The organism is Veillonella magna DSM 19857 (assembly GCF_000428745.1).
Classification (GTDB): Bacteria; Bacillota; Negativicutes; order Veillonellales; family Veillonellaceae; genus Veillonella_A; species Veillonella_A magna.
The window spans coordinates 1-43,463 of record NZ_AUAN01000014.1; the positions used below are offsets into that span (position 1 = coordinate 1).

37 protein-coding genes, 2 tRNA genes, 2 pseudogenes and 2 riboswitches are annotated in these 43,463 nt (G+C 45.3%); of the genes and pseudogenes, 6 read left to right on the forward strand and 35 right to left on the reverse strand.

All coding sequences use genetic code 11. The features are described 5' to 3' along the window. Window positions 1-443, forward strand: a pseudogene (locus G344_RS11995) (hypothetical protein); the annotation flags it as partial. A 207-nt stretch (window positions 444-650) separates the two neighbouring features. Here the strand turns inward: G344_RS11995 and G344_RS0105705 are convergent. The 5 genes from G344_RS0105705 to G344_RS10800 form a co-directional block, all read right to left on the reverse strand. Then, a complete protein-coding gene (locus G344_RS0105705) occupies window positions 651-1,922 on the reverse strand; it encodes a TRAP transporter large permease (protein WP_028255370.1) in 1,272 nt (423 codons plus the stop codon). Beyond that, the gene (locus tag G344_RS10795; protein ID WP_071838098.1) at window positions 1,909-2,532 is read right to left on the reverse strand and encodes a TRAP transporter small permease; all 624 of its coding nucleotides are present in this window, start codon (window positions 2,530-2,532) and stop codon (window positions 1,909-1,911) included. Before G344_RS10795 ends, G344_RS0105705 begins: the two co-directional genes overlap by 14 nt. Window positions 2,533-2,647: 115 nt before the next feature. After that, window positions 2,648-3,661 (reverse strand): TRAP transporter substrate-binding protein, encoded by a 1,014-nt coding sequence (locus G344_RS0105715; RefSeq protein WP_028255371.1) that lies wholly within the window; start codon window positions 3,659-3,661, stop codon window positions 2,648-2,650. A gap of 282 nt (window positions 3,662-3,943) precedes the next feature. Beyond that, a complete protein-coding gene (locus G344_RS0105720) occupies window positions 3,944-5,383 on the reverse strand; it encodes a [FeFe] hydrogenase, group A (RefSeq protein WP_028255372.1) in 1,440 nt (479 codons plus the stop codon). A 246-nt stretch (window positions 5,384-5,629) separates the two neighbouring features. Then, a complete protein-coding gene (locus G344_RS10800; protein ID WP_051245792.1) occupies window positions 5,630-6,349 on the reverse strand; it encodes a BUD32 family EKC/KEOPS complex subunit in 720 nt (239 codons plus the stop codon). Between the two features lie 128 nt (window positions 6,350-6,477). Here G344_RS10800 and G344_RS0105730 point away from each other — a divergent pair, with 128 nt between their 5' ends. Continuing rightward, window positions 6,478-7,431, forward strand: coding sequence for a 2-hydroxyacid dehydrogenase (locus G344_RS0105730; RefSeq protein WP_028255373.1), 954 nt, complete (start codon window positions 6,478-6,480; stop codon window positions 7,429-7,431). 273 nt (window positions 7,432-7,704) lie between these two features. On the opposite strand, the gene G344_RS0105735 is transcribed toward G344_RS0105730, so the two are convergent. The 6 genes from G344_RS0105735 to G344_RS0105760 form a co-directional block, all read right to left on the reverse strand. Next, window positions 7,705-8,175, reverse strand: a complete 471-nt coding sequence (locus G344_RS0105735; protein ID WP_028255374.1) for a peroxiredoxin — start codon at window positions 8,173-8,175, stop codon at window positions 7,705-7,707. A gap of 75 nt (window positions 8,176-8,250) precedes the next feature. Continuing rightward, window positions 8,251-9,042 carry a trans-2-decenoyl-ACP isomerase gene (gene fabM, locus G344_RS0105740; RefSeq protein ID WP_028255375.1) on the reverse strand — a complete coding sequence of 264 codons (792 nt, stop codon included), beginning with the start codon at window positions 9,040-9,042 and terminating at the stop codon, window positions 8,251-8,253. A gap of 144 nt (window positions 9,043-9,186) precedes the next feature. Then, window positions 9,187-9,555, reverse strand: coding sequence for a MerR family transcriptional regulator (locus G344_RS0105745; RefSeq protein ID WP_028255376.1), 369 nt, complete (start codon window positions 9,553-9,555; stop codon window positions 9,187-9,189). Window positions 9,556-9,803: 248 nt separating this feature from the next. After that, a complete protein-coding gene (gene nifJ, locus G344_RS0105750) occupies window positions 9,804-13,343 on the reverse strand; it encodes a pyruvate:ferredoxin (flavodoxin) oxidoreductase (protein ID WP_028255377.1) in 3,540 nt (1,179 codons plus the stop codon). 310 nt (window positions 13,344-13,653) lie between these two features. After that, on the reverse strand, window positions 13,654-14,853 hold the full coding sequence (megL, locus tag G344_RS0105755; RefSeq protein WP_028255378.1) for a methionine gamma-lyase: 1,200 nt from the start codon (window positions 14,851-14,853) through the stop codon (window positions 13,654-13,656). A gap of 121 nt (window positions 14,854-14,974) precedes the next feature. Beyond that, window positions 14,975-15,901: a LysR family transcriptional regulator gene (locus G344_RS0105760; RefSeq protein ID WP_028255379.1), complete on the reverse strand. Its 927-nt coding sequence runs from the start codon at window positions 15,899-15,901 to the stop codon at window positions 14,975-14,977. A gap of 230 nt (window positions 15,902-16,131) precedes the next feature. On the opposite strand from G344_RS0105760, the gene G344_RS0105765 reads away from it, so the two are divergent. Next, window positions 16,132-17,439, forward strand: coding sequence for an SLC5/6 family protein (locus G344_RS0105765; protein WP_038155076.1), 1,308 nt, complete (start codon window positions 16,132-16,134; stop codon window positions 17,437-17,439). 84 nt (window positions 17,440-17,523) lie between these two features. Here the strand turns inward: G344_RS0105765 and G344_RS0105770 are convergent, their stop codons facing one another. The 13 genes from G344_RS0105770 to G344_RS0105825 all read right to left on the reverse strand — a co-directional run bounded on the left by G344_RS0105770 (window position 17,524) and on the right by G344_RS0105825 (window position 30,194). Continuing rightward, the gene (locus G344_RS0105770) at window positions 17,524-18,819 is read right to left on the reverse strand and encodes an amidohydrolase (RefSeq protein ID WP_028255381.1); all 1,296 of its coding nucleotides are present in this window, start codon (window positions 18,817-18,819) and stop codon (window positions 17,524-17,526) included. A gap of 305 nt (window positions 18,820-19,124) precedes the next feature. Continuing rightward, window positions 19,125-20,387 carry a C4-dicarboxylate transporter DcuC gene (dcuC, locus tag G344_RS0105775; protein ID WP_028255382.1) on the reverse strand — a complete coding sequence of 421 codons (1,263 nt, stop codon included), beginning with the start codon at window positions 20,385-20,387 and terminating at the stop codon, window positions 19,125-19,127. Window positions 20,388-20,678: 291 nt separating this feature from the next. Then, window positions 20,679-21,479: a MetQ/NlpA family ABC transporter substrate-binding protein gene (locus tag G344_RS0105780; RefSeq protein WP_028255383.1), complete on the reverse strand. Its 801-nt coding sequence runs from the start codon at window positions 21,477-21,479 to the stop codon at window positions 20,679-20,681. A gap of 148 nt (window positions 21,480-21,627) precedes the next feature. Beyond that, the gene (locus G344_RS0105785) at window positions 21,628-22,281 is read right to left on the reverse strand and encodes a methionine ABC transporter permease (protein WP_028255384.1); all 654 of its coding nucleotides are present in this window, start codon (window positions 22,279-22,281) and stop codon (window positions 21,628-21,630) included. After that, complete coding sequence (locus G344_RS0105790; RefSeq protein ID WP_028255385.1) at window positions 22,262-23,308, reverse strand: methionine ABC transporter ATP-binding protein; 1,047 nt, start codon at window positions 23,306-23,308, stop codon at window positions 22,262-22,264. The genes G344_RS0105785 and G344_RS0105790 overlap by 20 nt, the downstream gene beginning before the upstream one ends. A gap of 63 nt (window positions 23,309-23,371) precedes the next feature. After that, window positions 23,372-23,476, reverse strand: a riboswitch (SAM riboswitch). A 324-nt stretch (window positions 23,477-23,800) separates the two neighbouring features. Further along, on the reverse strand, window positions 23,801-24,298 hold the full coding sequence (locus tag G344_RS0105795; protein WP_028255386.1) for a hypothetical protein: 498 nt from the start codon (window positions 24,296-24,298) through the stop codon (window positions 23,801-23,803). Window positions 24,299-24,300: 2 nt separating this feature from the next. Further along, window positions 24,301-25,155, reverse strand: a complete 855-nt coding sequence (gene dat / locus G344_RS0105800; protein ID WP_028255387.1) for a D-amino-acid transaminase — start codon at window positions 25,153-25,155, stop codon at window positions 24,301-24,303. A gap of 187 nt (window positions 25,156-25,342) precedes the next feature. Beyond that, window positions 25,343-26,446, reverse strand: coding sequence for an acyltransferase (locus G344_RS0105805; RefSeq protein WP_028255388.1), 1,104 nt, complete (start codon window positions 26,444-26,446; stop codon window positions 25,343-25,345). A gap of 11 nt (window positions 26,447-26,457) precedes the next feature. Beyond that, window positions 26,458-28,176, reverse strand: coding sequence for a DUF4127 family protein (locus G344_RS10805; RefSeq protein WP_038155089.1), 1,719 nt, complete (start codon window positions 28,174-28,176; stop codon window positions 26,458-26,460). Between the two features lie 217 nt (window positions 28,177-28,393). Beyond that, complete coding sequence (locus G344_RS0105815; protein ID WP_028255389.1) at window positions 28,394-29,020, reverse strand: trimeric intracellular cation channel family protein; 627 nt, start codon at window positions 29,018-29,020, stop codon at window positions 28,394-28,396. A gap of 224 nt (window positions 29,021-29,244) precedes the next feature. Next, window positions 29,245-29,336, reverse strand: a tRNA-Ser gene (locus G344_RS0105820). Continuing rightward, entirely contained in the window at window positions 29,290-29,787 is a 498-nt protein-coding gene (gene tadA, locus G344_RS11710; RefSeq protein ID WP_071838099.1) for a tRNA adenosine(34) deaminase TadA, read from the reverse strand. Before tadA ends, G344_RS0105820 begins: the two co-directional genes overlap by 47 nt. Before the next feature lie 35 nt (window positions 29,788-29,822). After that, window positions 29,823-30,194: a RidA family protein gene (locus G344_RS0105825; protein WP_028255390.1), complete on the reverse strand. Its 372-nt coding sequence runs from the start codon at window positions 30,192-30,194 to the stop codon at window positions 29,823-29,825. 228 nt (window positions 30,195-30,422) lie between these two features. On the opposite strand from G344_RS0105825, the gene G344_RS10810 reads away from it, so the two are divergent. Continuing rightward, window positions 30,423-31,001 carry a methylated-DNA--[protein]-cysteine S-methyltransferase gene (locus tag G344_RS10810; protein WP_051245794.1) on the forward strand — a complete coding sequence of 193 codons (579 nt, stop codon included), beginning with the start codon at window positions 30,423-30,425 and terminating at the stop codon, window positions 30,999-31,001. Here G344_RS10810 and G344_RS0105835 read toward each other — a convergent pair. Both G344_RS0105835 and G344_RS0105840 read right to left on the reverse strand, forming a co-directional pair. Continuing rightward, entirely contained in the window at window positions 30,967-31,851 is an 885-nt protein-coding gene (locus G344_RS0105835) for a hypothetical protein (protein ID WP_028255391.1), read from the reverse strand. The genes G344_RS10810 and G344_RS0105835 overlap by 35 nt on opposite strands. Window positions 31,852-31,881: 30 nt before the next feature. Next, entirely contained in the window at window positions 31,882-33,114 is a 1,233-nt protein-coding gene (locus tag G344_RS0105840; RefSeq protein ID WP_028255392.1) for a hypothetical protein, read from the reverse strand. A 269-nt stretch (window positions 33,115-33,383) separates the two neighbouring features. Between G344_RS0105840 and G344_RS0105845 the strand changes: the two genes are divergently transcribed. Further along, entirely contained in the window at window positions 33,384-34,283 is a 900-nt protein-coding gene (locus tag G344_RS0105845; RefSeq protein ID WP_028255393.1) for a 1,4-dihydroxy-2-naphthoate polyprenyltransferase, read from the forward strand. A 131-nt stretch (window positions 34,284-34,414) separates the two neighbouring features. On the opposite strand, the gene gndA is transcribed toward G344_RS0105845, so the two are convergent. From gndA to G344_RS0105880, 8 genes are all read right to left on the reverse strand, one after another. Beyond that, window positions 34,415-35,833: an NADP-dependent phosphogluconate dehydrogenase gene (gndA, locus tag G344_RS0105850; RefSeq protein WP_211219557.1), complete on the reverse strand. Its 1,419-nt coding sequence runs from the start codon at window positions 35,831-35,833 to the stop codon at window positions 34,415-34,417. After that, window positions 35,814-37,568: an ATP-dependent nuclease gene (locus G344_RS0105855; RefSeq protein ID WP_028255395.1), complete on the reverse strand. Its 1,755-nt coding sequence runs from the start codon at window positions 37,566-37,568 to the stop codon at window positions 35,814-35,816. The genes gndA and G344_RS0105855 overlap by 20 nt, the downstream gene beginning before the upstream one ends. 81 nt (window positions 37,569-37,649) lie before the next feature. After that, window positions 37,650-38,513, reverse strand: a complete 864-nt coding sequence (locus G344_RS0105860; RefSeq protein ID WP_038155080.1) for a DMT family transporter — start codon at window positions 38,511-38,513, stop codon at window positions 37,650-37,652. Further along, window positions 38,513-40,012 carry a threonine synthase gene (thrC, locus tag G344_RS0105865; RefSeq protein WP_028255397.1) on the reverse strand — a complete coding sequence of 500 codons (1,500 nt, stop codon included), beginning with the start codon at window positions 40,010-40,012 and terminating at the stop codon, window positions 38,513-38,515. The genes G344_RS0105860 and thrC overlap by 1 nt, the downstream gene beginning before the upstream one ends. A 511-nt stretch (window positions 40,013-40,523) precedes the next feature. After that, window positions 40,524-40,601: a putative holin-like toxin gene (locus G344_RS12280; RefSeq protein WP_353934434.1), complete on the reverse strand. Its 78-nt coding sequence runs from the start codon at window positions 40,599-40,601 to the stop codon at window positions 40,524-40,526. Window positions 40,602-40,865: 264 nt separating this feature from the next. Then, window positions 40,866-41,108 carry a hypothetical protein gene (locus G344_RS0105870; protein ID WP_028255398.1) on the reverse strand — a complete coding sequence of 81 codons (243 nt, stop codon included), beginning with the start codon at window positions 41,106-41,108 and terminating at the stop codon, window positions 40,866-40,868. A gap of 192 nt (window positions 41,109-41,300) precedes the next feature. Further along, window positions 41,301-41,376, reverse strand: a tRNA-Lys gene (locus G344_RS0105875). A gap of 62 nt (window positions 41,377-41,438) precedes the next feature. Beyond that, on the reverse strand, window positions 41,439-41,969 hold the full coding sequence (locus G344_RS0105880) for an SHOCT domain-containing protein (protein WP_028255399.1): 531 nt from the start codon (window positions 41,967-41,969) through the stop codon (window positions 41,439-41,441). Between the two features lie 233 nt (window positions 41,970-42,202). Further along, window positions 42,203-42,294: riboswitch (SAM riboswitch) on the forward strand. A gap of 67 nt (window positions 42,295-42,361) precedes the next feature. Between G344_RS0105880 and G344_RS0105885 the strand changes: the two genes are divergently transcribed. Then, a complete protein-coding gene (locus tag G344_RS0105885) occupies window positions 42,362-43,186 on the forward strand; it encodes a MetQ/NlpA family ABC transporter substrate-binding protein (RefSeq protein ID WP_028255400.1) in 825 nt (274 codons plus the stop codon). A 55-nt stretch (window positions 43,187-43,241) separates the two neighbouring features. On the opposite strand, the pseudogene G344_RS11715 reads toward G344_RS0105885, so the two are convergent. Next, window positions 43,242-43,463: pseudogene (locus G344_RS11715) on the reverse strand (IS256 family transposase); the annotation flags it as partial.

The following is a 43,463-nucleotide window of genomic DNA, read 5'->3' on the forward strand; positions in this document are numbered from 1 at the left end:
ATAGTACGGTAGGAACTGCCGATGCTACACCGGATCAATATCCGGAGGTTGATAAAGACCTGTTTTATCTTTTACAATATATACATACCCATACTGTACATGGTGACTTTGTAAAAGAAATTGATGAAGAATTAACTAATATAAAATTCAGTGAAACACAGGAGGTGGCCTATATGACCTACGAAATGGAGTTACTGGTGCGACATAATGATGGCATTCGTGAAGGAATCGCCATCGGACGCGAAGAGGGATTAGCCGTTGGACGCAAAGAGGGACTGAGTCAAGGGCTAAAGCAAGGACAAGCTGCTGGCAGAAAAGAGGGCTTGTGTCAAACTGCTTTATCTATGTTAGAAAATAATGTGCCTGTCGAATTGATAAGTAAATATACTTCCTTATCCGAACAAGAAATTCTCGACCTCGCCAAAGAACATCATTTACTGTAACCCATATAACTAAGAGGGCACTCATGTTGATACCTGAGTGCCCCTCTTTTCCTTTTTCTTCCAGCGAGAAGAAGAAAGGAGACTATCAGCATAAGAAACGCTCTTCGATAGACTGAGCTTTCGTTGCTGATAGTCTCCTTCTTTTATATATTCATTCGCAAGACCTGACCTCTGAGAGATATGGACATCGCTTTATTTCATTTCATTTTATTTTATAAACATCATAGTTACCGGATCCACGTAGGTCACCAAGGCAAGCACTGCCAGTAGTCCTATAATGGGCCAAAGAATCTTTCGAGACAACAATCCCATGTCTACCTTGGAAATCGCCGAAGCCACAAAAAGATTAATTCCATACGGCGGTGTACAGAACCCAATAGCCAGGTTCATGGTAAGCATAACACCAAAGGTAATGGGATCCATGCCCAACTTTACCGCCACCGGCAAAAGAATCGGTGACAGAATAATCGTCGCCGGAATATTATCGATAAACATCCCTACCAGTAACAGGAACGCATTGATAAGCAGCAAGATAATAATCCCGTTATCACTGAGACCGGTAATGAACATAGCAATCTTAAGCGGAATTTTTTCCAAGGTTAAGAGCACCGCAAAAGCAGCAGACAGCCCGATCATAAAGGTAGTAGCACCGTTTACGTCAATGGCATCGCGAAAGGCTGCATAGGTTTCCTTATAGTCCAGCTCCTTGTAAATAAAAACACCGACTATCAGCGAATATACAACAGATACAACAGCCGCTTCCGTAGGCGTAAAAATACCACTGTAAATGCCGCCTAAAATAATCACCGGAGACAATATAGCCCAGAAGGCTTCTTTAAAGGCCGTCCAAATTTCCTTTGCACTTTTGCGTTCGTCACTGCCCACATAGCCGTTCTTCTTCGACACAATGTAACAGACGATCATAAGGGCTACCCCCATGAGCACGCCGGGCAAAATACCGGCCGTAAACATTTTCGTAATGGATGCATTGGCCACGACGCCGTAAATAACAAAGGGAATACTGGGCGGAATGATAACCCCTATGGTGCCAGCTGCTGCGGTGATGGCGGCAGCAAAGGATTTACTGTAACCATGCTTTACCATTTCCGGAATCATAAAGGCACCTACTGCCGATACAGTCGCCACTGCCGATCCACTGATAGCAGCAAAGAACATACATACCACAATGGTTACCATCCCTAAGCCACCGGTTACATGACCGATAATACTCTGAAAAAAATCTACCAACCGTCGGGCAATCCCACCGCTGCGCATCAAGTTGCCGGCCAGCATAAAAAAGGGAATGGCCAGTAGCGGAAACGAATCGACACCGGCAATAGCGTTTTGGGCAATAATCATCGGCGACAAGGGTGTAAACACGGCAATAGTAATGACCGTAGCAATACCGATAGCATACCCGATGGGCACGCCGATAAAGAGGAGCACGAAAAAAATACCGAATAAACTAATGGCATCCATACGTCTTCACCTCTCCTTCGCGTCCCGCCGTCTCATTGGCTCTTACAGCATCTTCCGTATGTACCGTATCCACGATGACTTTCTCAGCACTGTGTGACCACTCTTGCAAGCGAGCACCGCCAAACGGCGCATCCGGTTCATCACTTCGCCAGTGACCGATAATACCACCGATAAGGCGCAAGCTCAGGATAGCCGCACTTACCGGTAAGGCAGCGTACACATACACTAAGGGTAAACGCAACCCCGCCGACAGTACATGACGGGTAATCATGGAATCTACCAACTTGGCACCGGCGTAGAAAAGATATAGATTAAAGGCCAACCAAACCACGTCAATGACAGTGCGAATAATCTTATGACTCAATCGGCTTTTAAAAATATTGTAAATAATGTCTACACTGATATGCGATTTACGCCGATACGATACACTGGTTCCTAACCATATTTGCCAAATAAAAATATAACGCGCCACTTCTTCGGACCACACTAAGGACGCATTGAATGCAGCTCGCATGATGATTTGCGATAAAATCAAAATCACAATGACCGCCAAACTTATGATCAATAGCTTTTCTTCAAAGCTGTCATAGTAGGCTATCCATCGCTTCATGCGCATCCCCCTCTCTTTTATTACTAATAAAGGACATGCCTTCGGCGTGTGACGCGGCCTGTACTCCTCGTCACAGGCAATCTGCCACACCACCGAATCACATGTCCCTCGTCACCTATTTATTGTATTTTTCAGCTTTTGCGAAGATATCATTACCGAATTTATTACGATATGTATCATACATGGAGCTTAATGCCGTTCGGAAGGCTGTCTTTTCTTCCGCCGTCAACGAGTTCACCTGCATGCCGGCTTCCTGCAATTTTTTAATCGCTTCACCGTTATCCTTTAATTCCATATCACGCTGTTCTTTTACATACGCTTTGGCCGCTTTTACCAATGCATCCTGTTGTTCTTTAGACAAGGAGTCAAACTTGCCCTTATTCATGATAAACGCCAAGAAGTTATGCGTATGCTCATCAAGGGATAAGTATTTCTGTACTTCAAAGAACTTATTGGCCAAAATCAGGCTTGGCGGATTTTCTTCTGCATCCACGGTTCCCTGTTGCAAACCGGTGTACACTTCGGTAAAGCTCATCGGCGTCGGGTTAGCACCTAACGTTTTATAATAATCTATGAAAATAGGGCTTTCCATTACGCGCATCTTAATGCCCTGTAAATCAGCCGGCTTAGCAATAGGCCGTACATTCGTAGTCGTACTGCGCGGTCCATTATAGGTATAACCCAGATTTACCAAGCCTTTTTCCGCCAGCTTCTTAGTAAAGTAATCGCCTACTTCACCATCCATAGCATTGAACGCCGCCTCTGAGCTGGTGAAGAGGTATGGCATGTCCAGTACACCAAAATCGTCAGCATAGGCGGTAAGTACCGAAGTAGACGGCAAAGCAGCATCCAAGGAGCCGGTAGCTACGGCTTCCGTCAGTTGTACGTCACCGCCAAGTGCACCGTTCGGATAGATTTCTACCTTCACGCTACCTTTAGTATCTTTTTCCACTGTTTCTTTAAAATGAACGAGTGCTTGGTGTGTGGATCGGTTTTCCGGCTCTACATGCCCGATTTTAATGGTCGTATCCTTACCGGCTCCGGCCTTTTGGTCGCCGGGCCCGCCACAGCCAACCAGCAATGTTCCCGTCAGTGTCATAAGTATAGCTACTTTAAGAAACTTTTTCATACCCTACCGCCTCTCTTATTGACCTAAAAATACAATCGCTTTTTCTCAATGTACATCTTGTGCTCTATTATACCATCTCAGTAGTACATTCATCAATCCTTTTAGTCATGTATGTTATGTCAATACAGCATAAAATCCCCCTAGACCATAGCAAAGAAATTCCATAGACCTTAGCATAAAAAAATCCCCATAGACCGATGAACATCATCATGCATTACAGCTGATGTGTACACCCATCTATGGGGACGTAATCATTAGAATCGACCTAGTGGAATCGATGTATTAATCTTTTTTAAATTTTGGCGATGTCGGGCATGTTTCCGGCGTTACGTCTTTGCGTACACCGAGATCTCCGCTACGATCAACATATGTCGTATGCAACAGCTGTTCGGACAATTCGCCCAACGGATGACCGAGGAAATCTTCGTAAATCGCTTTGATTTCCGGATTTTCATAGCTGGAGCGAAGCTTCATAGCTGCGTCGTGATTATAAAGACCGGTGATGCGTTCGCCTTTTACTTTATCGGCTACCGGCATCTTAACACGCGGCTGTCCGCCGCCACCGATACAACCACCGCGGCAAGCCATCATTTCAACGAAATCATATTCTTTGCCATTGGCTTTCATTTCGTTCAAGAAGTCGCGGATATTTTTACCGCCGTGAACAACAGCTACCTTCAAGGTCTTATCGCCGATAGCTACTTCTGCTTCTTTTACGCCGTCCATACCGCGAACAGCTTCCAGTTTAGTAAGCGGTTCCGGAGACGGTTCTTTGCCGGTAATGAATTTATAGGCCGTACGCATGGCTGCTTCCATAACGCCGCCGGTGTTACCGAAGATAACCCCGCCACCACTGGCTGCACCGATGTATTTATCAAATTCGGAGTCTTCCACTGCCGTAAAGTCTACGTTTTCATCGCGCAACCACTGTGCAAATTCGCGAGTAGTCAAGCAGTAATCAGTGTCGCGCAAATCGTCACGACCCCAGTATTCAGCCGATTTATTCTGTTCCGGACGACGGATTTCAAATTTCTTTGCCGTACACGGTGCCACGCTGACGGACACAATGTTAGCCGGATCGATATTCATATTTTTAGCAAAATACGTCTTCAATGCAGCCGCTTCCATAGCGATGCAGCTACGAGTCGTAGAAATATGAGACGTATATTCCGGGAAATAGGTTTCACAGAACTTTACCCATGCCGGGCAGCAGCTGGTGAACTGCGGTAATTTACCGTGACCGTGTAACACGCGTTCAATAAGCTCACTGGCTTCTTCCATGATGGTAAGGTCTGCACCAAAGTTAGTATCTACCACATAGTCGGCTCCCAATGCACGAAGAGCACCAACCATTTTGCCTTCCAAATACGTACCCGGTTCATAACCGAATTCTTCGCCGATACCTACGCGCACAGCCGGAGCTGTCTGGATAACGACAATTTTATTCGGGTCTGCAATAGCTGCTTTTACTTCATCAAGCTCCGTGCGTTCATACATAGCACCGAACGGACAAGCGGCTGCGCACTGACCGCAGTGAATACAGATCGGATTGTCACCGGTGGATTCTAAATCATAGTAGTCCAATACGCTCATTACATCGGCACAAGCACGACGGCATAGCGTACAGTTCTTACATTTGTCAAGATCATGGATAATAGCAATGTTGTCTTCAGCGATCGGCACACGGCGATCAATATGCTGGAATCGACTTTCGAAACTCATTTTGCACCTCACATAAGAATTCAGGTATACTAGTTATGTATATAATAGACGGACATTCTGTATCGACTTATCCGTAAGTCGCACGTGAGAGATGTACGTGTTACCATTATATTACCCCATAAAAAGCGTTTTAAAAAATGCTTTTTATGCATATAGAGCCATTGTTTGACGCATACTTCTTTTTCATTAATAATCTATCTCAACTATTAGGTACATCACCTCATTGTAGCTGTGTAATGTACCCTTTCATCGTGCCAGAAAGAGAGCCACTGCCATAGCAATCGACCGCCAATCAACACCGCCCGTAGTCTGTGTTTTGCCGATATACTCAAAAATCGTCCGATGCGCATGTACATACTTGCGCACCTGCTCATACAGTCGTCGCCCTTCCGTTACACTGCAGTACCCATCCAGAGCCGCTTCTAATGCATAGCGTTTATCAATTTCTTCACGGAAGTACCCTTGAACAAAGAGGAACAAATCTATGAAGCGATTGTCAATCCAAGGTATGGTGTATGTATTTTCCCAATCGACGAAGGCGACCTCTTTTGTTACTTCATCGTAAATAATATCGCGCGCCGCCGGTCTTCCATGCACATAACCGCCTGCATGAAGTGTAGCCAGCCCGCGTCCGGCCGCATAAAAAGCATCTGTTATAAGCGCCTTGGCATCAGGGCGCCGTAAAATTTCATTAAGCGGACGTCCACCGGCCTTCGTCACCATAAACTGTGCCGTACCGATAATCACCTCCGGTGCCAATCTAAACCGTGTATACACATCCTGCATGCGCTGCACTTCACGAAAAAATGTATCGTTTCCCCAACGCAGCGCCCAACGCTTGTGTTTCATATGCTGCTTAACAAAATATGTATTTCCTTCATAGGTAAAAGGAAATACTCGCTTATCTCCATTCATCCGGCAGGCTACTGCCACCGCATCATATAATCCGCGACTATCCCTGGTCATATGCTCACTGCCTTTCTATTGTTTTCCAAACTTGCCCTCAGTCCCATTACTGTTTTATAATAAACCCATAACATTAGAAAAATAATGTAATCTACAATTTAGTAGCATACTGCAGAGAGAGGTGTACTATGAAACTAGTCATTATGGAACCGTTAGGCGTGGTACCGACGTTGGTAGATGAATTATCGGCACCGCTAAAAAAAGCCGGTCACGAAGTAGTTTATTATACTACAAAAGAGACCGACCAAGCAAAATTATTCGATCGCGTAAAAGATGCAGACATCATCATGTTGGCCAACCAGCCTCTGTCCGGTGACATCATTCGCCGTTGCCCGAATCTAAAAATGCTGTCCGTTGCCTTTACCGGTGTGGACCATGTTGATTTAGCCGCCTGCAAAGAACGAAACATTACCGTATGCAATGCTGCCGGTTATTCCACCAATGCCGTAGCAGAGCTTGCCTTCGGACTTGCCATCGCTACGATTCGCAACATTGTTCCTTGTGATGACCGCACTCGTCACAGCGGCACCAAAGATGGCCTGGTAGGTTTTGAATTATTTGGCAAAACCTTCGGTATCGTAGGTACCGGTGCTATTGGCAGCCGCGTTGCTGAAATTGCCTTAGCCTTCGGTTGCAAGGTTATCGCCTACAGTCGCACACAAAAGCCCGACCTAGTAGCCAAGGGCGTTACTTATGTTACGCTGGACGAACTCTTCCGTACCGCTGACTTTGTTTCCCTGCATACACCGTTAACAGCAGATACTAAAAACCTCGTTAACGCCGATCGCATAAACAGCATGAAGTCCACTGCGGTACTTATCAACACAGCACGCGGTCCCGTAGTTGACAGTCAGGCGCTGGCCAATGCCCTTAACGAAGGTCGCTTGGCAGCTGCCGGTATCGATGTATTTGAAATCGAACCGCCTATCGATCCGGCCCATCCGTTATGCCATGCTAAAAATACGGTAGTCACACCGCACATTGCCTTCGCCAGCAAGGAGGCCTTGGAAATTCGCGCCGGCATCGTCTTTGATAACATCACGGCGTGGATGGGTGGCAAGCCGCAAAATCTTGTAAAATAATATACTATCGTTAAAGGAAATGACTGCGTATGTATCGACGCTCTGCGTCGTCGTTCTATGCAACACCTCTCTTAAGAGGCACTCTTTACAAGAAATACTACAACAAAAGGAGATGAATCCCATTGGGATTTCATCTCCTTTTTATATGTTATGTCAGTACGTGCACACCATCGCTTCTATATGCCTCACATAGTATGCCCAATGTATAAAACCTAAACGATAATCATCTGCGATATGCACCGTCCATACGTACGCTGTGCCTCAGACGCGCCATTACTCGGCTATGCCTAAGTCGGCCAATAATTTACCTACATGCTCTTTTGCTTTTACACCACGATACTCTCCGGTGATAGTGCCCGTTTCATCAATAAGAAACGTCGAGCGCTCGATACCGATAGATACCTTGCCGTACAATTTCTTTTCCTTCATAACGCCGAAGGCTTGGCATAAGGTTTCCTCCGTATCTGCCAACAGCATAAAACGCAAACCATATTTAGCTTTAAAGTTAACATGGCGTTTCACCGTATCACGACTTACGCCGATAACAGTGTAGCCTGCTGCCGCTAAGCAATCATAGGCTTCGTTAAATTGCTGCGCCTCTACGCTGCATCCCGGTGTATTGTCTTTCGGATAAAAATAAAGCACTGTCTTTTGTCCTTGCAGGTCCTGTTCCGTTACTGTTTTTCCTTCATCGGAAAGAACGGAAAACGCCGGTACCTTAGTGCCCACTACATTTTCTGCCATGCCTATCCCTCATTTCTTTACACATCATCAAACTCACATAGCCCGGTGTATCATCAAATCCCCGGTCTTTCGCGATTATTTTCCCTGGAAGTTCGGACGACGACGTTCCGCGTAAGCCCGCACACCTTCTTTGAAATCTTCGGAGAAGCCCAACGAAGTCTGCAATTCTACTTCCAGCTTTACGTATTCTTCCCAGTTTGTAAAGAAGCTGGCCCACATCATTTCCTTCATCGCCTTGAAGGAAAGCTCCGGTCCCTTAGCCAATCGCGTGCATAAGCGCGCCGTAGTGCGCTCTAACAATTCCGGTTCGCACACCTTATACACAAAGCCGTATTCTTTGGCTTTGTCTGCGGTTACCGCTTCACCGGTCATAGCTAACTGCATGGCACGATTGATGCCTACGGCACGGGTCAGAAGGTACATCCCCCCTGCATCCGGTGCCAAGCCAACATTAACAAAGGCCTGAATAAAACGGCTGTTAGTCGAGGCGATGCACATATCCGCAGCAAGAACCATATTAAATGCCGCACCGGCTACCGCACCATCCGTGCTCATCACTACCGGTTTAGACATTTTTTTCATGGCGAAGGAAATTTGCATAACCAATTCGGCAATTTCCACCAAGGCCTGCTGATCATTTGCTTCTACAGCACGCTTCATTTCGGTAAGGTCACCGCCTACGGAAAACACTTTGCCGTTTGCATTAATGAGCAACACACGTACCTCTTTGTCTGCTTCCGATCGTTCGATAGCATCCAAAATTTCTTTACACATGTCTACGTTAAAGCCGTTTTGCACTTCCGGACGATTGAAAGTGATAGTAGCAATCTTGTTTTCTACCGTATACAAAATACCTTTGTAATCCATTTACTTCTCCATTCCGGGCCGTCCAGCGACCAGTCAATACTATATCTACGAATATCAATATAGACTAGTATACCCTTTTTTAGAAAAAATGTAAAAGGTCTAATTAGTACAACATCGGCCTTTCAATTCGTTTTACTTCTTTGGCTAGGTAAGCATACCCGTTCGCACAGCTTCCTCATAGCGACTGATCTTATAGTCCAACAGGTCCAAGGTCTCTTCGATTTGTCGTTTTTGTTCCAACAACTCTTCTCGACGCTCCGCCAAAAGATCGCGGCGCGCTTCAATGGTACTGTCGCCTTCGCGGAACAGTTTTACATATTCGATTAAGGATTCCACCGGAAGCCCGGCAGATCGCATACACTTCGCCAGTTCTACCCAACCCAGGTCTTCTTCTTGATAATCGCGAATCCCCCCGGCCGTTCGCGTTACCGGCGGAATCATGCCCACCCGTTCATAGTAGCGCAATGTGTCCTGCGATAATCCATATTGTTTACTTACCTCTGCAATTGTCATGTCATCGCCCCCTTTTTCACGAAAAAATCGGAATCGCCACGCGGGCGTGCGGGGAAGCGGCCCAATCATGTGATTCCGATTTTCCTATGATTACATTGTATACCTGGGAGTTAACTCCAAGTCAAGTATCTACCTTGCCTTCTACGAGGATTTCTTTATAACACATGCGCCATAATAAACACTACATCTAACGATACCTATTACACTACATCTACTACACTACGCCATACGATACGTACCCTGTAAGGTTATTCTTGCGGTGCCAACGCCTGTTGCATACGCACATAGGATTGACGACGTTCGCGGGCATCGGCTTCCGTTTTTTGGAACAATTCCTCCGCCACTTCCGGGAAGGAACGTGCTAGCGAGGAGTAACGTACTTCACCCATGAGGAAATCACGGAAGCTTTCCGTCGGTTCCTTCGAATCCAGACTGAACGGATTTGTTCCCGTGCCACGCAATGCCGGGTTGTAGCGATACAAATCCCAATAGCCACAGGCAACAGCACGCCGTGCTTCTTCCTGACTCTTGCCCATGCCTGCTTTTATCCCATGATTAATACACGGTGCATAGGCAATGATAAGTGACGGCCCCGGATAGGCTTCTGCTTCGCGAACTGCCTTGAGAAGCTGATTCTTATCGGCGCCCATGGCTACCTGTGCTACATACACATACCCGTAAGACATAGCCATCATGCCTAAATCTTTTTTCTTCGTCCGTTTACCCGCCGAAGCAAACTGTGCTACCGCTGCCGTGTGGGTTGCCTTCGATGCTTGACCACCCGTGTTGGAATACACTTCCGTATCGAGCACCAAGACATTTACATCCTCGCCGGCAGCCAGTACATGATCGATACCGCCATAACCGATGTCATAGGCCCAACCATCACCGCCTACAATCCATTGCGACGGTTTTACGAGAAGGCGCTTTTCTTTTTTAATATGCGTCAATGCCTGACGTACTGCATCGCTTATCGAAGGACTTTCCAGCGCAGCCGTTACCGCCGCTAAGGCCCGATCGGCCCGCACGCGCGTATCGGTACCGTCATACATGCCATCCTTCCAAGCCGTCAACGCCTCTTTTACTTCGCCATCCAAAGACGGTAATACGGTTTCTACAACAGTCGCTAATTGTTTGCGCTGTTTATCCGTACCGCTGAACATACCGAAACCAAATTCCGCGTTATCTTCAAAAAGTGAGCTGGCCCATGCCGGTCCCTGTCCTTTGGCATTAACTGTATATGGATTACTTGGCATGGAGCTGCCCCATACAGAGGAACATCCGGAGGCATTGGCCACGATCATGCGATCACCGAACAACTGCGTGATCAATTTAACATACGGCGTTTCACCGCAACCGGCACAAGCACCGGAGAACTCGAGCAGCGGTGTTTCAAATTGACTGCCCTTCACGGTAAATTTATTCATCGGATTGTCTTTATCCGCTACACTAAGACCGTAATCCCAGAGTGGCTGCTTTACTACTTCTTCGTCAAAGGGCTTCATGACAAGAGCTTTCCCCTTTGGTGCCGGACAAATATCTGCGCAGTTACCACAGCCGAGGCAGTCCATGGTATTCACGGAAATGCGGAATTCCAATCCGTTAGCCCCTAATGCCGGTACGGTTTCAAAGCCATCGGGAGCCTTTGCTACTTCATCGGCCGATGCCAATACGGGACGAATCGTTGCATGAGGACATACAAAGGCGCATTGATTACACTGGATACAATTATCCTTAATCCAGTGCGGTACCGTTAGCGATACACCGCGCTTTTCATAGGCTGCCGTTCCCGGTGGGATAACGCCGAAGGTGAGATCCTTAAACGCACTGACCGGTAAGTCATATCCCTTCTGACTGTTGATAGGACGCAAAATACTATCCACAAACGGAACGCCCGTATCCTCTACCTTAATTTCATCCACAGCATCCGCCCAAGACGGTGGTACCGGTACAGCCTGCACTTCACTGACGCCGCGTTCCAAGGCAGCCCGGTTCATAGCCACCACGGCATCGCCTTTATTGCCGTATGTTACTTCAATGGATTTACGCAAGGCGGCTACCGCATCGTCCAAAGGCATAACATCGGTAAGCTTGAAGAATGCACCTTCACATACCATATTAATGCGATTGCCAAGACCGATTTCTTCAGCAATACCGGCCGCATTGATAATATAAAAATGAATGTGCCGCTGTGCTAAGATGCGTTTCACCCTAGCCGGCAATTTATCTTCCAATTCTTCCGGCGACCACGTACAGTTAAGCAAGAAGGTTCCGCCGTCCTTAATATCACCAATAACATCGTAAGTGTTTACATAAGATTGTCGATGTACAGCGATAAAGTCGGCATGGCGAATCAGATATGGCTTTTCTATGGGCTTGTCGCTAAAGCGCAAATGTGAAATGGTAACACCGCCGGATTTCTTCGAGTCATACGCAAAGAACGCCTGTACATAGGAGTCTGTCAAATCGCCGACTACCTTAATCGCACTTTTATTGGCCCCTACGGTTCCATCCGATCCAAAGCCCCAGAATTTACAAGACCTGATCTTCTGACCGGCTGCGGCAAATGCTTCTCCTCGCGGCAGTGACAAATGAGTGACATCGTCCACAATGCCCACTGTAAACGGGTGCTGTGGTTCTTTCGATTGTAAGTTACGTACTATGGCGACTATGTCTTCAGGAATCACATCATGACCGGCTAATCCGTATCGACCGGCGATAACACGAACCTGTCGACCGCTTTGTGCAATAGCCGCTTGTACATCCAAGAATAACGGTTCACCCATCGAGCCCGGTTCCTTTGTGCGATCAATTACGGCTATGCGCTGTACACTGGTGGGCAAGACGCGCAGCAAATGCTCTACCGAGAACGGACGGAACAGATGCACCGTGATAGCCCCCACCTTTTCACCGCGTTTTACCAATTCTCGCACTACTTCATTAATGGTTTGCGTAGCCGATCCCATAGCGACAATAACATCCGTTGCATCCGGTGCACCAGTGTACGTAAACAGGTGATAATCTCGGCCTGTGCGGGCATTGATTTCCTGCATATATTCTTCTACAATATGCGGCAATGCATTGTAGTACCCGTTCTGCGCTTCTCGATGAACAAAGTACACATCATCATTTTCAAGGGCACCGCGCACACTGGGATTATCTACGTGCATCGCACCGGCTCTGAACTGCGCCAATGCCTCTTGATCCACCAAATCCTTCAACTCATCATACCCTAATACTTCCACCTTTTGAATTTCATGGGACGTACGGAAGCCTTCAAAGAAATTGATAAACGGCACCCGTCCCTTTAACGCCGATAAGTGAGCGACTGCACTGAGATCCATAACCTCCTGCACACTGCCTTCTACCATCATGGCACAGCCGGTAGCACGACAAGCCATAACATCCTGAAAATCGCCAAAGATACTAAGTGCATGTGTGGATAACGCCCTTGAAGCTACATGAATCACGCCCGGCAATAACTGACCAGCCAATTTATATAAATTCGGTATCATCAAAAGTAAGCCTTGGGATGCCGTATAGGTCGTAGTCAGCGTCCCTGTTTGCAGCGCACCGTGAACGGCTCCGGCTGCCCCGCCTTCATGTTCCATTTCAATTACCTTTACCGGATGACCGAACATATTCTTTTTGCCTTTGGCTGCCCATTCATCAACCAACTCCGGCATCGGAGACGATGGTGTAATCGGATAAATCGCCGCTAATTCTGTAAAACCATAGGAAATATAGGCAGCTGCATAGTTGCCGTCCATTGTTTGCATTCTACGCATACGAATCCTCCTCCGGCAATACCTATTGCCGTTACTACAACAAACCAATAAACCTTACATCCCGGTGACTCGCCAAACCAATGCTGCAACCCTACAGCCACGGTCATCGGAATATGCGCGCATCCGATTACCCAGTTACGACCGTATCCAAAACCAAAGAAAGAAAATTACATAACCACATAATTCAAATGCCTATAGTATATAATTTACCACTTACATCGAAAGTCCTCTTTGTATACAAGATACTTATTATGCTTTTTTATCATTTTTATTTATTCATGTGTACGCAATCCACCGACATGCCCTGCAATCAACGACAGGCATCCAAGGCTTGTGTTAAATCAGCAATAATATCCTCCGGATCTTCCAGCCCTACGGAGAGCCGTACTAAGCCTTCGCTAATACCGGCTTCCGCCAACTCTTCCTTAGTATACGTAGAATGCGTCATGGACGCAGCATGTTCAATCAATGTTTCCGCATCACCCAAGGATACGGCCAATCGACATAGCTCTACGTGATTCAATAAGGCCTTGCCCGCTTCAAAACCACCTTGCAGTTCAAAAGAAATCATCCCTCCTGGCAAGCGCATTTGCTTGTTAGCCAATTCGTATTGCGGGAACGATGCTAAGCCCGGATAATTCACTTTTGCCACTGCCGGATGCTGTGCCAAAAATTCAGCTACCTTCTGCGCACTAGCGGAGTGGCGCTCCATACGCAGTTGTAATGTTTTCATGCCTCGTGCCAACAAAAAGGCATCAAACGGGCTCAATACGGATCCCGTCATATCCTTGATGCCCACCAGTCGCACTTGGGTAATAAAATCTGTAGTACCACACACGGCTCCGGCAATCACATCACCATGACCGTTTAAATATTTTGTAGCGGAATGAAGCACTACATCGGCGCCCAGTGTCAACGGCTGTTGAATGTAAGGCGTGCAGAATGTATTATCTACCATAACCATGGCATTCGATGCTTCATGAGCCAACGTACTTACCGCCTTAATATCAATGAGCTTTAACGTAGGATTGGCAGGCGTTTCCAAATACACAACGCGCGTATTTTTTCGCAATGCCTTACGCACCGCATCAAGATCGCTCATATCTACCAAGGTTACTTCAATACCGAACTTTGTCAGCCCATGCATCAACAAGGCAAAGGTGCAACCATATAAAGTATCACTGGCCAATACATGATCACCGCATTTGAGCACCGTCCACAACGCCGATGAGATAGCCCCCATTCCCGAGGCGGTAACAACGGCATCTTCGGCTCCTTCCAGTAAAGCTAATTTTTCTTCCACCGTTGCCGATGTAGGATTTCCCAAACGAGAATAAATATATCCGTTTTCTTCCAAGGCAAACCGGCGGCCCCCTTGTTCGGCAGAATCAAAAATAAAAGTGGAGGTTTGATAAATCGGCGCCGTCAATGCTCCGAATGTATTTTCACTGTGTCCTCCATGGATGGCTTTCGTTGCAAATCCTCGTTTAACCAATGTATTGCGTTTCATAATAAATACCTCCTTCAACATACTGGGTTGTTTCTTGATTTCAGCATATCATGAAGGAGTTTTCTTTACTAATATTCATAAACTGTAACGTTCCATAGCTTTAAACTATGGAACGTTACAGTTACACCGGATGACAACGCCGTAACGCTTCATCAAGGCATGCAATATATTGTTGAACCGCCTCATCGAGGATGGCATTGCGCAAATGAATGCGTCCGATTGTCATTGTGTCAAAGCAACCACTGATGGGAATCGAAATGATATCCTCGCCCACCATGTCAGGACAAATGCATCCCGTTCCTATGTTAAACGCATCTGTCGTACGGATTACGCTGAGCATACCTGAGCGATCCGTTACAAAAATTTGTTTAGTCGATACTTTATCAGCAAACACAATTTCCTCCGAATATTGCTCCGAGTCCGATCGCTGATCATATTGTATATACGGATATTTTTTCAGCTCATGAATGGACACCGATGTACGGGAAGACAACGGATGCCCTTTACGGATATAAATCTGAGGCGTATACTCACCTAGTGGTGTAAAAATAATTCCTTTCTGGTGAAAGAGACGCGTTAAAAATCGCTCATTGCCGTGCGATAAATATAAAATACCGATTTGACTGCGCTGTGTCAGTACATCCTCGATAACCTCGGATGTATATCCTTCACGAAGAGTAATAGCATAGGAAGTAATACTCTCATCCAAATTGGTAATCATCTGTTGCAACGCATCCGTTGGAAACATATAGTGCTGTGATGAAATAGACAATGCTAAGGAAGACGTCTCCTCTTCCCCTAAAAAATGACTGTATAAGCCATCCATCTGCTCGGTCACGCGATACGCATAGGATAGGAGTTCCAATCCTTGTGCGGTGAAGGCAATACCGTGACGACTGCGTTTTAAAATAAGTATGCCCAATTCTTGTTCCATCTCTTTTACGGCTTTACTTAAACTTGGCTGCGAAATAAATAATCGCTCCGCTGCCGCTGTAATGGAACCGCTTTTAGCAATCTCGATTATGTAATGTAATTGTTGCAATGTCATACGTACGTCCTCCTTATACAGTCAGCGACACCTTTTACACAATGCAAGTTGTCTTGATTTTTCATCGTCATAACTTTTCTCTATATAACTGCAGGCTTGACTTCTATTTTACAGCATACATTATTCATGTTACCTTAAGTATAAATAAACTGTATTAATTTTCAAACCTTTTTTTCTATTTTCAGTACCTGCGTTTTACTTACCAGCCATTTTAAAGGAGGCGACTATCCATGAACTCTCATACGTCTGCAGTACCTGCTTCACCACCTATAACAACATCAAAGACTATGTCTGCCCATGAGTGGCAGCAAGCCATTCGCTTTGATGCTATCGATCGCGGTTGGATTATCATGAGTATCGGCATGGCTATCGGTGCAGGGATTGTCTTTTTACCGGTTCAAGTTGGTGTCGTCGGTCTATGGGTCTATTTACTATCTGCCGTTATCGGCTACCCGGCACTGTATTTATTTCAGCGCCTCTTCGTCAACACCTTGGCCTTGTCACCGAAATGTGAGGACTACCCGACAGTCATCGGGCAATACTTAGGAAAAAATTGGGGCCTCCTCTTAGGGCTGCTCTACTTCATTATGATTGTTATAAGTCTCTTTTGTTATTCTACAGCAATCACCAATGACAGCGCTGCCTTTTTATATACATTTCACGTCACCGATACTTCATTGGCCTCGAACCCATGGTACGGACTCTGCGTTATTATTCTTTTGGTTGCACTGGCTGCCCAAGGAGAAAAATTAATTTTTAAAATTTCTACCGGCCTAGTCATTACCAAACTATTTGCCATCATCATCTTAGGGTTATGCATGGCACCGTATTGGTCCTTACAAAATATTTCTTCCCTTCCTTCGGTAACCGATGGTCTCTATCAAGCCTTTCACATGTTACCGCTCACATTGACCTCGATTTTATTTATGCAAACCTTAAGTCCCATGGTTATCTCCTATCGCGCTCACCACCGATCAATCGCGGTAGCACGACATAAGGCATTGCGTGCCATGAACATTTCTTTCGCTATTTTATTTACTGCCGTTTTCTTCTTCGCGCTTTCCTTTACCTTTGCCATGAGCCATGATCAAGCCGTCATGGCTGCGGAGCAAAATATTTCCGCCTTGGCCATTGCTGCTCGTGAAATTGATGGCGATACAGTAAAGGTACTGAGCCTATTGCTGAATATTTTTGCCATCACCACTGCCTTTTTCGGCGTCTTTCTGGCATTCAAAGAAGGCTTCCGCGGTATGCTCCTCAATCTATTGCGCCGCCTCATAACACCAACGGATATGCACTATCGCCTCGTTGCTGTGGTTACTTTAATCGTCGGCGTAGCCGTATCTTGGCTGGCTGTATATCTTAACATTCCCGTCATTCGCCTGCTCACCTATATGGGTCCTATCATGGGAATTCTCGGCTGCTTCTTACCTGTATATTTGGTATATAAAGTACCGGCCTTGGCGCAACTGAAAGGAGCTACACTCTGGTTCATCGTTGCTGCGGGACTGCTGTTATCCGCCTCTCCTTATTTATAAAATAACTCCTACACCTATACTCTTACTAACCATAAAACGACCGTTGTCCTTTGGGTCTCCCCTTAGGTACAACGGTCGTTTTATTTATTTAAGATATGTCTCTGCTACTCGGCCTAACCAGGCAATGCCATTAATCATATCCACTTCTTCAATATTAAATTTAGGATTGTGATGCGGTGCGGGAATCGCCGATCCGAGTACCATATAGGTACCGCGACCGCCATTCGCTATGACGCGTTCCAGGAAAAAGGCACAATCTTCACTACCACCGCCGGAATATACCAGCGGTGCATCTTTGAAAATACCACTATCCTGTGCCAACTTTTGAATTTCCAAAGCCAACGATTCCGTATTCTGCCCTGCCGGAGCTCCGCCGACTTCTTCGGTAGCCACAGATATGTCGTACATCACGGCAGCGCCTTTCAAAATCTGTAAGGCTCTTTCTTTGATGTAATCGTTAATTTCTGTTGTTTCACCGCGGGTTTCAATTTTCAGCACTGCCGTATCAGGAATTACATTGCGTCCCGTACCGGCATTGAGAACTCCTACATTAATGCGCGATGCTCCTTGAGAATGACGGGAAATGGCCTGTAAATTAAGTGCTGCCGTACAAGCGGCGAGCAACGCATTTTTACCGAGTTCCGGTGACCCACCGGCATGCGAAGAGTATCCGGTAAACGTAGCATCCAGCTTGGTGGTAGCCAAGAAGCCCGGATTCATACAAGCCAGGCAGCCAGATAACTTTTTATCAAAACCAATGTGCATACCGAAAAATATATCTACATCATCCACTACACCGGCATCGCGCATAGCTTTTGCACCGCGCACCCCTTCTTCGGCCGGTTGCAGGATAAGTTTGAAGGTTCCCTTCAAGGTATCTTTTTTCATGGCTACATATTCGGCCAAACCTAACGCCATCGTCAAATGCGCATCATGGCCGCAAGCATGCATAGCCCCGTGGTGGCAGGAAGCAAAACCTTCTTGATTAGGAAAATGGCCGGGATCATCGGACTCAATCACATCATTGGAATCGATGTCTGCACGGAAGCCAACCACAGGACCGCCGGGTTGGCATTGCATGGTAGCTACCATGCCGGTAAAGCCGTAGCCCATCTTTTCTACCCACTTTGGATTGGCGCCTTCTGCAATGGCTCGATCCATAGCAGCCTTCATCGCTTCTCGGCTGGGCAAACCCATGCGTGAGTCTGCTTTGACCACCTCTTCACCTACAACAAGAGTGAAACCAAGCTCTGTCAAACGGTCTGCTGCCATAGCTGCCGTGCGATATTCCAACCAGGCCGGTTCCGGATGCTTATGTAAATCACGACGCATAGCAATAAACCGATCTTTATTTTTCTGTGCAAATTCAATACTGTTCATGGGTATCTCTCCTTTGTCAATCGACGGACTATATCAATCTACGGGCTGCCCGCCGACAGTCCTCTGTTATTATCATTGTAATAGTTATTGTCATACTCATAGCCATTGTCATACTCATAGCCATCTACAGTTAAAAGGGAGGCGGATTGCCATCCCCTCCCCATGTATACGCGCTATAATTATAAACGACCGTATACGTAATCTATAATCATAAACCATACATAGTCTTACATGGTCTATGCGCTTACACGTTTAACTATTTTATACGCTTACATAGTGTATACTCTTACTCCTTTTCTTAGAACTTAGAATAAGAAAATTAACGTAATCGTCCCCAATAGCATAGGAATAATATTGCGCTTTGTCAACTCTACCGGCGATACCTTAGCCAGTCCTGCACATACAATAGCCGCCCCGGCTACCGGCGAAGCCGAACGACCTACGGCACCGGCAATCTGTGCCAAGGAACCAAGGTCAATAATCGTCATACCGAAGTTAGCTGCATGCGGTGTAATGGCTCCGTTAAACGCTAACGCCGCCGCATCACCGGAACCGCTGAGAATGGCAATGGCAAAAGGACCAAAGGCACCGGCCACTTTGGCAATGGATTCGGATCCCTTCATCACCTCAATCAACGACTGTGTCAGCCCTACCGACTGCATGCCGAAGGTAAATACGGCGGCCGCTACGATAAGGCCCATAACATTTCCGTATGCACTGCCCATACCGTTAAAGAATTCCTTTGTCACTTCTTGTGGATTCGAGCGCGTTACAATAATTCCCAACGCACAACCAATAAGCATGGCCTCAGATACGCCCATCGTCGGTAAGATGCCAACCGATTTACTTCCCAATACGAGGAGAATAAGCGGTACTAACGGTACCAGTGCATATAACGGATTAACTTTTATTTTACCGATAGTCGCTTCTTCCTCTTTCAGCAATGCTTCACGGCGACTTTCTTCTGCCCCTTCCTTGCGGATAATAGCAATAATAGTCAACGCCGCAATCACTACCAGAGAGGCAATAATGGCCTGCTGTGCTTCGCTCATGATAACCGTCATAACATCTACATTGGCCAGCTTGGCAATAAAAGGATTATGCGAGGTCCCCGGACTAATGGCACTGCCCCAAGTACCGGCCAAGACTGCGGAGCCTGCCATTGCCGGATGCACACCGGCACCGATTAGCGTGGGAATTAAAATACTTCCTACTGCAGCAGCACAACCGGCCGCACTGGGGATAGCAATGTTAATCCACCACGTCAGCAAAATAGCCAGCGGTATAATAATAGCATGACTCTTCGTGATAACTCCGGATAAGGAATGAATCAAATGCTTATCACATTCCGTATATTTCATAACAAAAGAAAAGCCCATAACCGTACAAATCGTCGGCACCAAGGTACCATGCACCATAGTTTTATTAAAAGCTGTAACCATGCCGCCCAGTTGTCCACCGGCAAAGGCCATCAATGTCCCTGCCACCAAGAGCACCAACCGGGCATCGTACTTTTTAACAATACCTATAATTGTTAACAGTACTACTAAACCACCGAAATATGCCATAGCACACCTCCACTTGAAAGAAACTAAAAAGAATATAAATAAACATTAATTGAATATTTATATCATTAATTGTATTGTATCATGGATGTATCTTAAGTTCTATAGAATGAATGTATTTTACAGCGGTAAAAGCATTCTAATAATGCAATCATAGATTCATTTATGTACTTCCTGTATGTTTAAAAGCAATAAAAAAGACCGACCGAGAAAACTTCACAGCATCTTTTCTTACGAAAAAACTATGCCGGGTATCTCGGTCGATCCTTTACATTATCCTACCCCTACTTAGTATTAGAAGGCAGGAATAATCGATCCTTTAAAGGTATCTTCAATGAATTTTTTTGTTCCCTCAGACTGATATACAGCGAGGAGCTTCTTAATAGTTTCGTTATCCTTATCGGCTTCACGAACGACAAAGACGTTAGCATACGGAGAGTCTTTGCTTTCTACAACAACGGCGTCCTTCAATGGATTAAGACCTGCATTTAACGCGTAATTCGTATTTACGCAAGCAATGTCCACATCATTCAAGGAACGAGCAATCTGTGCTGCTTCCAGTTCTTTAATCTGCAACTGTTTAGGATTGCTTGTGATGTCAGCTACCGTAGATTTAGGCGAACCGCCATCCTTCAAAGTAATAAGTCCGGCCTGCTGTAACAAGAGCAAGGCGCGACCGCCGTTAGTCGGATCGTTCGGAATCGCTACGGTTGCACCGTTCGGCACTTTTGTTAAATCTTTATAGTTATTGGAATATAACCCCATCGGCAAGAGAATCGTTTTGCCGATAGATACAAGCTTCATGCCACCATTTTTTACCATGTTATCAAGATACGGCTGATGCTGGAAGGAATTTGCTGAAAGCTCCTTATTTTCCAACGCCCGGTTAGGCTGAACATAATCATTAAACTCGACAACCTTAACCTTTAACCCCTGCTTTTCCGCTTCTTTAGCCACGTAGTCCATTACCTGTGCGTGCGGTCCTGCAGTGACACCGACAGTAATTTCTTTATTGTCACTGCCGGAACTGCCACATCCGGCCAAAAGCAACGCAAAGGATGCTACTAGAGTCAATGCTAACACTAATTTTTTCATACCCAAACTCCTTCTTTCTTACGAAAAACTCTCTGACTTTTTATCTCCGGTTCTATATACACAAGGTTCTCTTTTTTCTCTTTACTTTTTCTCTTTACTTTTTCTCTTTACTTTTTCTCTTTACTTTTTCTCTTTTTCTTTTCTCGTATTAACGCTTATTCACCTTACGGGATAAGAAATCACCGATGGATTGAATGAGCTGTACCAAAACAATGAGGATAATAATGGTCGCCAACATAACATCCCCTTGGAATCGCTGATAGCCGTAGCGAATAGCGATATCCCCGAGGCCACCGCCGCCGATAGCACCGGCCATAGCGGAGTAGCTGATTAAGTTAACGATGAGCACCGTTACATTATCGATAATTGTCGGCAATGCTTCCGGCAACAATACTTTGCGGATAATCTGGAACGGCGAAGCCCCCATAGCTTGTGCTGCTTCAATAACACCGCTGTTGATTTCACGAATCGAGGTTTCCACCAACCGCGCCAAGAAAGGAATAGCGGCAATCGTCAACGGCACACAAGCTGCAGTCGTACCGATAGAGGTACCCGCAATAAGACGGGTTAAAGGAATGATGGCTACCATCAAAATAATAAACGGAATGGAGCGCAATGCATTTACTACCGCCCCTAAGGTCGAGTTAACAGCCTTATTGGATAAAATATGACCTTTCCCGGTAATAACCAAAACAACACCTAACGGTATGCCCACAATCATTGCCACGATAGTAGAAATCGCCGTCATCTGCAGCGTCTCGCCCAAGCCTTGAATCAAAAGATTAATGATTTGCTGCGACATAGCCAATCACCTCACTTTTAATAGGAAGCCCTTCTAAGTACGCCACTGCTTGTTCCGCACTTTCACGGGACCCGTTCAACACAATAATCAAATGACCAAAGCTGGTATCCTGAATGTAATCAACACCGCCGAAAAGAATGCTCACATCAAGGCCGAAGCGACGAATCATACCGGCTACAATCGGTTCATCCGTCACGTCACCGGTAAAGTTCAGACGGATAAGCGGGCACAAGCCGTCATGCCACTCCTTTTGCACATTTAGATGACGCCATGCTTCTTCCGGTAATTTGTGACTAATAATAGAGCCTACAAATTCACGGGTTGTTTTTTCTTTCGGTGCGGTAAAGACATCCAATACCGGACCTTCTTCAATAATAATGCCCCCTTCGATAACAGCTACACGATCGCAGATTTCTTTGATAACCTGCATTTCATGTGTAATGAGAACGATGGTAAGCTTTAGCTTTTCATTAATATCCTTCAACAATTCCAAGATGGATTTTGTCGTCTGCGGGTCCAATGCCGAGGTAGCTTCATCGCAAAGCAATACCTTCGGATTGCTGGCCAAAGCGCGTGCAATACCAACACGTTGCTTCTGACCACCGGATAGTTGCGACGGATAATTATCCAATCGATCACTCAATTTTACGATATCAAGAATAGGCAAAATGCGTTGACGAATTTCATCCTTGCTCATGCCCTGCAATTCCAAAGGAAATGCTACGTTTTCGTATACCGTCCGGGAGGACAACAAATTAAAATGTTGGAAAATCATCCCAATATTTTTACGCTGTTCGCGTAGTGCATTGCCGTCCAACTTTGTCATTTCTACACCATCCACCAGGACAGAGCCCGATGTAGGGCGTTCCAGCATATTGATGCAACGGATCAACGTGGATTTACCGGCACCGGATTGACCGATAACACCAAAGATTTCGCCTTCCTTAATGGATAAGCTAATATCCTTGAGTGCTGTTACCTTATTAGGTCCGTCGTAGACTTTACTGATATGAGTCAGTTCAATCATATGAACACTCTCCTTTTACGCAATAAAAAAAACTCTTCACACACAAATGAAGAGCTACCGTAATCTTCATCTGCCAAAGCATTTGCTTTGTTGGAATTGGCACCGTTTCCTTACGGATGGTTGCCGCGACTTCATAGGGCCAGTCCCTCAGTCAACTCTTGATGAACCATATATAATTTTGCTGTGATAAAAGCATATCATTCTTAAAGTATACTGTCAATAGTCATCCGTTTTATTTTCCTGTTGTTTTTTGCATATGTTTATTCCTTCTTTGCAACTATGAATATACATGTGGCAGTCCGGCAAAGGTATCTTCTTGCTATAGCTTCTTAAATCCCCAATAAAACGATGAACTGCCCCCAATTATTACACGTAACGTCTAATAATTGAGGGCAGTTCAGGATGCATATCGTTTGCATAGTAACATCACTAGCATTAACATCAATGGTAATTGATTGAATCACCATCGTTACCAGCCATGAGCCGCAAGGATTAACCGACACGCCGATCGATAAGAGCCGCAAAGAGTACTGCCAAAACACCGGTTACCAGCTGTGGCCATCCCATGGAAAAAAGAATTGCCGTACGTATCGGTCCACCGATGTGTATCCCCATAAACAGGATAGTAAAGCCTCCGTACAATACCGCTGCCTTCCCCAACGCACAGATCATAGCTGCCAAGATGCTATTACGACCTTTCATAACATAGGCCAACAGCACAAAGACGCTACTACCTAATCCCACAATGGGAATAAATGGCATGAAAGGCAACATTCCCTGCATAAAAGCTACTACCGGCGTCACCCATGCGATGATTAATCCTGAAGTGGTGCCGTATCGCCAAGTCGCCATAACCATAGCTAGGCCTACGATTGTACCGATGAGAAACATACTCACTGTATTGGGAATCGGTACAAAAAGACGCAACGCTTGCGCCAACAGGGCTACGGCCAGCAAGACTGCCGTCCCTGTAATTGTTCTAACACCCATGCTTATGCCATACCTTCATGCAATAATTTCTCATACCCGTCACGAAGGCGCATAGTCACAGGGCCCGGTTCACCATTGCCTACCGGCTTGCGATCAAGCTTAGTAATCGGGATAACCCCGCCGATAGTATCCGTAAAGAATAATTCGTCCGCATTTTCAATGAACTCGCGACTGCATGCCTTTTCAATAACCGTAACGCCTAATGACGGAGCTACTTTAGTAACAATCATCTGGCGGGTAATCCCTTTCAGAATTAAATTATTCGCCGGATGCGTATATAAAATGCCATCCTTCACAGCAAACACATTTGATGTGGCCCCTTCGGTGCATACATCATCACGGAATAAAATAGCGGAGTACGCAAATTTCTTTTCTGCTTTCGTCTGCGCCAAAATATTCGGAATCAAATTCAATGTTTTAATATCCACATGAAGCCAACGTTCATCCGGTAAGCTGATTGCTTTTACGCCGGCTGCCAGCTTACTCAAATCTTCTTCAATGGGACGAATATACATAAGCATGGTCGGCTCCAGCTTGGAGCGATCATACGCATGATGACGCGGCGATACGCCGCGAGTAATCTGCAAATAGATATAGCCATCGGTAATACCGCTTTGCTCAATCATAATTTCATGTAGCTCTTGTAAATCATCCGGCGGCATTTTTACAGGAATATCCATTTCACGCATGGAACGATACAATCGATCCTGATGATAGGAAAAGGCAAAGCAACGACCGTTATATACACGGGTCACTTCATATACACCGTCACCAAAACAATATCCGCGATCATCAATGCTTACACATTTTTCACCGGGTTCCACAAATTCGCCGTTAAAATAGGTTAATTCTTTCATCCGACATACACCTCTCTTAACCAGTTCCATTTCCTGATGAATGGCCTTCAAAACATGTGTTATATCCCGCAAGGTCATTCTTCTATAAATGATTCTTTCATTCAGATTTCTTTCATTATATCACACACCGGTCATCAATCGACACGTAAATTTTCATCGCTATATTCCGCCTCATCCTGTTTCATCATCAATGGCCCAGTAAAATTCGATGCAGCCATTTCGGTGTTGCCGTTAGCGCCAAAGCGCCTAAATATGACATACACACCGCACATACATAGAGGGCAATAACTGCCGGTACCGTATAAGCAAAGTTCATCTTCGTCATCCATGCGGTAACTATAATAAGCATAAAGGGATGAATTAAATAAATGCCATAGGAATGCTCTCCTAACTGCTCCCATACGGCCCTAGCCGTATCCGAAATCGGCGATGCCTGAAAATAAAAGAGGAAGAAAAGCGTTCCTGCTCCGGTATACACCATGCCCATCGGGCTCAGCTGATGAATGGTATAAATAGCTTCCAACAAGGTATAGTGCCACTCATTCATAACGTAGTAATACCCGCCCAGCATAGCCATGATCGACAAGGCGAACACCGTGGTCAACACAACGCGCCATCGCCAAAACAACGCGGGAATCACTTCATACTTTTCAGCTAATACCGCTCCCAACAAGAAAATCCACACATAATGAGCCACCCAGTAATTAAGGCGCATAGAGTATGCATACTGCAATGCCGGATTTTCAAAGACAATGTGTCCACCAAAATAGGCAAAGTAAAAGTTAAACGCCGTTTGCCCAATAAAAATCACTGACAGCCATAGCACTGGATGAGGCAAAATGGCGCGCACTATAACGCGCCACACAGGCATGAGCAAATAAAACCACAGCAAGATAACCATAAAATATAAATGGTAATAACCATTGCCGAAAAACAAAGTAGGCAGTAGATAACGCGGTAGCAAACCGTCCCAGCTATGCATGGTAAGGCCACTGTAAATAATATACAGCAACGACCAAGCTAAATACGGCCACAGCACAACCTGTATACGGCGACGCAAAAAGGCACCGTACGAGAAGGGTACATCTACCGGAGTGTGGTAGAATAAGCCGAATGCCGACAAGAAGAAAAATGCCGGCACCGAAAAGCGTGACAAAATTTCCAGCACACTGATGAGTTGCGGATTGGCCGCCGGATTTAAAAGAGCAATCGACCCGACATGGATAGTGATGACGCCGAGCATACACAGCCCGCGCATGTAGGTGATTTCCGGCAAAAAGGGGCGCTTCATACAACTCCTCCTTACTGCTCTTTCGTTACAGGTACGGCTTGGGATACACCGGCTGCTTCACCGTTTTGTGCCGCTTTAGCCGCTGCTTCTGCTTTGGCTTTCGCTTCCTGTTCGGCTTTTTCACGGGCGATGCGTTCACGTTCAGCAGCTTCCCGCGCTAAGCGAATTTCTTTCTGTAACGGCACAACCGGTTCATCATACACACTGATATCCGTTTCGAACAAGCGTCCCCACGGGAAGCGAGCCGATACACGACGAGGATCAACGCCTAAATATTTATCTGCAAAATCCTGTATACGTTCTACTAAGTATTCCTGTAATTTTTCGTTAAGCGTACCGGTATAACGTACATTATCCGTGCGAATCGAATCTTGCATGCGGTAAATATCCTTGCGGATGTTCGCCTGATATGCCCAGTTATCCAAATACTGCTGTGTCAGCATATCTTGATGTGCCTGCGACGACATAGCCTTACCTAATACGCCCTGTGCAATCGCATAACCTACGGTGTTGCTCGCCGTATTCCAACCATTATAGGCATCCAGTTTGTAGAGCAAGCCCCGTTTGTACAAACCATATACCAGCGTATTGTCCGAACCGTTGGAGTACGCTATATCCGCAAGACTGACCGGCACACCTTCATTAACCGCTGTTTCTACCTGATCCAGGAATGCATTGGTGCTCTTAGAAATCATTGGGAAATTTTCAAAGGCTTCCGATTCGCCCGTCACCTTGCCCAGCGGCGTATTAACTGCCAACAAAATATCCGGTCGACCATTGACGGTCATCGTACCGCCTACCGCTTCAATATGTTCGGCAATCGTCTTGTCAATCGTTTGATCTTCGTAATGTGGCAAGGTTTCACCGCCACCGCCTAAGGGATAGATAACCTCAAAGGATGGTGAGGTCCCTTGTTTATCTACATACGCTCTGGCCATAAGAAGTAATCCCAGCTGATCTGCTCCGGGGAAACTACCATACTGTTGTTTGGATAATCCCTTGCTGTACTGCTGTAAATAACGACTTTCCATGGCCGACTGCGACAACGAGCTGGTGTCGTCATGCCCCAGCGCAAAATATTTGAACACACCGCTGCGCGTAGCATCGATAAGCGCACGATTGACTGCCATATTCTTTTGACGGCGATTAAACCAGTCTTGTAAAAATTCTACCGGCACCGTCGCCTGCAAACTGAATAAATCCTTTTGTTCTTCTTCGCTCAGACCTTCAGAGTCTAATTTATCCTGTAGCGCAGCAATTCTAAAAATTGTCGGCCCATAGGAATCGTAATAGGATGGTTCTACCCCACCGCCGCTGGCACGAGGCGAACGCATGACCGTACCAAAAGCATAAATAGGTACGCGCGGATATTTTTTGTGCAACAATTCGATAGATTTGGTGCGATTCAATAACGTCGGCAATGCGAGATCATGTTTACGTGAATCAACAAGACCACCGTAAATTAAAGTATCTGTACTGAGCACCATAATATCGGCACGTGCTGCATTTTCATCGACCCAAGACCAAATCTGATCGGCTTCCCCATGATAATTACTACCGGAGATTAAATGCTCCGGCGGAGTAATCACCGTATATCCGGCACCGCGTGCCGTGTCTACCGTATAGGACAGACTTACCGGTCGATTATCCTGCGGCACATACAATATTGTTTCTGCCTGCGCCGTCGAGCTTCCCCACAAGACGGCCGTTGCCAGCACACCGGCCAGCATGGAAAGATATCTTCCCACGTATCTCAACTCCTTTATCACCTATATCGTGTTGGTTATTAGTATTTTATTATTATACCATTTTCACAACAGTTGCGAAAATCCAAATCTATCTGTCTCATCATATACTGTCTATAAAAACAGTATCCTCATTGCATCGCATCTTCCTTGCATATACCGATTGCCACAATAGGTACAATCTACAACGAAGAAAATGTAACTAATAAACACGCGGTAAGCTCCATTCATAACGAATGGCTGCCGTGCGAATAAGAAACACGGTTATAAAGGAACCATATGAAGCATATAGCCATGCACCGTCATAACCAAATACGTAATAAACGGCACTGCCGATAATAGCCGGCAACGCATACACTTCTTCCCGAAGCACCGACGGCACACGTTGAGCCAATACATCACGAATCATTCCGCCACCGACGGCTGTTAAAATTCCCAGTATCATACAAAAAATCGGATATTGCGGATATGCATATACACCCACACTGGTGCCCGTCACCGTAAACGACGCCAGACCAATCGTATCCGCCGTTAAATATATACGGCGCACCCAACGCGTTGACATATGATGATCCTGTTTCGAGCGATACACCATAAACACCGCTATTGTCACCGCCAACGTGAGCAGTACGTAAAATCCCGTCTGCAATGAATTAGGCGGGAAGTGTCCTACTAATATATCACGCACAATACCGCCACCGATAGCCGTGGCCAAAGCCAGCACGAACATACCAAAAATATCCATGCGTCGTGACACCCCAACTAATGCACCGGAAATAGCAAAGGCAATAGTGCCTACAATTTCAAACGAAGTCCATAAGAATTCCATAGTTACCTCATCAGTATATCCAGATAATTACTTCTCAAAACGGTTCGTACGTTCATATTATAATAACATATGATTCGCTGTGTATATGCTCTCCACCTACTCGATAACATATTGTACGATTTACTATAGCATATCCGTATCAGGTAGACAACAAAAAAGCGCTTCGCCTGCATCATAACCTAATTTGTTATAATACAAACGAAGCGCTATAGATCCCGTGAAAATGGCGGAGAAGGAGGGATTTGAACCCTCGCGCCGGTTTTGCCGACCTACCGCATTTCGAGTGCGGACCCTTCAGCCACTTGGGTACTTCTCCGTGCTGCGCGCCGCTCTTTGAAAAAGTCTTTCATAATCTGACTGCATTCATCAGCCAATACACCGGCTACTACCTCGGGCTCATGATTTAATCCCGGGTGGCTCAGTACATTGAATAAAGACTCAACGGCACCGCCCTTGTAATCGCTACTGCCATATACCACCTTGTCCAGACGACTGTTGATAATGGCACCGGCGCACATCGGACACGGCTCTATAGTAACATAAAGCGCGCATCCGGTCAACCGCCAACGTGAAAGTAATTCGCAAGCTTCGCGGATGACTAGCATTTCCGCATGTGCCGTTGCATCATGGTCAATTTCACGTCGATTATGATGACGTGAAATAATCTGTCCCTCGTGCACCAGCACAGCACCGATAGGAATTTCCCCCATCGCATAGGCCTTGCGGGCCTCCGCCAACGCTTCACGCATATAGTCTTGATCTGTCATTACCGATCTCGTTGTTCTTTTGACACTAATACATATTAGTCAACAACGGCAATAACTTCGACTTCTACTTGGAAGTTAGCCGGTAATTCTTTAACAGCTACGCAGCTACGTGCCGGTTTGCTGGTAAAGTAATCAGCATAAATAGCATTAAATTTGGCAAAGTCATTGATGTCTGCCAAGAAGCAAGTCGTCTTTACAACCTTGGAGAAGTCTGTACCGGCTTCCTTCAAAATAGCTTCGATATTTTTCATAGCCTGCAAGGTTTGCGCCTCTACGCCTTCTTGCAATGTGCCGGTAGCCGGATCAATGCCCCCCTGACCGGAAATAAATACAAAGCCATTCGCTACAATTGCCTGGGAGTATGGTCCCAAAGCCTTCGGTGCCTGTTCTGTGTGAACTGTTTTCATGCGTATCAAAACTCCTTTCGCAGGTTCCCCTACAACAATAAATTTATACGTCTATTGTACTCGAAATTTATAAAATATACAACGCAATATTCATTTTTATTAATTTATAAATAAGCTAAAATCATTAATAATCCCGTTCCATAGGTTACCATCATTATCGGTTGGCATTACTACGTGTTTCAGATAGAATACAATTATAGATATTCGTAAATAAGAAGGAGCCCTTTTATGAACACCCAATCAAATGAACGCATCATCTATACGCACTCGTTAACACTGCCTCGCTTGGGACCGCTCACGCTTTACAGCGACGGTACTCACCTCATCGGCCTTGCCATGCCCACACAAAAATATGATACTATCGGGGCTGCCCAATATATTTCTAAGACTTTACCTATTTTTGAGGAAACAGAAGCTTGGCTTCACGCCTATGAAGAGGGAAATGATCCCGGTCCCGTGCCGCCTTTACAACCGGAAGGAACCGACTTTCGAAAAAGAGTATGGCATGCGCTTTTAACAATTCCTTACGGCCGGTTAACAACCTATGGTGATTTAGCCACAGTCGTTTACGGCAACAAATGCGGTGGCTTGTCAGCCCGCGCAATAGGCGGTGCTGTAGGTCACAATCCAATTCCTATCATCATTCCCTGCCATCGCGTCATCGGCCATGATGGTTCGCTCACCGGGTATACGGGCGGATTAGATATCAAGATACGACTTCTCGAACTGGAACACCTTACCGTAACCGATAACCAGGTTATATCACCGCCGCTTATTTCAACAGCTTCGTTAATAACGGAGACATAACATCTCTTTCTGCATCAGGTGTAATCATGAGGTAAGCAATCGGTGTTTGCGGTGCTGCAGCTACGGCAGCACCTACGTAGTACGGCAAAAGGATGCCTTTCGTATGTACTTGGACACGTGTGCCCGTGACAAAGGTATCATATTGTTGTCCATGCATCAACTTCACCGGTTCCTGATCTCGCAGCGTCACCGTCGTATCACTGTTAGTACCTGTCTTTACAGCCTGCATTGTCTGCCAAGCAGCCAATGCTTCATCACTATTTTGCCATGCCTCGCTGAGTCGCTGTGAAATTACGGATGCCACTTCCGGACGCAAGCGCCATGCACCGTCATTATCTGTCGTTCCGGCTAATGCATACAACGAACCACCGAGTACACCTAGTTGTAACCCTTCAGGCAAATAATTCTTCATCTTGCCTGCCATGGCATCGGCTAACATATCCGGTGTAACTCTCGCTTTTACCATCCATGCCGTATAGTGGCGATCGTTTTTTGTTTTCTGTAGCTGATATACATCAATATCGCCATTGGCAATCATCTGTGCGATTTGCATGCCCCGTTTTTCTTTATCCGTATTATGCACTGCCGCTACACTGCCAATATATTCATCAACAACTTGTTTTATGATGGGTGACATATCTGACTGAGAGAGCTTACGCACTGTTACCCCCTCCTCAGCCAGCACGTTCAAGCCCGGTTCCTGCGCCGTTACCGATGTAGCCTCGCCACGCATAACGGCACCCAAATCAATCGTCCGTGCCGAATCGTTATCGGCTGCCCACACGGCCGGTGCAGCGATTGCTGTCGTTACACCCCCGATAAGCAATAATCGTTTCCATTGTATACGCATCTCAATCATCCTTTCAAAATTATTCAGTCTTTATTGTTTCACTTGCCATAATTCGTTCATCTGTTGTTGCCAATACTCATAATCCGAGTCGTTGGTAAGAACGCTCATTGAGGTAATACCATTTTTCTCATAGCGTTCCAATGTAAGTAATCCCAACGGAAATACGAAGCCATCTACATCCAATGCTCCTCGTTGGGTAGATAGAAACCCTTTGCCCAGTTCAGTCTGTACCGGTGCACCAAAATTAATATCATATTGATGCCAATGCATATTTTTCAAAAGGTCAAGACCCGCCTGTGCTGCACGGCGTTCTCCCTCCTTCATCGGTTCGCCTATAGTACCGCGATCACGTTCATCGACGTACCATTCACCTAAATACACCAATGCATTGCGTCCCGTATCTAATACTTGATACGCTTTATATGCATCATCCACCGTCTTAGGACTTTCCTTGTCATTTAAGTAATCCTTATGCGCTAAGTAATAGCCAAACGGACTATATTGTTGCGGGTATGCCGGCTGTAATTTCCATAACGCATCCAAGTCACCACGCAAGGTAGTTACATACTGTTCCAACCCTTTTACACGCTGTATAAATCGACTATAGTCTTCGGCAGTGAGTTTATGTGTCGTCTCTTTTGTAGATGCACCGGCGACTGACGATGGCGAAGCAGCACTTTCCCGTTCCTTTTCCAAGGTCGTTGTCAATGTAGCAATCCCCTTTTGTGCATCCGTCATGCTATCATCAACAACTTCCTTGGCCATATCCATGAGCGGCATAATGTTTCCGTCTGTAAGGTCTTCCACTACAAAGGCTGTGTGCAAACCAGCCTTATCTTCGCCACGCAGCTGATGATACTGTGTCTTGGATTGTACCTTAGCCAATTCATTGAGCAACTTTTTTAGTTTTACCGGTACATCGCCGGGTAACGGAGGCACCGTGGTCTGCATATTTTGAAGCGTTTTCTTATCCGCCGCATCATAGCTGACCGTAGTCACCGTCATTCCCTTCGGTAAGGGAAGTACCTGACCGTCAATCGTCGTCAGGCTCACGCCGGAGGTAGTAATGTTCGGTGATACCGTCTTTGTAACCGGTGTTGATATATCTTGGCTGCCCGTCTGTATTCCCGTCGCATCTGCCGCATATAGATGTCCGCCCATGGATACAATCGCAGCTGCCGTTACAGCCAGTGCTATTTTTTTACTTTTACACGACCACAGATTGCGTCTCTTCATCACGGTTGATGTATGTAATTGTTTCATACTATCCCTCCTTAACCCTTATAACATTACCCGCATCAATCACTCTTAGTATACTGTAAAATCCGCCTCGTATGTAGTTCTACTATGACAGGCTTAGATTTTACTTTTCTCTGAAAGTAAGTTACAATGATAATCGAATTGCTCAATTACAATGAGTAGCAAGTACTAACGTTCTCGGTGCAGTTATACAGCACCCACTTTATATTACAGTATATTGATGTAAAATGAATCCTTCATGATACAAACATGATACAAAGGAGATTATCATTATGACCTTCCCTCAGTTTATTCGACTCGTCCGTCCCCGTACGCTGACGGCAGCCTTTAGCCCGGTAGTACTGGGAGCTGCGTATGCCTATGCCAGTCATACCCCGGCACACCCCATCGCTGTATGCTTAGCCTATACGCTTATGGTATTAGCTTGTGTAATATCCGCACAAATGGCGGCCAATATGTGGAACGAGTATTTCGATTTTAAGTCCGGCCTTGATTTAAATCAGGCTATCGGCAACAGTGGCTCCATTGTCCGCGAAGGCATTGCACCTTCACAGATTAAACGGCTCGCTGTATCCTTTACGATTTTCCCCTTGTGCTTAGGGTTTTTCCTATCCGCCTTGGTAACCTGGTGGTTTATCCCTGCCGGCATACTCTGCATCTTAGTAAGCCTACTTTACTCCGGCGGTCCTAAACCATTATCCCGCACGCCCTTTGGCGAAGTGGCCTCTGGTTTAGCTATGGGGTTTGCCATCGTGATGATTACTGCCTTTGTCTGGACCGATGCATTGACCTGGGATTTACTAATTCCTGCTGTTCCTTCTACAATTCTCATCGGTACTATCATGATGACTAATAATCTACGTGATTTCAATAATGATAAAGCGCACGGCCGTCGTACCTTGGTCATTTGTATCGGCAAGTCTGCCGGTATTCAGCTTTTGGCCATTCTATTTGCCTTTTGCAATGCTTGGCTCGTAGGGTTTGCTTTTGCCGGACTCATCTCTTGGTGGTCGCTAGCAGCGGTCGTATATACTGTTCCGGCTATGCGCGCCGTGCGTATTCTCGATCGGTATGCCGACTCCATCAACATGGATGCGGCCATGAAATTTTCTGCTATGGGTACTACTGTATATCATATTCTCTTCGCGGCAGGTCTTCTCATCGGCCACTAACAATCTAATAATTCACAAATATAAAGCCCCGATATCCGACTTCGCATCTTTCAAAGAAAACCAAGTCGAATACCGGGGATTTTATTATACATTATTAAGTATACTATTTATTGCTGTTCTTACTACTATTCTTATTGCTGTTCCCATTCCGTGTGGAAGGTGCCTTCCTTATCCACGCGCTGATAGGTATGGGCACCGAAAAAGTCGCGCTGCGCTTGAATCATATTTGCCGGCAACACACCGCGGCGATAGCTGTCGTAATAATCCAAGGACGACGAGAAAGCCGGTGTTGGAATGCCGTATCGTTTGGCAGCAATAACCGCTTCGCGCCAGTTGTCCTGATGCGTTTCAATAGCCTCTTTAAAGAATGGATCTAAGAGCAGGTTTGCCAAATCGGGGTTATTAGTAAAGGCACGCTTGATATCCTCCAAGAATACTGCACGAATAATACAGCCGCCACGCCATAAAAGAGCCATATCTCCAAAGTTAATCGTCCAACCATATTCATGAGCCGCTGCTTTGATAAGAGCAAATCCCTGTGCGTAGGAGCAAATCTTCGATGCATACAAAGCGGAGTGAATCGCTTCGATAAGTGCCTTCTTGTCACCATCAAAGGTAGCGCTAGGACCGCGCAATACCTTAGCCGCTTCTACACGTTCCTCTTTGTACGCCGACATGCCGCGAGCAAATACAGCTTCTGCAATTGTCGGAATCGGCACACCCAAATCAAGACCTTCTTGGCTTGTCCATTTACCTGTACCTTTTTGTCCTGCCTTATCAAGAATGCATTCTACTAAAGGCTTTCCGCTGTCCTTATCTTTGACATGCAAAATCTTAGCGGTAATTTCAATCAAATAGGAATCGAGAATGCCTTTATTCCATTCTTCAAATACATCGCCGATTTCATCATCGCTCATGCCCAACAATTCCTTCATCATGAAGTAGGCTTCGGAAATAAGCTGCATATCGCCGTATTCAATACCGTTGTGAACCATCTTTACATAATGACCGGCACCGTCATCACCGACATAACTGCAGCACGGTCCATCGGCAACCTGTGCCGCTATGGCCGTAAATATCGGAGCTAACTCTTCATAAGATGCACGGGTGCCACCCGGCATAAGACTTGGTCCGTTCAAGGCACCTTCTTCACCGCCGGATACACCAACACCGAGGTAACGGAAACCTTTAGCTTCCAGTTCTTTACAACGTCGACGAGTGTCGGCAAAGTACGAGTTACCACCATCAATCAAAGTATCGCCCGGTTCCAAGTACGGCAAAAAGGCCTGAATCATGTCGTCTACCGGCTGACCCGCCTTCACGAGGAACATAATCTTACGCGGCTTAGCCAGCATATGTACCAATTCTTCCGGAGTCATAGCGCCTCCGATAGTACCTTCATCACCGTAATTCGCCACAAAATCCTTCGTCTTTTGCGGGGTGCGGTTGTATACGGCGATGGAAAAACCGTGGCGAGCAATGTTACGCGCTAAATTTTGCCCCATAACAGCTAAGCCGACCAACCCGAATTCATATTTCATCTCTGTCATGTGAATCCTCCTTTTGTTCATGGTGTAACGCCAAGTCGCGCGCTCGACAAATCACGGCTTTAAATACCGGTGGTATCAGTTCGTCCGTCAAATGATAGGCGATGCGTCGTCCTACGATGACACCTTTGTTACTGTAAAACCAGGAAAAGTAATACTCCTTTAAATCTTTATATTGTCTGTCGGATATATGTGATAGACGCCGCGGTGATATTTGCGTACGCTGCACTGACAGTTTTGCCAGCCCTCGCTTGAGCATATCCCGCGTCACCGTACCGTGACCGTCCTCCACCAAATCCGCTACAATCTTATCTAATATATCACGCCGTTTGCGCCCTAGCAAGTGAGTTACAATTTCTGATTCAAAGCATAGCGTGTCCGTAAAAAAAATATTCTTAGAATTGCGACTATACTTCTCGGACACATCTTGATCATACAGCACTACCGTAGGGATGGAAAACCTTCGGAACAGCTTAGCCAGTTTACTGATGGACGACTCACCGCGCGCATTAATCAAACAAATCCCATAGTAATCAAAATCAACTCCGATATGTTCGCCAAAACCACGAAAGCTGCCGTATTCCGTTTCCCCTTCCACCAAGATAATTGCCCGCGCATACAAGGCTTCTTTAGCCTCCGGAAAATGCATAATCAAATGTTTTTCCAGTTCTCGGGGAAAGAAAAAACTGGCACCGCAGGCGGTAGCGATATGACCGTTTGTATCCCGATAAAAACGAATGATATTGCGGTAATCATCAATCAGAGCATCCGTGGCATGGGTAACAATAAAAAGCTGTCCCCGCAAACCATCAATGCCGAAAAGTCCCTTCAAAAGAGACGAAAAGGAACTGCTCTCGTTAGACAGTAGTTTGCGGTAGCAACTAAGCACGGCACGCTGTAAATATGGGTTCAGGCGAATTTCCGGTTCATCCACACTGACCAACAGCGGCAAGTAACACCGATCACCGGATACATACACCAGTGATTCGCGCAAATTAGCGGCCATACTTTGACTGCGTTCATATAAATATGCCAACATCTTTAATTGCACAACCAACAACAGTTGCTCCGTATCCGGCGTATACCCACAATCGGACATGCGCTCATGATACGCCAGCATCGTCAATAATCGTTCCATCAAAGAAATACCTGCCGGCACATATCCACGACATAAATCTACCGGTGCCGTCAAAACGGATAGAGATATGGATTCGCCGACTAACCATTGACAGCCTTTTTCTGCAGAATCAGGCAGTCCCTTGGGACTTAAAAATTGATGTAACTGCTTTTCCAATCCCGCCAGGGTAGACTGCCGAATTTCATACAATGACGCAATCGACGTATCACGATGGGACACATAGCAAATTTTGCGGAACAATGCTAAGGGCAGAGGCCGACGCTTTGTATCCGTCTGTCGATACAGTCGCGGATACACCTCCTGTAAGAGTTGTTCGGCAACCAACGTGATCGTATTCACCGTTCTGTCGTCTTCATCCCAATAGGTGCCCTGCTCCGCTTCTTCCAATTCGATTTCCATCGTTATACGGATAGGCTTATGGATTTCAAAAAAATCCTTTTCATCAAATCCCTTCGTATTGGCCAAAATTGACAATAAATCCAACAGATTAGATTTACCGATGGCATTTTCACCGACAAAATAATTATACTGCTTATGAAATTGCACCGTTACCTCTTGCAGGTTGCGGTAGTTTTCAACGCGAATCCATTGTAAAAACATAGTGTCACCTAATCTCTGTAGTAGTATTAAGTCGTAGTAAAATCGTAATGCATGTTCCCCCTCTATGAAAACACGTTCACTCTATGATTGCCGTCCCGTGGCATGACGCTCCTTTAAGCGCGCCAACATAACGGATGACGTAAACATAATAATCCCGCCGGCAACAGTAATCCAAGATAATGTTTCATCAAAGATGAGAAAGCCCCAAAAAGAATTAAAAAACACCCCGATGTATTGCATAAACTGAGCTACTACGGCATTCGTAGCTACAAAGGCACCGGTTAAAAAGAACTGGGCAAATACCGAAATTGCTCCGATAATAATGATAATGCCCGACTGTCGCATATCAGGCACCACAAAGTTAGGCCCCATCAGAATGCCCCCTACCAACATAGTGGTAAACAGGAAATAAAACATGATTTCATAGGTTCCATGTCCACCTTGGATACTGATTTTACGAATTGTCGTATACGCAGCCGCCGAAAAAGCAGCCCCGCCAATAGCATATAGGGAGTACCAATTAAACGTTGACATTGACCACGGATGAATCATAGCCGTAACGGCGCAAAAAATAGCTAACAGCCATTTTACAGATCCCTTCGGCAAGGCTTCCTTCAACACCAATGTACTAAAGATGAACACGAAAATACCGGACAACTGAAACAAAATCGATGCATCTGCCATATTCATATAGGCAAGGGCAATAAAATTCAATAATGTGCCTACCCCTCCGAAAATGCCGCGCCACATAAGAAGCCCGCGGTCCTTTGATGAAAAGGAAATACGCTTGACTCCCATATAAATAAGCACCGCTGCCGTACCGATAAGACCGCGGAAAAATGTAATTTCCGAAGCAGGCATGCCCTGCCCTAACATCTTAACAAATAAATTCATCACACTGAACGCCAGTGCCGATGTAATAGCAAAGAAAAACGCTTTTTTCATTATTTCGTAAATGCATCTACGAAAGCCAAGATTTCTTTACGCATTTCTTCCTTATCAATAGTGCGATCGAACCGAATCGGCGTATCCTGCAAAGCGGCTAACTGTTTCGGGAACGCTACGCCGGTCACCGCTGAAATGTGTTCCAGGCTTTCGTAAGGTGTACCTCCTTCCCGAATATCCAATGCTTCACAAAGCGCCGACGGAAATTTGAACGGATGGGCTGTCGCGGCAATAACCGTATGACAGGCACCCAGTTCCGGACGCTTGGCCAGTAATTTCATATACGCTCCCATGGCAACTGCTGTATGCGGATCCATAACATATCCATAGGAATTATAGACCTGTTCAATCACTGCTTTTGTTTCTTCATCATTAACATACGCGCCAGTAAATTCCCGTTGAATACGGCTTAATTCTTCTGTCGTTACACTGAGTTTACCGGATTTCTTAAGGCCTTCCATTTCAGCCTTAATGCGCACCGGATTTTCTCCGCACACATAGTATAAAAAGCGTTCAAAATTTGAGCTTTCCACAATGTCCATGGATGGTGACAGCGTCGTAAAGAACGGGCGTTTGCAATTATATGTACCAGTTTCGAAGAATTCGGTCAAAACATTATTCCTGTTGGATGCACAAATCAAATGACCGATAGGTACCCCCATCATTTTAGCGTAATAGGCCGCCAAAATATTACCAAAGTTACCGGTAGGCACAATGATATTGAACGCTTCATCTTCATGAATAGCTCCCTGCCCAACCAATTCCTCATAGGCTGCTACATAATATACTACCTGCGGTGCCAGACGACCGATATTGATGGAGTTTGCACTGGAAAACATTACGCCTTTATCTGCTACCGCTTGATTCACCTCTTCATTGACAAAGAGTCGTTTCAAAAATTGTTGTGCATCATCAAAATTTCCCCGAATAGCAGTGACATTCACATTGTCCCCGGTTTGCTTTTGCATCTGCTCCTGCTGCATGGGACTTACGCCGTCCGTCGGATAAAATACTTGAATATGTGTGCCCGGTACATCCTTAAAGCCTTCCAAAGCTGCCTTTCCCGTATCGCCGGACGTAGCTGTCAAGATGAGAACCTCTTTTGTTTCTCCTTCTTTCTCCTTAGCTGCGGTCAACAAATACGGAAACAACGATAACGCCATATCTTTAAAGGCCTGCGTGCGTCCGTGGAAGAGCTCCAGTACCGATACGCGTTCCAACAAGGAATGAAGCGGAGCAATGTCATCTGTACTGAAATTCTTTGTATTGTAAGCGGCATTAATCATATCTTTCAATTCTGCTTCTGTAAAATCCGTAAAGAATTTACTCAATACAATCGCCGCAATTTCCTGATAGCTTTTTCCTGCAATATCCTTATATGTAATACTGCACCGAGGGAAAGAAGCCGGCACATATAAACCGCCATCGGCGGCCAACCCGTTTAATAACGCATACGTTTCGCGCACCTTTTTATCACTGCGCGTGCTTGTGTAATTCATAAACTAACTCCTTTTTCTCTCATACCTATCGCCTGTAACGATATCCCATAGTTTTATCACACCCTATATAAGTTGACATCGCCTGTGTCTAGTAAAAATACGTCCTGCCTTCACATCAGTCTAACCTGTTTTAGTATAGTCGTGTGATATCTATTTCATTATATCTAAAATACATAGCTTGCGCCAGTCGTCCCTAGGTACATCTTTCATAATGTCTATGAGGTTAATTAGTGATCTACTACTTCTTATATCCGTTAGCACTCAAATTACTTTTTATACTGCAGTTACCGTTAGTTCTTTCAATTACGCATTATATATCTGCATCACCATAAAATGCACCCTCTCGGGTGCCTGTAAAATTTGACAAAACACATTGCGTGTTACATAATATAAACAAAGACGAGATACTAAAGCGTTCTGCAAGGCGCGAGCTCGTCCCTCAAAGTAAATTCTAATTGAAGAAACGGTCGCGTCCTACTGAATGCGGCCTTTTTTCATGCCGCTAAGATGATTATCTTGCCGCCATGATAATGGTAGCAACTAAAATACCAAATGCTATCATGAGAGATAGCACTTCATATATTCTCATCACTTACCACCGCCCTTCATACGAAGGACAAGCACGCTACGCTTTTGTATCTCGTTATACTTATTGTACCGCATACCGCCTTGAGCGGTTTTTTTCTATTTTCCCCGCAGTAAACCGTGCTAACGTATCTAGCAACTTTTCCAGGATGAGATATTGCCTATCTGTGTCACCGCATCATCATAGCTAATATACATCGTCATTGCATCACCTCCTAAAAATGGGTATGAAAAAACCGCCTACTCAAAAGGCGGCTAATGCATTTTATCATCCTCCGTTACAATATGTAAATGTAATTGGAAGCTCTTTATTTTTATTTTTTTCAATAATTACACGGCTTATAGCTCTTAGGGCCCACACATCTGATACACTTTTGCTTGATTTTTCTATAGTAGATTCATTGACATTATCAAAGTCGACACAAAAGATGCCATCTTTTGTGTCGTTGAAACCGAAAACGTACCAAGCTTTATTCAATTGATTCTTTATCAATTTTGCCGACACTATCAATTTCCATCCTCCTAGAAGAACTACATTAAGCTTATTCCGATTGTATTTTCTATAAAAACGTGCACATAACTATTCTCTTTAAATTCTATCTCCTTTTCGCACTTCTTGCAATAAATAGTAATTTTTTTAGATATACCAAGCAACAAATAAAAAAAAAGCGAATCTCCTAAGAAATTCGCTTATCTATCAAAGTGGTGGACCACCAGGGGTTCGAACCCTGGACACCCTGATTAAGAGTCAGGTGCTCTGCCAGCTGAGCTAGTGGTCCTCATGACATCGACTATTATATACGGAAATGCCCTGTCTTGTAAAGACCTAATTTAAACTTTTTCAAATTCTTTTTAATAGTACCGCTTTTTTCGCTTCAAACTCCTCTTCGGTTAGAATCTGAAGATCATAGAGCTCCTTTAATTTTTTTAACTCTTCATATACGTCTTCCCCATCAGCCACTGATGCAGCAGACGTTAATGACGCTGAGTGTACCGTTGCCGATTCGCCTTGCTGCCCATCTATCTCAGTTGCTACATTTGCTTTTAATGCGATGTCTTCTGTTCCCGGCAATCGTGCGTCTATCCAAGTTTTCGCATTGTCACAAACACCGCGACGCAACACATCCGTTGTAAACAAAGTCCCCTCATTCCCTTGTATGAGCAGCACTCCGTGCGTATTACTTACTGCCTTATATTCTACCGTTCGTACATCTCGATTTTGAAACGAACCGCGCATACCATACCGCCCTTGATATTCAATAGTGCCGGTAGAAGGTGTAAAAATTAATGTTATCCCGTCAATGCGACTTCCCGGTGAATATGTTTCTGCATCAGCTGCCTTTGATGATTTAAAAAAGTCAAAGAATCCCATACATACCTCCTAGCCTATATCCGCATATGCATTGCTTCCGCAAACTACGTCTATCTTACCGCTTCCAACGGCTCATCGTTTTCCCGATTTTAATTGCTTTACAACGACTTTCCCTCTTGTTACTTTTCTTAATTATATCATATTCTTTTTTAGATGTTGTAACTCTCTCTCATTTGCCTCTTTACAAACCTTAACTTTCACGATATACTACTGTCCATAGGACAACAACATATTTTTTATCGAGAGCGATGGAGGGACTGGCCCTATGAAATCCGGCAACCATTCGATGGTGCTAATTCCTGCGGTGTAGACCGAGAGATAAACTTGTACATACAACGATGACTCGGCGTACGCAGTCATCGCTTTTTTTATGAGAAAGAAGGAGGATTCCCATGAAAAAATTATTTGCTTTAGCCGCCACGGTTGTACTTGGTGGGGCCCTATTATTATCCGGTTGTGGCAGCGACAAAACCGCATCAGCCGGTGGCGATCAGAAACAAGTAACCTTAACTATCGGAGCATCTCCGGTGCCCCATGCTGAAATTTTAGAGCAAGTAAAACCAATTCTTGCTAAAGAAGGCATCAACTTAAAAGTAATTGAATTTACTGATTATGTAAAACCGAATATGGCGCTTAACGATAAAGAGCTGGATGCCAACTTCTTCCAGCATGTACCGTACATGGAAAAATTTGCCAAAGAACACAATGAAAACTTAGCATCTGCCGGTTCCGTTCACGTTGAACCGATGGGCGTATACTCGTCTAAGATCAAAGACTTGAAAGAGTTGCCGGACGGTGCTAAAGTAGCCATTCCTAATGATCCTACTAACGGTGGTCGCGCACTTCTTCTCTTGCAAAAAGCCGGCCTCATTTCCTTAAAGGATCCCAAAAATATTACGGCTACTAAAGAAGATGTAGTAGACAACAAGAAAAATCTTCAGTTTGTAGAATTGGAAGCTGCACAATTGCCGCGTAGTCTTGATGATGTAACGGTTGCTGTTATCAACACCAACTTTGCATTGGAAGCCAACCTTAATCCGTTGAAAGATGCACTTGCCTTGGAAGATAAAGATTCCCCGTACGCTAATATCGTAGCTGTACGCAGCGGTGACCAAGATCGTCCGGAAATTAAAAAATTAATGGCTGCACTCCAGTCTCCGGAAGTAAAGAAATTCATCGAAGACAAATACAAAGGTGCTATTTTACCGGCCTTCTAAGGTCTTACCGGTAAATTCGGGTTATAGGACAAAAAGTGTGTGTGGATAACTCCAATTAATCCCAATACGTGGGAAGTTCCGTGGACATATGCAATTCATTCCAGGCAATTGCGTCACCCCATTTAGGTATGGTATTGTTCACACGGTTGTTGTTCCAAGTTATTTTCTTATAAATAGCAGATATACTTTCATCTGTAGGCATATCGTTTAATAGTTCTGAAAGAGAAAGCGGTCTTGGCGAATGCATATAGCACCACCAATAGACCGCTTTTAATCG

Coding starts and splice junctions, on each gene's coding strand:
- G344_RS0105705 (WP_028255370.1), bottom strand. CDS start 1,922: ATGGATGCCATTAGTTTATTCGGTATTTTTTTCGTGCTCCTCTTTATC.
- G344_RS10795 (WP_071838098.1), bottom strand. CDS start 2,532: ATGAAGCGATGGATAGCCTACTATGACAGCTTTGAAGAAAAGCTATTG.
- G344_RS0105715 (WP_028255371.1), bottom strand. CDS start 3,661: ATGAAAAAGTTTCTTAAAGTAGCTATACTTATGACACTGACGGGAACA.
- G344_RS0105720 (WP_028255372.1), bottom strand. CDS start 5,383: ATGAGTTTCGAAAGTCGATTCCAGCATATTGATCGCCGTGTGCCGATC.
- G344_RS10800 (WP_051245792.1), bottom strand. CDS start 6,349: ATGACCAGGGATAGTCGCGGATTATATGATGCGGTGGCAGTAGCCTGC.
- G344_RS0105730 (WP_028255373.1), top strand. CDS start 6,478: ATGAAACTAGTCATTATGGAACCGTTAGGCGTGGTACCGACGTTGGTA.
- G344_RS0105735 (WP_028255374.1), bottom strand. CDS start 8,175: ATGGCAGAAAATGTAGTGGGCACTAAGGTACCGGCGTTTTCCGTTCTT.
- fabM (WP_028255375.1), bottom strand. CDS start 9,042: ATGGATTACAAAGGTATTTTGTATACGGTAGAAAACAAGATTGCTACT.
- G344_RS0105745 (WP_028255376.1), bottom strand. CDS start 9,555: ATGACAATTGCAGAGGTAAGTAAACAATATGGATTATCGCAGGACACA.
- nifJ (WP_028255377.1), bottom strand. CDS start 13,343: ATGCGTAGAATGCAAACAATGGACGGCAACTATGCAGCTGCCTATATT.
- megL (WP_028255378.1), bottom strand. CDS start 14,853: ATGAAACGCAATACATTGGTTAAACGAGGATTTGCAACGAAAGCCATC.
- G344_RS0105760 (WP_028255379.1), bottom strand. CDS start 15,901: ATGACATTGCAACAATTACATTACATAATCGAGATTGCTAAAAGCGGT.
- G344_RS0105765 (WP_038155076.1), top strand. CDS start 16,132: ATGAACTCTCATACGTCTGCAGTACCTGCTTCACCACCTATAACAACA.
- G344_RS0105770 (WP_028255381.1), bottom strand. CDS start 18,819: ATGAACAGTATTGAATTTGCACAGAAAAATAAAGATCGGTTTATTGCT.
- dcuC (WP_028255382.1), bottom strand. CDS start 20,387: ATGGCATATTTCGGTGGTTTAGTAGTACTGTTAACAATTATAGGTATT.
- G344_RS0105780 (WP_028255383.1), bottom strand. CDS start 21,479: ATGAAAAAATTAGTGTTAGCATTGACTCTAGTAGCATCCTTTGCGTTG.
- G344_RS0105785 (WP_028255384.1), bottom strand. CDS start 22,281: ATGTCGCAGCAAATCATTAATCTTTTGATTCAAGGCTTGGGCGAGACG.
- G344_RS0105790 (WP_028255385.1), bottom strand. CDS start 23,308: ATGATTGAACTGACTCATATCAGTAAAGTCTACGACGGACCTAATAAG.
- G344_RS0105795 (WP_028255386.1), bottom strand. CDS start 24,298: ATGGGTGTTAGAACAATTACAGGGACGGCAGTCTTGCTGGCCGTAGCC.
- dat (WP_028255387.1), bottom strand. CDS start 25,155: ATGAAAGAATTAACCTATTTTAACGGCGAATTTGTGGAACCCGGTGAA.
- G344_RS0105805 (WP_028255388.1), bottom strand. CDS start 26,446: ATGAAGCGCCCCTTTTTGCCGGAAATCACCTACATGCGCGGGCTGTGT.
- G344_RS10805 (WP_038155089.1), bottom strand. CDS start 28,176: ATGCTGGCCGGTGTGCTGGCAACGGCCGTCTTGTGGGGAAGCTCGACG.
- G344_RS0105815 (WP_028255389.1), bottom strand. CDS start 29,020: ATGGAATTCTTATGGACTTCGTTTGAAATTGTAGGCACTATTGCCTTT.
- tadA (WP_071838099.1), bottom strand. CDS start 29,787: ATGACAGATCAAGACTATATGCGTGAAGCGTTGGCGGAGGCCCGCAAG.
- G344_RS0105825 (WP_028255390.1), bottom strand. CDS start 30,194: ATGAAAACAGTTCACACAGAACAGGCACCGAAGGCTTTGGGACCATAC.
- G344_RS10810 (WP_051245794.1), top strand. CDS start 30,423: ATGAACACCCAATCAAATGAACGCATCATCTATACGCACTCGTTAACA.
- G344_RS0105835 (WP_028255391.1), bottom strand. CDS start 31,851: ATGCGTATACAATGGAAACGATTATTGCTTATCGGGGGTGTAACGACA.
- G344_RS0105840 (WP_028255392.1), bottom strand. CDS start 33,114: ATGAAACAATTACATACATCAACCGTGATGAAGAGACGCAATCTGTGG.
- G344_RS0105845 (WP_028255393.1), top strand. CDS start 33,384: ATGACCTTCCCTCAGTTTATTCGACTCGTCCGTCCCCGTACGCTGACG.
- gndA (WP_211219557.1), bottom strand. CDS start 35,833: ATGACAGAGATGAAATATGAATTCGGGTTGGTCGGCTTAGCTGTTATG.
- G344_RS0105855 (WP_028255395.1), bottom strand. CDS start 37,568: ATGTTTTTACAATGGATTCGCGTTGAAAACTACCGCAACCTGCAAGAG.
- G344_RS0105860 (WP_038155080.1), bottom strand. CDS start 38,513: ATGAAAAAAGCGTTTTTCTTTGCTATTACATCGGCACTGGCGTTCAGT.
- thrC (WP_028255397.1), bottom strand. CDS start 40,012: ATGAATTACACAAGCACGCGCAGTGATAAAAAGGTGCGCGAAACGTAT.
- G344_RS12280 (WP_353934434.1), bottom strand. CDS start 40,601: ATGAGAATATATGAAGTGCTATCTCTCATGATAGCATTTGGTATTTTA.
- G344_RS0105880 (WP_028255399.1), bottom strand. CDS start 41,969: ATGGGATTCTTTGACTTTTTTAAATCATCAAAGGCAGCTGATGCAGAA.
- G344_RS0105885 (WP_028255400.1), top strand. CDS start 42,362: ATGAAAAAATTATTTGCTTTAGCCGCCACGGTTGTACTTGGTGGGGCC.